General features: G+C 68.3%; 53 protein-coding genes (2 of these 53 only partly in view). 27 read left to right on the plus strand and 26 right to left on the minus strand.

The genetic code is table 11. The features are described 5' to 3' along the window. The 3 genes in view from NJ1_RS29820 to NJ1_RS29830 are tightly spaced (each overlapping or abutting the next) and all read left to right on the plus strand, a layout consistent with a single transcriptional unit that may run on beyond the window. A protein-coding gene (locus tag NJ1_RS29820; RefSeq protein ID WP_067700708.1) for an ABC transporter ATP-binding protein crosses the window boundary here: on the plus strand, positions 1-63 show its 3' end. 744 nt of this gene lie to the left of the window's left edge; 63 of the gene's 807 nt are visible here — the last part of the coding sequence; its start codon lies beyond the left edge, outside the window; its stop codon occupies positions 61-63. Then, positions 60-836, plus strand: coding sequence for an ABC transporter permease (locus NJ1_RS29825; protein ID WP_067700711.1), 777 nt, complete (start codon positions 60-62; stop codon positions 834-836). Before NJ1_RS29820 ends, NJ1_RS29825 begins: the two co-directional genes overlap by 4 nt. Further along, positions 836-1,672, plus strand: coding sequence for an ABC transporter permease (locus NJ1_RS29830; protein WP_067700912.1), 837 nt, complete (start codon positions 836-838; stop codon positions 1,670-1,672). The genes NJ1_RS29825 and NJ1_RS29830 overlap by 1 nt, the downstream gene beginning before the upstream one ends. Positions 1,673-1,691: 19 nt before the next feature. Here the strand turns inward: NJ1_RS29830 and NJ1_RS29835 are convergent, their stop codons facing one another. Then, positions 1,692-2,948 (minus strand): lipase family protein, encoded by a 1,257-nt coding sequence (locus NJ1_RS29835; RefSeq protein WP_169813222.1) that lies wholly within the window; start codon positions 2,946-2,948, stop codon positions 1,692-1,694. A 243-nt stretch (positions 2,949-3,191) separates the two neighbouring features. On the opposite strand from NJ1_RS29835, the gene NJ1_RS29840 reads away from it, so the two are divergent. Continuing rightward, a complete protein-coding gene (locus tag NJ1_RS29840) occupies positions 3,192-4,301 on the plus strand; it encodes an ABC transporter substrate-binding protein (protein ID WP_084479001.1) in 1,110 nt (369 codons plus the stop codon). Between the two features lie 112 nt (positions 4,302-4,413). Here NJ1_RS29840 and NJ1_RS29845 read toward each other — a convergent pair whose 3' ends face one another. From NJ1_RS29845 to NJ1_RS39405, 3 genes are read right to left on the minus strand one after another with little or no spacing between them, the layout of a single operon-like run. Continuing rightward, the gene (locus tag NJ1_RS29845) at positions 4,414-5,433 is read right to left on the minus strand and encodes an XdhC family protein (protein ID WP_067700720.1); all 1,020 of its coding nucleotides are present in this window, start codon (positions 5,431-5,433) and stop codon (positions 4,414-4,416) included. A 14-nt stretch (positions 5,434-5,447) separates the two neighbouring features. Then, positions 5,448-6,251: a nucleotidyltransferase family protein gene (locus NJ1_RS41195; RefSeq protein WP_067700723.1), complete on the minus strand. Its 804-nt coding sequence runs from the start codon at positions 6,249-6,251 to the stop codon at positions 5,448-5,450. A gap of 32 nt (positions 6,252-6,283) precedes the next feature. Further along, positions 6,284-6,445, minus strand: a complete 162-nt coding sequence (locus NJ1_RS39405) for a hypothetical protein (protein WP_157574337.1) — start codon at positions 6,443-6,445, stop codon at positions 6,284-6,286. Positions 6,446-6,462: 17 nt separating this feature from the next. On the opposite strand from NJ1_RS39405, the gene uraD reads away from it, so the two are divergent. The 5 genes from uraD (at position 6,463) to NJ1_RS29875 (ending at position 12,792) form a co-directional block, all read left to right on the plus strand. Further along, positions 6,463-6,972 carry a 2-oxo-4-hydroxy-4-carboxy-5-ureidoimidazoline decarboxylase gene (uraD, locus tag NJ1_RS29855; protein WP_067700914.1) on the plus strand — a complete coding sequence of 170 codons (510 nt, stop codon included), beginning with the start codon at positions 6,463-6,465 and terminating at the stop codon, positions 6,970-6,972. Further along, a complete protein-coding gene (uraH, locus tag NJ1_RS29860) occupies positions 6,969-7,289 on the plus strand; it encodes a hydroxyisourate hydrolase (RefSeq protein WP_067700726.1) in 321 nt (106 codons plus the stop codon). The genes uraD and uraH overlap by 4 nt, the downstream gene beginning before the upstream one ends. Positions 7,290-7,294: 5 nt before the next feature. Beyond that, positions 7,295-8,659, plus strand: a complete 1,365-nt coding sequence (locus NJ1_RS29865) for an 8-oxoguanine deaminase (RefSeq protein WP_067700729.1) — start codon at positions 7,295-7,297, stop codon at positions 8,657-8,659. A gap of 336 nt (positions 8,660-8,995) precedes the next feature. Further along, positions 8,996-9,814, plus strand: a complete 819-nt coding sequence (locus tag NJ1_RS29870) for an FAD binding domain-containing protein (RefSeq protein WP_067700733.1) — start codon at positions 8,996-8,998, stop codon at positions 9,812-9,814. Beyond that, positions 9,811-12,792: a molybdopterin-dependent oxidoreductase gene (locus tag NJ1_RS29875; RefSeq protein WP_067700736.1), complete on the plus strand. Its 2,982-nt coding sequence runs from the start codon at positions 9,811-9,813 to the stop codon at positions 12,790-12,792. Before NJ1_RS29870 ends, NJ1_RS29875 begins: the two co-directional genes overlap by 4 nt. A gap of 257 nt (positions 12,793-13,049) precedes the next feature. On the opposite strand, the gene NJ1_RS29880 is transcribed toward NJ1_RS29875, so the two are convergent. Then, the gene (locus NJ1_RS29880; protein ID WP_067700739.1) at positions 13,050-13,526 is read right to left on the minus strand and encodes a DUF1772 domain-containing protein; all 477 of its coding nucleotides are present in this window, start codon (positions 13,524-13,526) and stop codon (positions 13,050-13,052) included. A 202-nt stretch (positions 13,527-13,728) separates the two neighbouring features. After that, a complete protein-coding gene (locus tag NJ1_RS29885; protein WP_174557139.1) occupies positions 13,729-14,853 on the minus strand; it encodes a lipase family protein in 1,125 nt (374 codons plus the stop codon). A 533-nt stretch (positions 14,854-15,386) separates the two neighbouring features. Between NJ1_RS29885 and aceA the strand changes: the two genes are divergently transcribed. The 3 genes from aceA (at position 15,387) to metE (ending at position 20,547) form a co-directional block, all read left to right on the plus strand. Then, positions 15,387-16,676, plus strand: coding sequence for an isocitrate lyase (gene aceA / locus NJ1_RS29890; RefSeq protein ID WP_067700918.1), 1,290 nt, complete (start codon positions 15,387-15,389; stop codon positions 16,674-16,676). A gap of 358 nt (positions 16,677-17,034) precedes the next feature. Next, complete coding sequence (locus NJ1_RS29895; RefSeq protein WP_067700746.1) at positions 17,035-17,922, plus strand: 3-hydroxybutyryl-CoA dehydrogenase; 888 nt, start codon at positions 17,035-17,037, stop codon at positions 17,920-17,922. Positions 17,923-18,228: 306 nt separating this feature from the next. Next, positions 18,229-20,547 carry a 5-methyltetrahydropteroyltriglutamate--homocysteine S-methyltransferase gene (metE, locus tag NJ1_RS29900; protein ID WP_067700749.1) on the plus strand — a complete coding sequence of 773 codons (2,319 nt, stop codon included), beginning with the start codon at positions 18,229-18,231 and terminating at the stop codon, positions 20,545-20,547. Positions 20,548-20,573: 26 nt separating this feature from the next. Here metE and NJ1_RS29905 read toward each other — a convergent pair whose 3' ends face one another. The 3 genes from NJ1_RS29905 to NJ1_RS29915 all read right to left on the minus strand — a co-directional run bounded on the left by NJ1_RS29905 (position 20,574) and on the right by NJ1_RS29915 (position 23,510). Beyond that, complete coding sequence (locus NJ1_RS29905; protein WP_067700752.1) at positions 20,574-20,831, minus strand: hypothetical protein; 258 nt, start codon at positions 20,829-20,831, stop codon at positions 20,574-20,576. A gap of 262 nt (positions 20,832-21,093) precedes the next feature. Next, the gene (locus tag NJ1_RS29910) at positions 21,094-22,392 is read right to left on the minus strand and encodes an AI-2E family transporter (RefSeq protein WP_245717646.1); all 1,299 of its coding nucleotides are present in this window, start codon (positions 22,390-22,392) and stop codon (positions 21,094-21,096) included. Positions 22,393-22,457: 65 nt separating this feature from the next. Further along, the gene (locus tag NJ1_RS29915; RefSeq protein ID WP_067700755.1) at positions 22,458-23,510 is read right to left on the minus strand and encodes an NAD(P)-dependent alcohol dehydrogenase; all 1,053 of its coding nucleotides are present in this window, start codon (positions 23,508-23,510) and stop codon (positions 22,458-22,460) included. 107 nt (positions 23,511-23,617) lie between these two features. Here NJ1_RS29915 and NJ1_RS29920 point away from each other — a divergent pair, with 107 nt between their 5' ends. Together NJ1_RS29920 and NJ1_RS29925 are read left to right on the plus strand one after the other, a co-directional pair. Next, positions 23,618-24,349: a ZIP family metal transporter gene (locus NJ1_RS29920; RefSeq protein WP_067700758.1), complete on the plus strand. Its 732-nt coding sequence runs from the start codon at positions 23,618-23,620 to the stop codon at positions 24,347-24,349. 64 nt (positions 24,350-24,413) lie between these two features. Next, complete coding sequence (locus NJ1_RS29925; protein ID WP_084479002.1) at positions 24,414-25,562, plus strand: S1C family serine protease; 1,149 nt, start codon at positions 24,414-24,416, stop codon at positions 25,560-25,562. Between the two features lie 72 nt (positions 25,563-25,634). Here the strand turns inward: NJ1_RS29925 and NJ1_RS29930 are convergent, their stop codons facing one another. The 4 genes from NJ1_RS29930 to NJ1_RS29945 form a co-directional block, all read right to left on the minus strand. Continuing rightward, entirely contained in the window at positions 25,635-26,201 is a 567-nt protein-coding gene (locus NJ1_RS29930) for a vitamin K epoxide reductase family protein (protein WP_067700761.1), read from the minus strand. Further along, positions 26,201-26,986: a DsbA family protein gene (locus NJ1_RS29935; protein ID WP_067700927.1), complete on the minus strand. Its 786-nt coding sequence runs from the start codon at positions 26,984-26,986 to the stop codon at positions 26,201-26,203. The genes NJ1_RS29930 and NJ1_RS29935 overlap by 1 nt, the downstream gene beginning before the upstream one ends. A gap of 136 nt (positions 26,987-27,122) precedes the next feature. Further along, positions 27,123-27,974 carry a polyphosphate kinase 2 family protein gene (locus NJ1_RS29940; protein ID WP_067700764.1) on the minus strand — a complete coding sequence of 284 codons (852 nt, stop codon included), beginning with the start codon at positions 27,972-27,974 and terminating at the stop codon, positions 27,123-27,125. A gap of 128 nt (positions 27,975-28,102) precedes the next feature. Next, positions 28,103-28,798, minus strand: coding sequence for an ESX secretion-associated protein EspG (locus tag NJ1_RS29945; protein ID WP_067700765.1), 696 nt, complete (start codon positions 28,796-28,798; stop codon positions 28,103-28,105). Between the two features lie 213 nt (positions 28,799-29,011). On the opposite strand from NJ1_RS29945, the gene NJ1_RS29950 reads away from it, so the two are divergent. Beyond that, positions 29,012-30,553 carry a hypothetical protein gene (locus NJ1_RS29950; protein ID WP_084479003.1) on the plus strand — a complete coding sequence of 514 codons (1,542 nt, stop codon included), beginning with the start codon at positions 29,012-29,014 and terminating at the stop codon, positions 30,551-30,553. 260 nt (positions 30,554-30,813) lie between these two features. Here the strand turns inward: NJ1_RS29950 and NJ1_RS29955 are convergent, their stop codons facing one another. The 3 genes from NJ1_RS29955 to NJ1_RS29965 all read right to left on the minus strand — a co-directional run bounded on the left by NJ1_RS29955 (position 30,814) and on the right by NJ1_RS29965 (position 34,390). After that, positions 30,814-32,055, minus strand: a complete 1,242-nt coding sequence (locus tag NJ1_RS29955; protein WP_067700768.1) for a saccharopine dehydrogenase family protein — start codon at positions 32,053-32,055, stop codon at positions 30,814-30,816. A gap of 20 nt (positions 32,056-32,075) precedes the next feature. After that, positions 32,076-33,506, minus strand: a complete 1,431-nt coding sequence (locus NJ1_RS29960; RefSeq protein WP_067700771.1) for an ABC1 kinase family protein — start codon at positions 33,504-33,506, stop codon at positions 32,076-32,078. A 182-nt stretch (positions 33,507-33,688) separates the two neighbouring features. Further along, positions 33,689-34,390 (minus strand): TetR/AcrR family transcriptional regulator, encoded by a 702-nt coding sequence (locus NJ1_RS29965; protein ID WP_067700933.1) that lies wholly within the window; start codon positions 34,388-34,390, stop codon positions 33,689-33,691. A 145-nt stretch (positions 34,391-34,535) separates the two neighbouring features. Between NJ1_RS29965 and NJ1_RS29970 the strand changes: the two genes are divergently transcribed. From NJ1_RS29970 to NJ1_RS29995, 6 genes are all read left to right on the plus strand, one after another. After that, positions 34,536-35,885, plus strand: a complete 1,350-nt coding sequence (locus NJ1_RS29970) for a DUF445 domain-containing protein (RefSeq protein ID WP_084479004.1) — start codon at positions 34,536-34,538, stop codon at positions 35,883-35,885. 80 nt (positions 35,886-35,965) lie between these two features. Next, positions 35,966-36,538, plus strand: a complete 573-nt coding sequence (locus NJ1_RS29975; protein ID WP_067700774.1) for a helix-turn-helix domain-containing protein — start codon at positions 35,966-35,968, stop codon at positions 36,536-36,538. After that, entirely contained in the window at positions 36,535-37,194 is a 660-nt protein-coding gene (locus tag NJ1_RS29980; protein ID WP_067700777.1) for a heparin-binding hemagglutinin, read from the plus strand. Before NJ1_RS29975 ends, NJ1_RS29980 begins: the two co-directional genes overlap by 4 nt. Positions 37,195-37,375: 181 nt before the next feature. Beyond that, positions 37,376-37,663 carry a DUF2516 family protein gene (locus NJ1_RS29985; RefSeq protein WP_067700940.1) on the plus strand — a complete coding sequence of 96 codons (288 nt, stop codon included), beginning with the start codon at positions 37,376-37,378 and terminating at the stop codon, positions 37,661-37,663. Positions 37,664-37,812: 149 nt separating this feature from the next. Continuing rightward, positions 37,813-38,835, plus strand: a complete 1,023-nt coding sequence (locus tag NJ1_RS29990) for an alpha/beta fold hydrolase (protein WP_067700780.1) — start codon at positions 37,813-37,815, stop codon at positions 38,833-38,835. A gap of 224 nt (positions 38,836-39,059) precedes the next feature. Further along, complete coding sequence (locus NJ1_RS29995) at positions 39,060-40,058, plus strand: alpha/beta fold hydrolase (RefSeq protein ID WP_067700943.1); 999 nt, start codon at positions 39,060-39,062, stop codon at positions 40,056-40,058. Positions 40,059-40,193: 135 nt separating this feature from the next. Here the strand turns inward: NJ1_RS29995 and purU are convergent, their stop codons facing one another. Further along, a complete protein-coding gene (gene purU / locus NJ1_RS30000; RefSeq protein WP_067700783.1) occupies positions 40,194-41,075 on the minus strand; it encodes a formyltetrahydrofolate deformylase in 882 nt (293 codons plus the stop codon). 59 nt (positions 41,076-41,134) lie between these two features. Beyond that, complete coding sequence (locus tag NJ1_RS30005) at positions 41,135-41,689, minus strand: GNAT family N-acetyltransferase (RefSeq protein ID WP_067700786.1); 555 nt, start codon at positions 41,687-41,689, stop codon at positions 41,135-41,137. 71 nt (positions 41,690-41,760) lie between these two features. On the opposite strand from NJ1_RS30005, the gene deoC reads away from it, so the two are divergent. After that, positions 41,761-42,420: a deoxyribose-phosphate aldolase gene (gene deoC, locus NJ1_RS30010; RefSeq protein ID WP_067700789.1), complete on the plus strand. Its 660-nt coding sequence runs from the start codon at positions 41,761-41,763 to the stop codon at positions 42,418-42,420. Here deoC and NJ1_RS40705 read toward each other — a convergent pair. Then, positions 42,417-43,802 carry a DUF2993 domain-containing protein gene (locus tag NJ1_RS40705; RefSeq protein ID WP_245717647.1) on the minus strand — a complete coding sequence of 462 codons (1,386 nt, stop codon included), beginning with the start codon at positions 43,800-43,802 and terminating at the stop codon, positions 42,417-42,419. The genes deoC and NJ1_RS40705 overlap by 4 nt on opposite strands. Before the next feature lie 113 nt (positions 43,803-43,915). On the opposite strand from NJ1_RS40705, the gene NJ1_RS30020 reads away from it, so the two are divergent. Further along, positions 43,916-44,518 carry a hypothetical protein gene (locus NJ1_RS30020; protein WP_067700792.1) on the plus strand — a complete coding sequence of 201 codons (603 nt, stop codon included), beginning with the start codon at positions 43,916-43,918 and terminating at the stop codon, positions 44,516-44,518. 147 nt (positions 44,519-44,665) lie between these two features. After that, a complete protein-coding gene (locus NJ1_RS30025; protein ID WP_067700794.1) occupies positions 44,666-46,189 on the plus strand; it encodes a hypothetical protein in 1,524 nt (507 codons plus the stop codon). Between the two features lie 143 nt (positions 46,190-46,332). On the opposite strand, the gene NJ1_RS30030 is transcribed toward NJ1_RS30025, so the two are convergent. The 3 genes from NJ1_RS30030 to NJ1_RS30040 are packed head-to-tail and all read right to left on the minus strand — an operon-like array spanning position 46,333 to position 48,156. After that, positions 46,333-47,106, minus strand: a complete 774-nt coding sequence (locus tag NJ1_RS30030; protein ID WP_157574339.1) for a class I SAM-dependent methyltransferase — start codon at positions 47,104-47,106, stop codon at positions 46,333-46,335. Beyond that, positions 47,103-47,615, minus strand: coding sequence for a DUF2505 domain-containing protein (locus tag NJ1_RS30035; protein WP_067700800.1), 513 nt, complete (start codon positions 47,613-47,615; stop codon positions 47,103-47,105). Before NJ1_RS30035 ends, NJ1_RS30030 begins: the two co-directional genes overlap by 4 nt. Before the next feature lie 55 nt (positions 47,616-47,670). Continuing rightward, positions 47,671-48,156 (minus strand): DUF2505 domain-containing protein, encoded by a 486-nt coding sequence (locus NJ1_RS30040; RefSeq protein ID WP_067700803.1) that lies wholly within the window; start codon positions 48,154-48,156, stop codon positions 47,671-47,673. Positions 48,157-48,196: 40 nt separating this feature from the next. Between NJ1_RS30040 and NJ1_RS30045 the strand changes: the two genes are divergently transcribed. From NJ1_RS30045 to NJ1_RS30055, 3 genes are all read left to right on the plus strand, one after another. Continuing rightward, the gene (locus NJ1_RS30045; protein WP_281202177.1) at positions 48,197-49,291 is read left to right on the plus strand and encodes a UDP-N-acetylmuramate dehydrogenase; all 1,095 of its coding nucleotides are present in this window, start codon (positions 48,197-48,199) and stop codon (positions 49,289-49,291) included. 65 nt (positions 49,292-49,356) lie between these two features. After that, positions 49,357-50,613 (plus strand): L,D-transpeptidase, encoded by a 1,257-nt coding sequence (locus NJ1_RS30050; RefSeq protein ID WP_067700806.1) that lies wholly within the window; start codon positions 49,357-49,359, stop codon positions 50,611-50,613. 96 nt (positions 50,614-50,709) lie between these two features. Beyond that, positions 50,710-52,245, plus strand: a complete 1,536-nt coding sequence (locus tag NJ1_RS30055; protein WP_067700809.1) for a phthiocerol/phthiodiolone dimycocerosyl transferase family protein — start codon at positions 50,710-50,712, stop codon at positions 52,243-52,245. A 139-nt stretch (positions 52,246-52,384) separates the two neighbouring features. Here NJ1_RS30055 and NJ1_RS30060 read toward each other — a convergent pair whose 3' ends face one another. The 4 genes from NJ1_RS30060 to NJ1_RS30075 all read right to left on the minus strand — a co-directional run. Next, positions 52,385-54,178, minus strand: a complete 1,794-nt coding sequence (locus NJ1_RS30060; RefSeq protein WP_245717648.1) for a class I adenylate-forming enzyme family protein — start codon at positions 54,176-54,178, stop codon at positions 52,385-52,387. After that, positions 54,175-54,927, minus strand: a complete 753-nt coding sequence (locus NJ1_RS30065) for a glycosyltransferase family 2 protein (protein ID WP_067700812.1) — start codon at positions 54,925-54,927, stop codon at positions 54,175-54,177. The genes NJ1_RS30060 and NJ1_RS30065 overlap by 4 nt, the downstream gene beginning before the upstream one ends. Positions 54,928-55,192: 265 nt before the next feature. Next, a complete protein-coding gene (locus NJ1_RS30070) occupies positions 55,193-56,071 on the minus strand; it encodes a beta-ketoacyl-[acyl-carrier-protein] synthase family protein (protein WP_067700816.1) in 879 nt (292 codons plus the stop codon). Positions 56,072-56,075: 4 nt separating this feature from the next. Further along, positions 56,076-56,728 carry the 3' portion of a 3-oxoacyl-ACP synthase III family protein gene (locus NJ1_RS30075; RefSeq protein ID WP_067700819.1) on the minus strand. 397 nt of this gene lie beyond the right edge of the window, so the window shows 653 of its 1,050 coding nt (coding positions 398-1,050); the start codon falls outside the window, past its right edge — the gene reads right to left on this strand; the stop codon is at positions 56,076-56,078.

A 56,728-nucleotide genomic window follows, 5' to 3' on the forward strand; every position in this document is an offset into this window, starting at 1 on the left:
CACGACTACCTCTCGGAACTGCTGTTCGGTCGCAGTGGACGAGACGGGGTGGCGACACGATGAACGGGAGCGCCGTGCGAGAACGACTGTCACCGCGAAGGCTCGGCGGGCTGACCGGAATCGCCGCGCTGCTGGCGGTGTGGGCGCTACTGGCCGCGCTGCACGTCGCGGGCGGCACCGTGCCCGGACCCTGGCAGGTGCTGCACACCATGTACACCGACGGATGGGCGCTCTACGGCCCCAATTTCGAGATCACCGCCAAGGGCGCGCTGCAGGGCTTCGTCTGGGGCAACACGCTGGCCATCGTGCTCGCGGTGCTGGTGGTGTTGATTCCGCCGATCGAAATGCTGGTCACGCAGCTGGCCATCCTGAGCTATTGCACGCCGCTGCTGGCGCTCGGGCCGATCATCCTGGTGGTGTTCGGCGGGCGGACGCCGACGGTGTTCCTGGCGGCCATGTACTGCTTCTTTCCCACCATGGTCGGCACGGTGTCGGGGCTGCGCTCCGCCGATCGCACCAGCCTCGATCTGATTCGCGCGTACGGCGGCGGCCGATGGGAGCGGCTGCGCCGGGTGCAGTTGATCTCCGCGCTGCCGAACACCTTGGCCGCCTTGAAGATCGCCGCACCCTCCGCGGTGCTGGGCGCGATCATCGGCGAGTACCTGGGTGGCGTGGACAGCGGGATCGGGGTCGCGTTGACGGCCGCGCAGACCGCGTACAACGTGCCGCGCACCTGGGGAATGGCGCTGGCCGCGGCCGCGCTGGCCGGACTCGGATACGCGCTGGTCGCGTTGGTCGCGCGGGTGGCGCTGCCGTGGGCTCGGGCGGAGGCGTGATGAGCGAGGTCATCGAGAGCCCGAGCGGGGCCGGGAAGGCCCTGAACGTGCTGCGCCCGATCGGGAGATTCCTGCTGCCGCTGCTGGTTTCGCTGGTGCTGCTGGTGGCGCTCTGGTACGGGTTCCTGAAGTTGTATCCGCAGGTCGGGTTGGTCGGCAAGAGCCCGGGCGACGTCTGGCACTACCTGGTCACCGGGCCGAGTTCCGGCACCGCGCGGCACGCGATATTCGCCGAGATGCGAATCACGCTGCGGGACGCCTCGATCGGGTTCCTGGCCGGGATGGGCGCGGCGCTGGTGGTCGCCGCGCTGTTCGTCGGCATACCCGCTGTCGCACAGGCGTTTCTGCCGGTGGCCATGCTGTTGCGCTCGGTGCCGCTGGTGGCGCTCACCCCGATCATCGTGCTGGTGTTCGGACGCGGGGTGCTCGGCGTCACCGTCATGGCCGCCATCGTGGTGTTCTTCCCGGCGCTGGTCATGATCATGACCGGACTGCGATCCGCGCCCAGGCAGGCGATGGAACTGGTTGCCGCATACGGTGGTTCGCAGTGGACGGCGCTGCGCCTGGTCGCCGTCCCGGCGGCGCTGCCGGCGGTCTTCGCGGCGGCCCGGGTCTCGGTGCCGGGGGCGCTGATCGGTGCGCTGCTGGGCGAGTGGCTCGGCAGCGGAACGGGATTGGGGGCCGGGCTGATCCGGGCGATCCCCACCTTCCAGTACAACCGGCTGTGGGCGTCCATCGCGCTGGTGACGGTGGTGTCGGTCGTGGCCTACGCCATCGTCGGGGTGCTGGAGAATCTGGTGCTCGCGCGCTTCGCGCCGGAGCGCGGACGGGACTGATCCGCGAGCACCGGCGACCTCACTCGTCTTGTTCGTGACATCCGGCCGGGAGCGGCACCGACGCGAATCTGTCTGCCAGGAACGACATTCCGCCCGATGCCTCGGCGATCGCCGCGCCGTTGTGCGTGGACGCGGAGGAATGCTTGACGAGCACGGTCGATCCCGGGGCGCAATAGCGTTGAACCAGGGCATCGAAACCGGCGACGGGAACCACCTCGTCGGTGGTGCTGTGGTAGAGGTACAGCGGCATATCGGGGACCGAGGCGCCCAGTTCCTCGCGCCGCACCGCGGACAGGAAACTCGGATGTGCGAGTAGGCCGGGCGCGGCGGCCAATTCGTCGATGCGAGTGTGTGGATAGCGGTCGACCAGATCGTTTCCGCAGGCCTCGGCCTCGGCGGTGAGCACCGCGCGGCCGCGGTCGTTGAGCAGTCCGGTCAGGTTCGGGCCGGAGGAGTTGCGGATCAGAGCCAGCACGATCAGCATCGCCAGTCCGGCCCGCTCGCCGCCGTCGGCATTGCGGGCGATGGTGGCGATATCGGCGGGCAGACCGCCCGCGCTGATGCCCGCGATCCCGAGCTCCGGTGCGTAGGTGCGGCGCAGCTGCGCGGCCCACAGCGTGGCGAACGCGCCACCGGAATAGCCCCACGCGCCGAGCTTGCTGTCCGGTCCGAGACCGGCGGGGGTGAAGGAGCGGGCCGCGCGGATGCCGTCCAGCACCGCATGCGCGGAATTCACTCCGTCGAAGAAACGAGACTGGGGGCCTTGATAATCGGGGACCGCGACGGCCCAGCCCCGGCGAAGCGCGTCGATCAGGAACGGGGTGTCCACGATGGTGCTCGAGATCGCCGAGCCGCGACCGCCGTGCAGCGCGAAGGAGGGCGCGCAGCGCGTGCCCAGGCTGTCCTCGGCCACCTGATACGACAGCAGTGGCCGGCTGCCGGGCCCGTCCCAGGGGGAGGGTGAGGTGAGCACGGTGGTGACCGTGGCGACCGGGCGGCCCTGCGAATCGCTGGTCCGATACTGCAACTGCCAGGCCGAGACCCGCAGCGGCAGACCGAACATGGAGATCTCGCGCCGATTGAGCACCGAGCCGTCGGGGTGCGAGGCGATATCGGCGGGTGCGGCGTAGAAGGGGTCCTCGTCGGGCAGCGCGGTGTCGGCCCCGGCGATCGCGGCCGTGCCGGACAGTACGAGCAGCGCGCCGCCCACCGCTAGCAGCCGCCGGGTGGATCGGTGCCGAACCCGTAGCAGCCCGGCAAATCGTCCCTCGCGCATCATGTCTCCCGTCGCGGCCCGACTCGGACGCGGCAGGGGGCCCGAGGCACTTTCCGCGCATCGAGTTCGAGCACTCACCGTGAATTTCAGCAGAACCGCAGAGCAGCGAAACCTCGATCGATGACCGATCGGCGTGTGGCAAGTTAGCACGGCCGGGGGAGTTCTTAACGTAGCGAACACAAATACGCGGGCGAAAGCAAAATATTCGAAACTGAAAGCCCCTAGATTCGGTTGATGAGTCGTATGTCCCGGCCGGTTCCGGCCACGCAGTCAGTCAGAGGCCAGGCCCTGGATCGGCGATCGTTTCTCCGCTACGCCGGGCTCACCGGCGCCGTGCTCGGCGGTGCGGGACTGCTCGCCGCCTGCGGTGAGGACTCCTCCGGGTCCGGTAGTGGAACCAGCGACGACGGGTCGAAATTCGGCACCGTCGCCATCCAGCTGTCCTGGTTGAAGAACATCGAATTCGCGGGTGAGTACTTCGCCGATTCCAAGGGCTACTTCAAGGACGCAGGATTCGGCGCGGTCAATCTGATCGCGGGCGGCGCGGCCAGCACGTCGGTCGAAGCCGGGCTCGGCACCGGCAAGATCTGGGCCGGACTGTCCGCGCCCCAGACCACCGCGCCCGCACTGCTCGAGGGTCTGCCCGCCAAGATCGTCGGCACCACCTACCAGAAGAATCCCTTCTGCATCGTCAGCTCCGCGGGCAAGCCGATCAACTCGCCGCAGGACATGAAGGGCCGCAAGATCGGTGTGCAGGACACCAACCAGCTCATCTTCAACGCGCTGCTCGCCGCCAACAACATGACCCCGAACGACGTCACGATCGTTCCGGCGCAGTTCGATCCGTCGCCGCTGGCCAACGGTGAGGTCGACGGCTGGGTCAGTTACGTCACCAACGAGCCGATCACCCTGACCGCCAAGGGATTCGCCAACGCCAATTTCCTGTTCGCCGATTACGGACTCCCGCTCGTCGCGGAAACCCTGACGGTGCATCAGGACACCATCGACAAGCAGCGCGACAAGCTCAAGGCCTTCCTCGTGGCCGAGATCAAGGGCTGGCGCGACGCGGTCGCCGACCCGGCCGAGGCCGCCCGCCTCGCGGTCGAGGTCTACGGCAAGGACCAGCGCCTGGATCCGGCGGAGCAGACCAAGGAGGCCACCGCCCAGAACAGCCTGGTCGTGTCACCGGACTCCCAGGCCAACGGCCTGTTCACCATGACCGAGGAGTTGATCGCCAAGAACATCGCCGCGCTCGCCAAAGCGAAGATCGAGATCAAAGCCGATCAGCTCTTCGACATGTCGCTGTTGAAAGAGGTCTACGCCGAACACCCGGAACTCAAGCAGGCCACCTGATTTCGCGGCTCGATACGGAGCCATGGTGGCGGACTCATCCGCACGAATCCGCCACCATGCTCCTGTTCCGGACTGCCCCCGGCGACGGGGTCAGGCCCGGAGGCGGGTGAGGTCAGTGGACCAGGGCGGAATGGCGGGAGGCGGAGCGGGCCGACAGCGGTTCGGCGGTGGCGCCGTTGCGGGCCGCGACCATTTCGGCGGCGATGGCGAGCGCGAATTCGGCGGGGGAGCGGGCCCCGAGATCGAGGCCGGCGGGGGAGTGCAGGCGGGAAAGGGTGTCGTCGTCGAAACCTCCGGCCTGCAGGGCTTCGATACGGTGCGCGTGTGCTGTGCTGGACCCCAGTGCTGCCAGGTAGCCCAGCTCGGGTAGTCGTAGCGCGATGGTGAGCAGGGGGATCTCGAACTTCGCGTCGTTGGTCAGCACGACCACCGCTGTGCTGGAATCGATTTCGCCGGAGGCGGCCAGGGTGTTCAGGTAGCGGTGCGGCCAGTCCACGACCACCTCGCAGCCGGGATAGGCCTCGGCGGTGACGAAGGTGGGGCGGGCGTCGCAGACGGTGACGCGGTAACCGAGAAGTTTCGCCTGGGTGGCCAGGGCGGCGGCGAAAGCGTTGGCGCCCATGATGATCAGACGTCGCGGGCGGACGAACGAGGAGACGAAGACATCCGAATCCGGGAGCGAGACCAGTTCGGTGCCGTGCTTGCGATCGGTGACCAGATGCTGGCCGATCACGTCGGGGTCCGAATGCCACACCACCGTGAACACGGTGACCTGGCGCTGGGCGGCGATATCCGCCGCCACATCGGGGAACTCGGGAAAGTGACTGCGCGAGAACGGTTCCGCGAACACATCCAGGGTGCCGCCGCAATCCATACCGGCGTCGAACCCGCTACCGGGGCCGAATCGGTGCAGACCGCGCTGGCCGGTGCGCGCCGCGGTCAGGGCCGCCTCGTAAGCGGCGGCCTCCGCGCAACCCGCCGACACCGAACCGAAAGCCCTGCCCTCGGCATCCACGACCATGGCCGATCCGATCGGCATGGGCACCGAACCCTGAGTCCGAACGAGAGTGGCCAATCCGGCCGTACGTCCGCTGTGCCAGACCCGTAGGAGGTCCTCGACGATATCCCGCATCTAACTGCTCCCGCTCACCGTGCGATGCCACCCGGGTAGTCCTGGTCCAGCCCCGTCGCAAGGTCATCGCACGTGACGCACACCATATCCGCTCGATGCTTCAAATAAGTGCCCGCCCCCGAATTTCCCTCCGCTTCCGCGGCGGCGCCCGCCCAATGCGAACGACCGAGAATCACCGGATGGCCGGGGCGCTCCTGGAATACCGCGCGCGCCACTGCGCCGGAACTCCCGCGCGCGGCCGTGAGCACGCGTTCGACCACCGCGCCACCCACATCCGGCGTATCCACGGGCATGATCGCCACGAACTCCGGAGGCGCCGAATCCCATTCGTTCACGACCCCCTTGTTCCCGGCGGCGGTAATCCCCAACCCGGTAATCCCCGTCACAGTCGTTTCGGTGCCGATAATCCGCGTGGCGGCACAACCATCTGCCGACGAGAAGCCGGTTTCCCGGTATTCGGGTGTGGAATTCGAGCCGAGGCCGACCACCCGAGGGTGCGCGGCCGCGGCGGCCAGGCCGGCGCGCATGGACGCGCTGACACCGATCGCCCAGTCCGATGCCCACACCGGATACGCACCGGAAGGCACAGGGATGCGCGGGTTTCGGGATATCAGCCACTGGGGCGTCGCGGAATCGTCCACGCGCTGTGCGGGGCCGGTCGCCCCGAGTACGACGTACACGCGCGCGCATCCACCCTCGCGCAGCGCCCGCACCGCGGAACGCAGCCACGCCCCGTCCTCGGCCAGCACCTTGGGCATCCCGTATCGGGTGCCCGCGCCGGCCGCGAGCACGATGCCATCGCAGCGATCGGGGGTCATACCGCCGACCGTAGCGCCTCGGGGCGAACCTTTCAGAGCGAGCTGTTCACCGGGCCGTCCGGCGCGTGGCGATTGCGGCCGAACGGCACGGGATGCCTGATCGCACGGCGTGCCGGATCGAGTCGGCGGCGAGCCGCTCCGGTCGGTCGACGCGGGGTGATGTTGCGCGCCGGAGTGGCGAGCGGGGTTGCCATCACCGATGCTGGAGGCGATGACTGAGAACAAGATCGGATGGTCGGAATTCGCGGTGCTGCCGGAATCGGCGGCCGCGACGTTATTGCTGACATGCTGCTCCTCGCCCGTCTGGGCGCACGCGGTGGCGGCCAGGCGACCGTATTCGGCCATCGGTCAGTTGTTGATCGCCGCGGACGCGGAACTCGAGGCGCTCAGCGACGCCGAGATCGATCGCGCGCTGGCCGGGCACCCCCGGATCGGGGACCGGCCCGACAGCGCGAACTCGGCGCGGGAACAGGCCGCGATGGCGACGGCCGAGGAGGCCGTGCGGGCCGCCATCGCCGCGGGAAACCGGGAGTACGAGGCGAAGTTCGGGCACGTGTATCTGGTGTGCGCCACCGGGAAGAGTCCGGAGGAGCTGCTGCGGGTGCTCACCGACCGGCTGGGCAACGACGCGGACACCGAAAGGCGGATCGTGCGACAGGAACTCGGGAAGATCAATCGAATCAGGTTGCGGCGGTTGCTGACCGCCCAGGAGGCGGCATGAGCACGCTCAGCACACATGTCCTGGACGCGGTGCGCGGCGCACCGGCCGCCGGGATCCGGGTGACGCTGTTCGACACGGCGGGAACCGAATCGGCGACGGGCGTGACCGATGCCGACGGTCGGATCGGCGCTCTCGGCACCGAACTCGCTGCGGGAAACCATCGGCTGCGGTTCGATACGGGGGAATACTTCGCGGCGCAGGGCGTCGAGGCGTTCTACCCGGAGGTGGACATCGTGTTCACCGTGGGCGGGGAACGGCACTACCACGTGCCGCTGCTGCTCTCGCCCTTCGCCTTTTCCACCTACAGGGGGAGCTGAGCCGCATGAGCGACGACGGGGTGCTGGTGATCGAGGGTTGCGCGGTGGCCGCCGTCGACGCGGCCGGAACCGAGCACCGGAGCGGGCACGTCGTCGTTCGCGGGAATCTGATCGAGGCTCTCGGCGCGGGAGCCGCACCCGAGATCGTCGGGGCCACCCGGATCGACGGGCGGGGCTGTCTGCTCACGCCCGGGCTGGTGAACACCCACCACCACCTGTACCAGTGGGTCACGCGTGGGCTGGCCGCCGACGCCACCCTGTTCGAATGGCTGACCACGCTGTATCCGGTGTGGGCGGGCATCGACGAGGACGCCCTGCGGGTGGCCGCGACCGGCGCGCTGGCCTCGCTGGCGCGCACCGGATGCACGACCAGCACCGATCACCACTATGTGTTCCCGCGCGAGGGCGGGGATCTGCTCGGCGCGGAGATCGACGCGGCCGCGCGGGTCGGTCTGCGATTCCACCCGACCCGGGGCTCGATGGATCTGGGGCACAGCGCCGGCGGGCTGCCGCCGGATTCGGTCGTCGAGAACCTCGACGACATTCTGCGCGCCAGTGCCGATGCCGTATCCCGTTGGCACGACCGGTCTTTCGATTCCATGCTGCGGATCGGGCTCGCGCCGTGCTCGCCGTTCTCGGTGTCGGCCGATCTGCTGCGTGAATCCGCTTTCCTGGCAAGGGAACTCGGGGTGCGGATGCACACGCATGTCGCGGAGACCCTCGACGAACACCAGTACTGCCTCGACACCCACGGGTGCACCCCCGCCGAATATCTGGAGAAGCTCGGCTGGGTCGGGCCCGATGTCTGGTGGGCGCACGCCATCCACCTCGACGACAGCGCCATCGACACCATGGCCAGAACCCTGACGGGCGTGGCGCACTGCCCCACGTCCAACGGACGACTCGGCGCGGGAATCGCACGCGTCACCGACCTGCTGGCAGCCGGGGTCCGGGTCGGTCTGGGCGTGGACGGTGCGGCCAGCAACGAGTCCAGCTCGCTCATCGAGGAACCACGCAACGCGCTGCTCTTCGCGCGGTTGCGCGGGGGTCCCCGTGCCCTGTCCGTCCGCACCGCCCTCGAACTCGCGACCATCGGCGGGGCGCGGGTGCTTGGCCGCGAGAACGAGATCGGCTCTCTCGAACCCGGAAAACTCGCCGACCTGGCGCTCTGGCGGCTCGACGGTCCCGCGCACGCGGGGATCGAGGATCCGGTCGCGGCCCTGATCCTGGGTTCGGCTCCGCCCCTGGCCGCGCTGGTGGTGAACGGCCGCATCGTGGTGCGGGACGGAGAGATCCGCACCATCGACGAGGACGAGGTCGGCCGCCAGGTCGCCCGCGCACAGGCCTCGCTGGTAGCGAAGGCCCGGTAGGCGGCTCGGTCGCCGCGTCGTCCGCATCGAGGCCCGCGGCGCACCGTCGGGATTCCGCCGGAATCCGCCGTTCGACCTGTTGCAGTGGCTTCGGCGTCGCCGGTGGGAGTCCGCGCCACAGCTCGTCGATACGGTGGCGGGTGGTGTTCGTCCCCACAATGTGCTGTTCAGGGGCGTGGGGGCGTGTCGGTCGGGGAGGTCCTGAGTAAGAGTAATGAGTATGAAACAGTGCGGAGGCAGCCGCAATCTCCGCGCAACTCGGCGCTCCTATGGTGGAGGTTGCGGCCGCGACCGGATACCGGGCGTGGTCCCGCAGGTGAGAGCGGGTGAGACGGGATGGATCTGGAGACGATTCGCGAAGTGGTGACGGCGCGCGAGCGGGCCGATCTGACCGGGCTGGGAACCGGCAGCGCGGTGCTGGCCGGTGGGACCTGGCTGTACTCCGAACCGCAGGACGACCTCGAGCGACTCGTGGACATCACCGGGCTCGGGTGGACGCCGGTCGGCTGGAACGACGCCGGGCTGGAAATCGCCGCCACCTGCACACTCGCCGAGCTCGCGGATGCCTCCTATCCCGCGCGGTGGCCTGCCACCCGGCTGTTCGGCCAGGCCTGCGGGGCACTGGTGGCCTCGCACAAGATCCGCCGGGTCGCGACCGTGGGCGGCAATGTGTGCCTGGCCCTGCCCGCGGGTGCGGTGCTGGCCGCGCTGACCGCGCTGGGCGGTTCCGCGCTGGTGTGGGGAGCGGGCGGGGACGAGTGGATTCCACTGCACCGCTTCGTGGTCGGGGCCGGGGAGACCGTGCTGGGAGCGGGTGAGGTGCTGCGGGCGGTGCGGATACCGGAGCCGAACCTGCGCTCCCGCACCGCACTCCGCAAGATCGCGCTGTCGCCGACGGGGCGCTCCGGCGCGGTGGTCATGGGACGCCTCGATCGTTCCGGATTGCTGACCTTGACGCTGAGCGCCGCCACCACGAGGCCCGTCGTGCTCGAATTCCCCGACGTTCCCACCGCGGGCGAACTGTCGGCAACGCTGGCGGAGATCCACCCCGGTCTGTGGTTCGACGACCCGCACGGCGCGCCCGACTGGCGTCGCCACGTCACCGCCGTCCTCGCCGCCGAGGTCACCGCCGAACTGAGCGGAGCCCGCCCGTGAGATTCCACGTGGACGGAACCCCGGTCGACACCGACTCCCGCCCGGGTCAATGCCTGCGCACCCTGCTTCGCGAAAACGGCCACCTCGCACCGAAGAAGGGCTGCGACAGCGGCGACTGCGGCGCCTGCACCGTGCTGGTCGACGGCGCCGCCGTGCACTCCTGCGTCTACCCGGCCCATCGCGCGCAGGGCCGCGCCATCACCACCGCCACCGGCCTCGCCGACTCTGCCACCGGCGTCACAGATTCCACCCCGACGCCGCTGCAGCAGCGCTTCCTCGACAGCGCCGCCTTCCAGTGCGGCTTCTGCACCGCCGGAATGCTGGTCACCGCAACCGAACTCGCCGCCACCGATGCTCTCGACCCGGCCACCCTCGCCGACACCCTCAAGGGCAACCTCTGCCGCTGCACCGGCTACCGCTCCATCGCCGATGCCCTCGGTGCGTCCTGGCTCGCGGCGGGTGTCGAGACGATGCCCGGTGCGGCTGTTCCCGGAGACTCGGGTGACCTGCGCGCACGAACGCCGTCGTGTGCCGGTTCCGCATGTCACAGCAGCCTGTGTGACACCGGGAATCGTCCCGATGTCGTCTGTTCTTCGCCGGCGGCGGAAGCCGTGTCCATCCCGGCCTCGGCTGCTCGGTCCGGCGCTGCCGGTGCGCCGGTCGGTGCGCTCGCGGGGCGCCGAATCGTCACCGGGACAGAGCCGTTCACCATGGATATGCCGATGGATGGATCCGGGTGTGGATCGGCGGATGCGCCGCCGGAGGCCGTGCTGCACCTGCAGGTTGCACGGAGCCCGCATGCGCACGCGCGGATCGTGAGGATCGATACGGCTGCGGCGGAAGCGATTACGGGAGTGCGGGCGGTGCTGACCTACGCGGACGCGCCCGATGTGGCGTTCTCGACCGCGCGGCACCAGATCCGGGAGGACGATCCGGACGACAGCCGGGTGCTGGATCGGGTGGTGCGGTTCGCGGGGCAGCGGGTGGCGGCCGTGGTGGCCGAGTCGGCGGCGGCGGCACGGGCGGGCTGTCGGGCACTGGTGGTCGAGTACGAGGTGCTGCCCGCGGTTTTCGAGCCCGAGGAGGCTTTGCGAGCAGGTGCTCCCACGTTGCACGGGGACAAGCCCGCGGCGGCGCGGATCGCCGATGCCGGGCGCAATGTGGTCGCCGAGGTGCACGGGCGGATCGGGGACGTGACGGTCGGGTTGAGCGCGGCCGCCCATGTGGTGCAGGGGGTGTGGCAGACCCAGCGGGTGCAGCACGTGCATCTGGAGACGCACGGAAGCGTCGGATGGCTGGACCCGGACGGGCGGCTGGTGGTGCGGACCAGCACACAGGTGCCGTTCCTCGTGCGTGATGAACTGTGCCGGTTGTTCGGGCTGGACCGGGATCGGGTGCGGGTGTTCGCGGCCCGGGTCGGCGGCGGGTTCGGCGCCAAACAGGAGATGTTCACCGAGGATCTGGTGGCCTTGGCCGTACTGCGGACCGGGCGGGCGGTGCGGTACGAACTCAGCCGTTCGGACGAGTTCCTGACCACCCTGCGGCATCCCATGCGCGTGGAGGTCACCGCCGGATGCGACGCCGCCGGACGGCTCACCGCACTCGCGGTGGATGTGCTCTCCGACGCGGGTGCGTACGGAAACCACAGTGGGGGAGTGCTTTTCCACGGCACCAGCGAATCGGTGGCGCTGTACCGCTGCGCCAACAAGCGGGTCGACGGTCGCGCGGTGTACACCAACAACGTGCCCTCGGGCGCTTTCCGCGGCTACGGGCTCGGACAGGTCATCTTCGGCGTCGAATCCGCGCTCGACGAGCTCGCTCGCCGAATCGGCCTGGACCCCTTCGAATTCCGGCGGCGCAATGTGGTCCGCCTCGGCGACGACCTCATCGGCGGCTTCTGCCACCCCGAACCCGATCTCACCGTCGCCAGTTACGGCCTCGACCAGTGCCTGGACCTGGCTGAAAGGGCCCTGCGCCGAGGCAACGGCGTCCCCGCCCCCGGGCCGGACTGGCTGATCGGCGAAGGCATGGCCCCCGCCATGATCGCCACCGTCCCGCCCCGAGGCCACACCTCGACCGCCCATCTGGAGCTGCTCTCCGGTCACGGCGAACCGCTGTACGAACTTCGTGTCGGGACAGCGGAGTTCGGAAACGGCACGACCACCGTGCTGGCGCAGATCGCGGCGACCGTGCTGGGGACCGATGTGTCCCGTATCCGTATTCGGCATGCCGACACCGAGGTCACCGGGCATGACACGGGCGCGTTCGGCTCCACCGGCATCACGGTCGCCGGTCGTGCCACCCACGCCGCCGCCGAGCGGCTACGCGCGGTCCTGCTGGACCGAGCGGCCGCACTCACCGGACTGCCGCCGGACGGGTTCACCTTCGAGCCGATCGGAATCCGCTGCGGCGAAACACTTCTCACCGCCGCCGAGCTCGTTGCCGACGGTCCGCTGCGAGCCACCGCCACCCACGACGGCACCCCGCGCTCCGTCTCGTTCAACGTGCACGCCTTCCGCGTCGCGGTCCACCCGGTCACCGGCGAGGTTCGAATCCTGCAATCGATCCAGACCGCCGACGCGGGCACCGTCCTGAACCCGGCCCAGTGCCGAGGCCAGATCGAAGGCGGCGTAGCCCAGGCCATCGGCACCTCCCTCTACGAGGAAGTCCGCACCGACAACGGCGTGGTCACCACGAAAACCCTTCGTCACTACCACATCCCCCAATTCTCCGACCTCCCCTACACCGAGGTCTACTTCGCCGACACCACCGACCCCCTGGGCCCTCTCGGCGCGAAATCCATGAGCGAATCCCCCTACAACCCGGTGGCCCCCGCCCTCGCCAACGCCATCCGCGACGCCACCGGCACCCGCCCCCACACCCTCCCCATGACCGCCGACCGAATCTGGCGTCTCGTCCACGAAGCATCCGAAGTACCTGAACAACAACTGATCCCGCGAATGTCCGGACGCCAGTAACGATCACCGCAACTCGATTCGAGTCGCCGCTCGCCGCAGTGCCACCTGTAGCGAACTATCTTCTAGCGAGACATCCCCATCCTGGAACCTCTCTCGCCTTCGGCGCCGAGGCATGTGGACGCAGACGGTCGACGATCCCGGTCACAGCGGTCCGTAACCGGGTGGATGCGACCTTCATGACCGACTCGACGCCGGGTACGGCAGCGGCCCCGCATCCGGTGGATGCGGGGCCGAACTGCTGTGCGGCAGAAGCGGGTTCACATGAGGGCGAGGGCGGCGAGGAGGCCGGTGAGGGCGAGGGTTTGGAGGGCTACTCGGTAGTTGAGGATGCTTTCCCACTTGTCCTGCAGGGCGCGGGCGTTGGCGGGGGTGGTGCCGGACTGGGCGGCGGCGGTTTGGATGGTGTTGATGGGCTTGGCGATTCGCACGTAGAAGGCGAGCCAGGTGAGCAGGGCGATGAGGGCCAGGGCGGCGGCGATCGCGGCGGCGGTGTGGCCTGCGAAGGCGGCGGCCAGGACCGTGAGGACGGCGGTGATCACGCCGCCCGCGCCGAAGACCGGCATGCGCTTGTCGCCGTAGTAGTGGCCCCAGCCGGCGGAGGCGGTCACCGTGGCGTCGTCCAGCTTGCGGTAGACCGCGCGAGTGATCAGGGCGCAGGACCAGTCGGTGCCGTAGACGACCGCGTTGGCGAGGACGGCGAGAGCGGCGAGGATCTGGGCGGTGGCGGTGAGCATCGTGGTGCCTCTTTCATCGTAATCTAGCGACGCTAGGAACTGAAGCAAAGATAACAGACCTGGAACTAGATTGTCTAGCGATGCTAGGAATTGATTCGGAGGCACGCTCAGCAAGATGCCGCCGAGCCCGGGTTCGGCGTGCTGAAACGCGAAAAGCCCCGAGCGACTTCGAAAATCGCTCGGGGCTGTCGTTCGGTGCTGGTCAGTCGAAGAGGTTGTGGACGAACGGGATCGAGTCGACCAGGGAGGCATTGACAGTGCCGCTGTGGTCGGTCGGGTAGGTGTGCAGCGTCACCGGCTGGCCGTTCGCCTGTAGTCGGGCGGCGAAAGCCAGTGTCGCGGGTGTCGCCACATCGGTGTCGAACAGGCCCTGGCCCATGAAAATCGGCCTGTCGTAACCGGATTCGGGGACGCCCATGTATCGGGTGAGCAGGCCCTGCAGGTCCGGGATCTCGGCGAGCGGCCGGGAGAAGAGATTCCCGATCACCACATTCGCGGCGCTGAGCTCCTCGCCGAGGGTTTCGAGGCAGGAGGTGTTGGAGTGCTCCAGCCAGTAGCGGCCCGAATCGTTCAGGTACGACTCGATATTCAGCTCCGGGTACGTGGTGCGCAGGCCGTTCAGGATGTACAGCACGTAGCCGGTGGTGTGCGGCGGCAGCTTGACCGGCGGCACGCCGGGGCCCAGCGGCAGCATGATGTCCTCGATGTACGCGGGCACCCCGGTGCCGACCGCGCCCCGGAAATCCAGGTCCGGGCCGCCGAATTCGGTGGCATACCGGGCCGTGGTGACCGCGGCGCCGCCGCCCTGTGACTGCCCGACCACCACCCACTTGTTCGACAGCGACGAATAGTGCGAGGTCGCGGCCTTCACCGAGTCCACCACGTTGTGCGCCTCGACCACGCCGTTCAGATACGGATGGTCACCGGGCGTGCCCAGTCCCGCGTAGTCCGCCGCCACGATGGCATAGCCCTGCTTCAACCACGCGCCCAGATAGGACCAGTCCCGATCGCGCGCACCGGGACCCGCGACGGAGTACGCGCACTGATCCCCGAGCCCGACCGTGCCGTGTGCCCAGCCGATCACCGGCCAGCCGCCCGCCGGCGGCTCGCCGGGCGGGAAGTAGACGGCGGCGCTCGCTGTCGCGGGCTGATCGCGCGCGGTGGTGCTGGAGTAGAGGAAGCGCTCGGAATTCACCGATCCGGGCGGGGTTGCCTCGCCGGGCAGGGGCTCGATCGAGGTGACGACGCCCGTGCCGCCGGCGGGCGCCGCGGCGGCGAAGGGCGCCCCCGTCAGCGTCGCCATCGATGTCACGGCCATGGCCGCCATGCAGATCCAGCGCTGTCGCATCGGCTACTCCCGGGTTGGTCGTCCGAATGCCCACGGCTGATTTGGACATTCGTTCAGTCGGCTGGTGATCAGGTTAAGGCTCGACCGAACAGTCTGCTCTGAGGACCCCGGTGGCCGGTCTCACATTCATCAAGATCACAATCGAATGTGAAGGTGCTCACAGAACTCGGGTCACCGGCGCGTCGGCTCCCGGTGGCGGCAATCACGCTAACAGTACGGGCGTTATGCAAAACTGCACGTCAGCACTACTGGCAAGTAGATTCCACCGCTGCTATTCGCAAGCAAATTTCGCAGGGTTAGCAGAAAGCTCGCGAAAGCTAGCGGTGATTCACACTTGCAACAGGTAGACGGACATTTTTTGTTGTGCCATCGTGTGGAAGTACACCTCGTGGGCCTAGCAAGTCTGCAAATTGCCGCTCCAGCAGTGTTCGAATGCACGAGCTCCTCAAAACAGCCCGGCACGCGTTCGACCAATGGGGCCAACCGACCGAGATCAGGAAGTGGAGTCACAGATGTCGACCATCGGCACCCCGAAGACCGCTGCGGAAATCCAGCAGGATTGGGACACCAATCCCCGTTGGAAGGGCATCACCCGTAGCTACACCGCCGAGCAGGTTGTGAAGCTGCAGGGCACCGTCGTCGAGGAGCACACGCTCGCTCGCCGCGGCGCCGAGATCCTCTGGAATCTCGTCAACAACGAGGACTACATCAACTCGCTGGGCGCCCTGACCGGCAACCAGGCCGTGCAGCAGGTTCGCGCCGGCCTGAAGGCCATCTACCTGTCCGGTTGGCAGGTCGCCGGTGACGCCAACCTGTCCGGCCACACCTACCCGGACCAGTCGCTGTACCCGGCCAACTCGGTGCCGTCCGTCGTGCGTCGCATCAACAACGCGCTGCTGCGTGCCGACGAGATCGCCAAGGTCGAGGGTGACGACTCCGTCGCCAACTGGCTGGCCCCGATCGTCGCCGACGCCGAGGCCGGCTTCGGTGGCGCCCTGAACGCCTACGAGCTGCAGAAGGCCATGATCGCGGCCGGCGCCGCGGGCGTGCACTGGGAGGACCAGCTCGCCTCGGAGAAGAAGTGCGGCCACCTCGGTGGCAAGGTGCTGATCCCCACCCAGCAGCACATCCGCACCCTGACCTCCGCGCGTCTGGCCTCCGATGTCGCCGGCGTCCCGTCGGTCATCATCGCCCGCACCGACGCCGAGGCCGCCACCCTCATCACCTCCGATGTGGACGAGCGCGACCGTGAGTTCCTGGACGGCACCCGTACCGCCGAGGGCTTCTTCGGTGTGAAGAACGGCATCGAGCCCTGCATCGCGCGTGCCAAGGCCTACGCCCCGTACTCCGACCTCATCTGGATGGAGACCGGCGTGCCGGACCTCGAGGTCGCGCGCAAGTTCTCCGAGGCCGTCCGCAGCGAGTTCCCGGACCAGCTGCTGGCCTACAACTGCTCGCCTTCGTTCAACTGGAAGGCGCACCTGGACGACGCGACCATCGCGAAGTTCCAGCGTGAGCTCGGCGCGATGGGCTTCAAGTTCCAGTTCATCACCCTGGCCGGCTTCCACTCGCTCAACTACGGCATGTTCGACCTGGCGCACGGCTACGCTCGCGAGGGCATGACCGCGTTCGTCGACCTGCAGGAGCGCGAGTTCAAGGCTGCCGCCGAGCGTGGCTTCACCGCCGTCAAGCACCAGCGTGAGGTCGGCGCCGGCTACTTCGACAACATCGCCACCACGGTCGACCCCAACACCAGCACCGCTGCGCTGAAGGGTTCCACCGAAGAGGGCCAGTTCCACTGAGCTGGACCACCTCTCCGCGAATTCAGCGTCCGGCTGTAGAGCCGTTCACCGCTGGGAACGCGTAGTGCGGTCGGGTACGCAACCGATTTCGGACGTACCCGGCGAGTTACCCCGACCTCACGAAATCAGTTGTCGCTTTTGATAACTGATCCGCGAGGTCAACCCCGGGGCGGTAGTCGCATCACACCTTCTCACCGCCCCGGGGTTCCCGCCCTCTCCGTCGACAGCCCCGGCGGGGAGGGCATTTTCCTATCGTGTCGATCAGCTTCGATATGAAGACCTTACGAAGGCGCAGGGTCACATCCATCCGACGCCTTCACCCACAGCCAGACGGCCAACAACCAGCAGGAGCGGGACCGTGAGCAGCGAAAAGATTCAGCGCGTCGGAATTATCGGCGCCGGACAGATGGGCGCGGGTATCGCGGAGGTCTGTGCCCGGGCACACGTCGATGTGCTCGTGTTCGAACAGACCCGTGAGCTCGCCGCCGCCGGTCGCGCCCGCATTCTGCGGTCGCTGGATCGCGCGGTGTCCAGTGGCAAGATCTCCGAGCGTGAGCGCGAGCAGACCGCCTGGCGGCTGCGCTTCACCTCCGATCTCGCCGACTTCGCCGACCGCCAGCTCGTGGTCGAGGCCGTGGTCGAGCGCGAAGACGTGAAGAACGCCATCTTCAGCGAGCTCGACAAGGTCGTCACCGACCCGAACGCGGTGCTGGCCTCCAACACCTCCTCCATCCCGATCATGAAGATCGCCGTGGCCACCAACAACCCCGAGCGGGTCGTGGGTCTGCACTTCTTCAACCCGGTGCCGGTGCTGCCGCTCGTCGAGCTGGTCACCACGCTCAAGACCAGCGAGGCCGTCACCACGCGCGCCGAGCAGTTCGCCGCCGACGTGCTCGGCAAGCAGGTCGTGCGCTCCGCCGACCGCTCCGGCTTCGTGGTCAACGCGCTGCTGGTGCCGTACCTGCTCTCGGCCATCCGCATGGTCGAATCCGGTTTCGCCACCAAGGAAGACGTCGACAAGGCCATGGTGCTCGGCTGCGCCCACCCGATGGGGCCGCTGGCGCTGACCGACCTCGTCGGCCTCGACACCGTGAAGTCCATCGCCGACTCCATGTACTCCGAATTCAAGGAGCCGCTGTACTCCGCCCCGCCGCTGCTGATGCGTATGGTCGAGGCCGGCCTGCTCGGCAAGAAGACCGGCGCGGGGTTCTACCAGTACAACTCCCCGGCCGCTGCGCGCAAGTAGCGCACGCCGAGTGCCGTTGTCCGTCGTGCACGGTGGACAACGGCGCCGATTCCGGTCGTCCTCGGCACGTTGTCCCGCTCTCACGAGCTCGGTTGTCGCTCTCGCACAACCGAAACTCGCGGCGGGACTGGCACCCGGGTACGGGATTGTTGAACCCGGCAGGGGCCTAAGCTGCAAATTAGGGCCGGTGACACCGGCCGGCCCACCCGGGCGGACGCGAGTTCGCTCGTCTCAGGGCGCAAACTGTGCGGCGCTCGCCTTCCTGGAGAGCGCCGCACAGGTGACAAGAGGAGGAGTGGCGCGCTCATGGCCAATGTCACCGATGGCTTCGGATCCAGCATTCTGGGCTATCCCCGTATCGGACTGCACCGGGAACTCAAGCGGGCTCTCGAATCCTATTGGCACGGCACGCTGTCTCGCGACGAGCTGATCGCCGTCGGCCGGGACATCCAGGAGACCCAGTACCTCCAGTTGGCGGCCACCGGCCTCACCCAGGTGCCGGGCAACACCTTCTCCTTCTACGACCACATCCTCGACAACGCGCTGCTGTTCGGTGCGGTGCCGAAGCGGTTCGAGGCGGAACGAGAAGGTCTGCACCCCCTCGACTTCTACTTCCTGATGGCGCGCGGCCGGCCGGATCTGCCGCCGCTGGAACTGGTTCGGCTGCTCAACACCGCCTACCACTACCGGCAGCCCGAGCTCGACGCCGACACCGAATTCTCCCTGCACCCCGAGGCCCTGCTCGACGAGTTCGACCGCGCGAAGAGCGCGGGCATCGAACTGCGTCCGGTGGTGCTCGGCCCGCTGTCACTGCTGCTGCTGTCCAAGACCGGCCATGTTCCCGGTGAGACCGAATTCGACAAGCTGAAGCTGCTCGACAAGCTGCTGCCGGTCTACGAGGAACTGTTCGAGGTTCTGGCCAAGCGCGGCGCGACCTGCGTGCAGCTGGACGAGCCCTGTTTCACCAGCGACCGCTCGCCCTCCACCCTCGAACTCTTCGAGAAGGCCTACGAGCGACTATCCAAGGCGCCACTGCGCCCGCGCCTGCTGGTCACCGGACAGTACGGCGACTTCGGTGAGGCCCTCGAGATCCTGGCCCGCACCAAGGTCGAGGCCATCGGCCTGGACCTCGCCAATCACCGGATCAGCCCCGAAGAGCTCGCGAAGATCCCGGGTATCAGCCGCAAGCGGCTGTACGCCGGCGTCGTCAGCGGCACCAATGTGTGGCGCGTGGACCGCAATCGCGCGCTGGAATACCTGAACGAGCTCGCGAAGGTGTGCCCCGACATGGTGGTGTCCACCGGCACCACGCTGCTGCACGTTCCGCAGGACCTGCTCGTCGAATACGACCTCGACGCCAATGTCGCGGACCGCCTCGCCTTCGCGAAACAGAAGGTGCTGGAAGTGGTTTCGCTGGCCACGGCGCTCACCGAGGGAGCCTCGGAGAAGTGGCGGCGTCCGCCCCGCGAGGTGCACTTCAAGCTCAAGCACGCGGTGCGGCAACGGGTTTACGCCATCACCCCGCAGATGCGCGAGCGCGAACCCTACGAGACCCGCCGGATCGCGCAGCAGGCCAGGCTGAATCTGCCGCTGGTGCCCGCCACCACGCTGGGCTCGTTCCCGCAGACCACCGCGGTCCGCCAGGCCCGCTACGACCTGGGGCAGGGCAAGCTCTCCTACGAGGAGTACCGCAAGCGCATCGAAGCCGAGATCGAGTCGACCATCCGGCTCCAGGAGGACATCGGCCTGGACGTGTTCGTGCACGGCGAGCACGAGCGCAACGACATGATCCAGTTCTTCGCGGAGCAGCTGGACGGCTTCGCCACCACCCACTTCGGCTGGGTGCAGGTGTACGGATCCCGTTGCGTGCGACCGCCGATCGTGTACGGCGACGTGTCCCGTCCCGAGGCCATGTCGGTGGAATGGACCACCTATGCCCAGTCGCTGACCGACAAGCCGGTCAAGGGCATGGTCACCGGACCCGTCACCATGCTGGCGCGCTCCTTCGTGCGCCAGGATCAGCCGCTCTACGAGACGGCGGATCAGGTGGCCCTGGTGATCCGGGACGAGGTCGTGGATCTGGAGAAGGCGGGCATCGCCATCATCCAGGTGGACGAGCCGTCCATTCGCGAGCTGCTGCCGTTGCGGGCCAAGGGGCAGGCCGAATATCTGCGCTGGGCGGTCGGCGCGTTCAAGCTGGCCACCTCCGGCGTCAAGGCCGACACCCAGATCCACACGCACATCGGCTATTCCAGCCGTGAGGACGTGGTGAACGCGATCGACGAACTCGATGCCGACGTGACCGCCATCGTCGCCACCCGGTCCATCGAATGGGTGCTCAACTCGCTGAAGGAGGACTGCGCCGAGGGGCACGGTCTCACCCACGGCGTCGGCCCCGGTGTGTACGAGAGTCGCTCGGCGCGCATCCCGGACATCGACGAGCTGGATGAATTGCTCACCGCCGCAGCGGAAGCCGTGACTCCGGAGCGACTCTGGGCCAACCCGGACGGCGGGCTCAAGACCCGTCACCACTGGCAGCTGGACCCGTCGCTGCGCAATATGGTCGCCGCCGCGCGCCGCGTGCGCCGCCGGGCGCTCGCGGCCCGGGAATCGGTGGGCGAGTAGACGATACGAGGGACGGTCGGGGCTGACTACCAGTTCCGGCCGCCACCGCCGTTGCCGCCACCGCCGTGGCTGTCGCCGCGATCGCTGCCGTGATCGCGCTGCCAGTCGCTGCGGTAGTGGTTCCAGCAGTAGTCCCAGTCGAAGCCGGCGCTGCTGCGGTCGCAGTAGTAGTGGTAGCCGCGATCGTTGTGCTGCTGCTCGGCATTGGCGAGTCCCGCGCCCGCGGGGAGGATGAACGCGGCCGCGGCGGCGATGGTGACGAGGCGGGTGGCGATGATCGACATCTGATGGCTCCTGATGCTCTCCGGGACCGTCTGTCGTTCCCGATGCAAGCAATAGTGCTGGTCGGCGCCGTGATTCTCTGTCAGCCGTTCGACAGTGCGAGTGTATCCGCGCCGACACTTCCGGCGGGCGGCTCGTGCCGCCCGAGAAGCGTGAGCCGGTCGCTGTTCCACAGGGGCTGTGGATGATTGGGGACTACTTCACCAGGGCCATCGGCTGTCGCCGGGGCGCGACGACGTTCCGCTCGTCGTCGCGCGCGAGTCCTCAGGACCGACGCAGGCGCTCCCGCAACGGTTTACGCCGCGTCGGATGCGACACCAGGCTGTCCACCGGCGCCGTCACCTCGTAGCGCCGGATGTACGCGCCGATGAAGGCCTGTGCGGTCGCGGTCACCGGTATCGCCAGCAACGCACCCGTTGCCCCGAACAGGGCCGCGCCCGCGAGCACCGCCCCGAAGGCCACCGCCGGATGCATGTCGAGGGTGGTGGCGGTGATGCGCGGTTGCAGCACGTAGTTCTCGAACTGCTGGTAGATCACGATGAACAGCAGAATCCACAGGGCGTCACGGGGATCGCCGGTGAGCGCGACGATCACCGGCAGCGCGCCCGCCAGATAGGTGCCGACCGTCGGGATGAACTGCGACACCACACCCACCCACAGGGCGAGCGCGAACGCCGACGGAATGCCGATCACCCGCATGGCCACGTAGTGCGCCAGGGTCGAGAAGAAGGCAAGCAGCGCACGGGAATACAGGTAGCCACCGGTCTTCTCCACCGCGATGTCCCAGGCGCGCAACACATGTTCCTGGCGCTTGGGCGGCAGCACCGAGCAGACCGCGTTGCGGAAGCGCGGCCCGTCGGCGGCGAAGTAGTAGGTGAACAGCAGCACGCCCAGGGCCTGGAACAGCACCCCGATCGCGGTGGTGCCGACGCCCCAGACGTCTCCGGCTCGTCCGACCAGCCAGGAGTCCAGCTTCGAACTCCACTCCGAGGTCCGCGCCGTGACGTCGGTGACCGAGAGTTCGGTGTGGAAGGTCGAATTGATCCAGGTGACGAGATCCTCGGCGCTGTGCGGGGCGTTCTTGACCAGCGTGGTGACCTGATCGACCACCAATTCGCCCATGGTCCAGCCGAATCCGACCAGCACCCCGACCACCGACAGGAACACCAGCCCGGTCGCCGGGCCACGCTTCCAGCCCCGCGCCGCCAGCCAGTTGACCGCCGGTTCGATGGCGAATGCCAGGAACAGCGACACCACCAGCACGGTCAGCAGCGATTGCAGCTTGGTCAACGCCCAGAATGTGACCACGATCCCGGCCACCGTGGCCGCCGCGAGCAGATAGGCGCGCGGCAGCCACGGCGGGATCGAGACCGAAATCCGATGGGGCTCATCGTCATCGTCGTCGGCTGAGCGCTGCCGGGGTCGAGGGCGACGGCCTTCGGACGGCTCCGCGGGCGCCGACGGCTCGCCGCCGGATGCGCGAGCCGTCGCGGCCGGTTCGCGATCGGCATCGCCGGACTCGGGCTCGGAGGAAGCGGGCGGGCGGTTGTCGTTCTCGGACACACGGTCAACGTAGCCGCGCCGCCGCCTCTGCCGTGGGACGCGGTGAGGAACCCGCGTGCGAGGTGCTAGATGGTCGCCGCGTCGATGACGAAGCGGTAGCGCACATCGCTGGCCACGACGCGGTCGTACGCCTCGTCGATGCGGTCGGCGGAGATGAGTTCGATCTCCGCGCCGATGCCGTGCTCGGCGCAGAAGTTCAGCATCTCCTGAGTCTGCGCGATGCCGCCGATCATGGAACCCGACAGTGAACGCCGGTAGCCCGCGAGGGTGAACGGCTTGACCGACAGCGGGTTCTCGGGCAGACCCAGGATGACCAGGGTGCCGTCCAGCGCCAGCAGCTTCATGTAGTCGTCGATCGGCAGATCGGCGGAGACGGTGTTGATGATCAGATCGAATCGGCTGCGCAGTCCGCGGAAGGTCTGCCGGTCCCCGGTCGCGTAGTAGTGGTGCGCGCCGAAGCGCTTGCCGTCCTCCTGCTTGGACAGCGAATGACTCAGCACGGTGACCTCCGCGCCCATGGCGGCGGCGATCTTCACGCCCACGTGCCCGAGACCGCCCATGCCGATGATGGCGACCCGCTTGCCCGGTCCGGCGTTCCAGTGCCGCAGCGGCGAGAACAGGGTGACGCCCGCGCACAGCAGCGGCGCGGCCTCGTCCAGGCCGATGCCCTCGGGAATCGACAGCACGAAGCCCTCGGTCACCACGACCTGCGTGGAGTAGCCGCCCAGCGTGTACCCGCCGGCCTGCGTCTGCGGCGAGACCTTCCCGTTGTAGGTCATGGTGTTGCCGGGGACGCAGTACTGCTCCTCCCCGGCCAGGCAGGCTTCGCACTCACCACACGAGTCGACCATGCAGCCCACGCCCACCCGGTCGCCGACCTGGTGCTTGGTGACGGCCGAGCCGACCGCCGCGACCAGGCCCGCGATCTCGTGGCCCGGCACGCACGGGTAGCGGGTGCCGCCCCATTCGTCGCGGGCGGTGTGGATGTCGGAGTGGCAGATGCCCGCGTACTTCACATCGATCAGCACATCGTGGGGGCCGAGTTCGCGACGTTCGATGGCGAGCTTCTCGAATCGGCCATCGGGCGCGGAGACGGCATAGGCGGCAGCAGTGCTCATGCCTACATGCCTACCTGCGCATGCCGCGATTCACCAAGGATTCGTCCTGAACATCACGGTCGGCGCGGCGAGCCGATCAATCGGAGATACATCGGCATGCTGGGGCGATGGCGATCCTGCTGGCCCTGGTGTCGATGTGCTCGACCTTCATAGGCGGGCTGGTCGCGGACCGGATCGGCGATCGCAAACGGCTGGTGCTCGGGCTGGCCGCCGGCGTCATGCTCGGCGTGGTTGCCTTCGATCTGATGCCCGAGGCGCTCGAACAGGACGACCGGATCGCGCTCGGCGTCCCGGTGCCGCTGCTGGCCGCGGTGGTCGGCTTCTTCACCGTTCACGTCATCGAGAAGACGATGGCGCTGCACACCGGCCACGAGGACGAATTCGGCGCCCACCACCACGATTTCGCGTCCGTCGGCCTGGTCGCGGCGGGCGGGCTGATCTTCCACAGCTTCCTGGACGGGCTCAGTATCGGCTTCGGTTTCCAGGCCGGCGCGGCGGTCGGCGCGGCCGTCGCGGTGGCGGTGATCAGCCATGACTTCGCCGATGGCTTCAACACCTTCACCATCACCACGATGTACGGGAACGAGCGCAAACGCGGCCTGATCCTGCTCGCCGCCGATGCCGTCGCGCCGGTGCTCGGCGCGATCGTGGGCACCGTGCTCGAGGTGCCCGCGCAACTGGTCGGCATGTACCTCGGCTACTTCGCCGGGTTCCTGCTCTACCTGGCCACTGCGGACATCCTGCCCGAGGCGCACGCCGGGCGGCCGTCCAAATGGCCGCTGCTGTGCACCCTGGTGGGAGTGGGATTCATGTTGGCAGTTGCCGCGCTGAGTCACTGAAACTGGTACACCCTTAGATACAGACGCTCGGGAGGTGACGGGCGAACGGCGGTCGGAGGAGTCCATGGACGACGCGACAGGTCGGATCGACCCGGCGCCGGGTACCGGTCCCCACCCCGCCGTCGGCCGCGGTTCACCCTCGCGCGCGGGCCGCGCCCTGGTGCTGGTCGTGGTCGCGATGCTGGCGGTGGCCGGGTTTCTCGGATATCGCGGCGAGCTACCGCAATTCACGTTCGGCGAGCAGACCACCACCGCCACCCTGATCGGCCCGCCGCTCCCGCCGCTGGACGCCACGGTGGTCTCGCACGCGGTGGAACCGGCCCTGGTGAATATCAACGCGAGCATCCGGCCCTACGGACTCGGCGCGGCCGGGTCCGGCATCGTGCTCACCGGCGACGGTCAGGTGCTCACCAGTCATCACGTGATCAAGGGCGCGGACACCGTCGCGGTCACCGATGTCGGCACCGGAGCCGTCTATCCCGCAACGGTTCTCGGCTACGACTCGGGTGCGGACATCGCGCTGATCGAACTGTCCGGCGCGAGCGGGCTGCCCGTCGCCGCGATCGGCAGCTCGGCCCCGCTGCGGATCGGCGACGATCTCCTGGCGATCGGCAACGCGGGCGGCACCGGTTCGCCCACCGCCGTCGGGGGCGCGGTCACCGCGCTGGACAGTGCCATCGTGGCCCGCAATTCGGCGGATCTGACCCGAAAGTCCCTGCACGGCTTGATCGAGGTGGGCGCGGCGGTCAGCGCGGGCCAATCCGGGGGAGCGCTGGTCAACCGCTACGGCGCGGTCGTCGGCGTGGTCACGGCCGCCTCCGGCGAACTGCAGAAGACGCTCGGCAAGGGGCCCGAGGGCTACGCGGTGCCGATCGACACCGCGATGAACGTGGTGCGCCAAATCCGTTCCGGCACACCGACGGACACCGTCCACATCGGCCCGACCGCCACCCTCGGCATCCTCACCTCCGATGCCCGGCCCACCGGCGCGCGCATCGACGTGGCCATCTACGGCCAACCCGCCTACGCCGCCGGGCTGACCGACGGCGAGATCATCACCGCCATCGACGGACGGGTGATCACCAGTTCCCAGACCCTCAAATCCGCGCTCAACCTGCACAAGCCCGATGACGCGGTACAGCTCGCGGTCATCGACCCGGGTGGGCTGCAGCGCGTGGTCACGGTGACTCTCACCGTCGGGCCGCCGAACTGATCCGAGACGGCGAAGGGGCGGTACCGAGTGTGAACTCGGTACCGCCCCTTCGGGTTCCGGCTGAGCGCGGGCTCAGAGCTTGTCGCGCCAGTAATCCTGGAACTGGATGTAGACGATCAGGATCATGACCGCGTAGTAGACGGCCACCAGGGTCCAGCGCCATTCGACGATCACCTGGATCACGCCGCGGGACTTACCCCAGATCTGACCGGTCACGATGGCCAGCAGGATCGGCGTGACCGCCCACACCACCATGCACCACGGGCACAGCGCGTGGATCCGGAAGACGGCCTGATAGAAGAGCCAGCCGATGAAGCCGATGCCCAGCAGCAGACCGACCCACAGCCCACCCCAGATCCAGCGGGGGAAGGCGATTCCGGCCACCGCAAGCACACCGAGCGTCACCACGACCGAGAAGCCGACCACGCCGATGATCGGATTCGGAAAACCGAAGGCGGCGGCCTGATCCGACTGCATGACGGTCGTGCAGGCGACGACCTGATCGATGCTGCACAGCGGTTTGAAACCGGGATCGGTGAACAGCTTGAACTTGTCGATCAGGAGCGTCACCGACGCGCCCCAGCCGATCAGCCCGCACAGCAGCACGGGCCACGCGGACCGGGGCGGTGCCGCGACCATCACTTGGCCGCGGCCTCGATCGCCGAGGTGATCCCGTCCTGGGTCATCAGGACCTTCGGATCCTGGATCTGGGTACCGTTCAGGTACACCGACGGGGTCGACTTGATACCGGTCGCGAAGACGGCCTTGGTCTCGTCGGTGACGAAGGACGCGTACTTGTTGTCCCGGATGCCCTGTGCGACAGCGGGATCGGTGTATCCGGCGTCGGTGGCGATCTGGATCAACTGATCATCGGTCATGCCGTTCGCGCCCTCGGCGGGCTGCTTGTCGAACATGACGCCCAGCCACTGCTGGAACTTCGACGGATCCGAGGCCGCCACCACGTAGGCGGCGTTCGCGGCCCGTGAGGAGTACTGGTTGCCGTTGGAGGCGCGGTCCAGGAACGAGATGATGTTGTACTCGATCGAGGCGGAACCGTCCTGCGCGGCCTTGCCCAGCGCGGCGGAATTCGCGTGCTCGAACATCTGGCAGGCCGGGCACTGCAGGTCGGCCACGACCTGGACCCGAGCCTTGGCGTCGGGGTTGCCGATGCGGATCGCACCACCCTCGGTGAGATTGGGCGGGGTCGCGCCGTCGTGCGCCAGGACCGGGGCGAACGCGCCGGACCCCGACCCGGTCGCGGAGGAGTCCTTGTCGGACTTGCGCATCGCCAGACCGATACCGATCGCCGCGACCAGACCCACCAGCACGACGGCGACGCCGACCTGGATGAGGATCTTCCGGTTGCGGTCGGCCCGCTCGGCCTTGGCCAGCGGATTCTTACGGTCACCCGGTTTGTTGCTCACGTGCGCGCTCACCACGCCTTCCGTAGTCACGAATCGTCGGGTTCATCTTCGCCCGCGAACCTGAGAGATTCCTTGCAGAACCATACGAGCCGCCACCCGTGTCCCGATGACGTGGGATATTCGCCGGACGGCGGGCTCACCCCTTGGTGAGACGCTTCTTCTGTTCCTCGACGTCGAAATCCGCGGGCGGCCAATCCAGTTTCAGGCCGTGCAGCGCGTCGATCAGCAATTCGGTGACCGCGAGGCGCGCGTACCACTTGGAATCGCACGGCAGCACGTGCCAGGGCGCGTACTCGGTGTTCGTGCGATCCAGAACCGCCTGGTACGCCTCCTGATAGGCGGGCCAGTACGCGCGCTCGTCGATATCGGCCGGATTGAACTTCCAGAACTTGTCCGGCCGTTCCAGCCGCTGCATGAGCCGCTTCTTCTGCTCGTCCAGCGAGACGAACATGGCCACCTTCACGATGGTGGTGCCGTCGTCGACCAGCTTGCGCTCGAACTTGTTGATCTCGTCGTATCGCTTGCCCCACACCTCGGGCGCGACCAATTCGTGCACCCGGACCACCAGCACGTCCTCGTAGTGCGAGCGATCGAACACCCCGATGTGTCCCGGCCGCGGCAACTGCCGGCGGATACGCCACAGGAAGTGGTGCTTCTTCTCCTCGGCGGTCGGCACACCGAAGGACGCGTGATCCACGCCCTGCGGGTCGACCGAGCCGATCACGTGCCGGACGATGCCGCCCTTGCCCGCCGTGTCCATACCCTGCAACACCAGCAGCACGCTGCGGTTGTCGCCGGTGCGGCCGTTGGCGAACAATTTCTCCTGCAGATCCGACAGCACCACGCTGCGTTCGGCGAGCAGGGCCTCCCCGGCGCGCTTGTCGCCCTTGAAACCCGGGGTGGCCGATGTGTTCAGATCGCTGACCTGCACGCCGTCGGCCCGAAGAACCTTGGAGGCTGGTTTGGACCAGGATGTCGCCTTTGCCATTCACCATGCCTAACACGCAGCGCGGTGCGTGTCAGTAGCCTCGCCGAATCCGGTGTCGACCGGCGCGCCGAATTCACACGACGACCGCCGCGCCAACAGTGGGCGAACACTCGGTATCTCGGTGTGTCTCACACTCGGGCGAGTCGAACCAGGTGGTCGGCCAGCTCCTCGTCGGTCACCGGGGTCAGGGTCAGATCCGTCGCGGTGGTGAGCAGATAGCGGCCATCGCCGGAGAAGTCCATCCAGGTGCGATGGCGGGTCGGCGGGGACAGCGGATTGGCGGGTTCGACCGTGACGGTGATGAATCCGCGCCCGTCCACCGGATCACGCAGTTTGCGGCGGAAGCGATCAGCCTCGTCGCTGTCGTGCTCGACGGCCTGCTGTGCGTCCGGATCCAGCACCGAGCGCTGCGGTTCCCGCATCGGCGCGAGCTGCCCGCGCGGCGCGGAGCCGATCACCTCCACCAGCTCGCGGCCGAGTTGGTCTGCGGGACAAAGAGATACGGTCACAGACTCCGGCGTCGCCACCAGGATTCCGGTGCGCTGCTGCGCCACCGCCGCGAAGGCCAGGATCCGGCGCGGCCCGGGTTCGGCGGTCCGCTGCCCGTACAGGGTCACCGTCGTCGCGTCGGTGCGGGCACACAGGGAAAGTGCGGCCGCAAGTTCCGGGTCTGTGCGTCGCAGAAACCGGTGGCTCGAACGTGGTGCGGCGCTGGGATTCTCCACCGCGTGCCCGATCGTGTCGAGCGGATACGGGCGGCGTTCCAGATCGGTTTCACGGGTCCAGACCAGCGTGAACTCTTCCGGGGTCAGGATCCATTTCAACTGGCCGACCCCCCTTTCTCGGGTACGACCCTCCGTCCCGTTGGCGACCCTACCGGAGAGTTTCTGCGGGTGCCGCCTGTGTCGGAACGCCGCGAAATGTGACATGCCGCACGGTATGGTTCCTGATCGCGGTGTGCGATCATCCCATTCTGGTCGATCGACCAAGCGTCATGGGTGGTTGCGCCGCAATTCGACGGCCGGAGGAGAGAGACAGTGCGTTCGGCTATCACGGGGACGACGCGCGGCCGACTGCGCTCGCGAGCCGCACGGCTGCTCGCCATCGGGCTGCTCACCGCCGCCGGCTGTGCGATCCCTACCACCGCCGGTGCCGGAATCGCTACCGCCGCACCGGTTCCCTCGCTGCCGGGGACGAGCCCCGACTTCCTCGGGGCACCCGCGACCGCGCAACCGATCACCGGCGTGCCCGCGATCCCGCGCCACCCGGGACTCGCCGCCAACGGCGACTCCGGCATCCACGGCGACGGCTGGATGAGCGACACCTACACCCGGCCCGGGCCGCTCGGGCACGACACCCGAGTCGACTCGCTGCTGCTGGCCAGTGAATGCGGGTCCATCGCCTTCGACCGCGCCGGACGCATCGTCGCCACCTGCCCGGGCCTGAATCCCGGTCTGTACCTGATAGATCCGGCCGCCATGCGGGTGCTGGGGCGCTATCCGCTGCCCGGTCGCGCACCCGGTGCGTTCCTGCAACCCGGAGCCTTCTCCAACTTCGGCGGCGGCGCGTACTTCTACCTCGACGGCCAGGACCGCGCGGTGGTCGGCGCGAACACCGGACACGTCATGGTGCTCGCGGAGAACCCCGCCGCGGACGGTTTCACCCTCGAGCGCGAGTACGACCTGACCGGCGTGCTGCGGGAGGGCGAGAGTCTCAATTCGGTGCTGCCGGACTCGCACGGACGACTGTGGTTCGTGGCGAAGCACAACGGCGTTGTCGGCACGATAGACCCGGAAACCGGTGCGATACAGGTGATCCGGCTCGGCGACGGCGCGGACGGAGAGATCGAGAACTCGTTCGCGGTCGGTGCGGACGGCGCGGTCTACATCGCCACGAACCGGGAAATGCTGCGCTTGGACGCCGGTCCAGGCGGCGAACCCCGCGTCACCTGGCGCACCACCTACGCCAACAGCGGGCAGACCAAACCCGGACAGGTCGACGACGGCACCGGCACCACGCCGACCCTGCTGCCCGGCGGCTACGTCGCCATCACCGACAACGCCGATCCGATGAACGTGGTCGTCTACCGCACCGATCCGGCCGCCGCGCGTCGCGAGGTGTGCTCGGTGCCGGTCTTCGCGAAAGGCGCGGGCAATACCGAGAATTCGCTTATCGGCGCGGGCAACTCGCTGATCGTCGAGAACAACTACGGTTACTCCGGGCCCGAGGCCACCCTCGGCGGTCGTACCACCACGCCGGGTTTCGCCCGCGTGGACATCGACGACGACGGCGCCGGCTGCCACCTGGTCTGGAGCAACACCAGCGTGGCCGCACCCAGCGTGGTGGCCAAGCTGTCGCTGGCGAACGGCCTGATCTACACGTACACGAAGGGTTCGGACGCCACCGATCCCTGGTACTGGACCACTCTGGACTTCCGCACCGGAAACCTGGTGTGGCAGCGCAGGTCCGGCTCCGGCCCGCTCTACAACAACAACTACGCGGGCCTGGCGCTCGGTCCGGACGGTGCGGCGTACCTCGGCGTACTCGGCGGGCTGATCTCGCTGCGCGACGGCGGATAACCCGTTTCGGCCGGTGGGCGTCTCCTCGTGCCGAATGCTCGGGGCTGGAAGGCTTCCGGCGACACCGGATCCACCCACGGCACGCGCTTCGGATCGTCGCGTCGGGGGAGTGCCACCTCTGGGCGGAGTGGGGGTCCTGGAATGGGGACGCGCGAATCGAGAACCCCCGCACAGCCGGAAGTGTGGATGCGACGGTTCGGCCTCGGAAATGAGCGAACCCCGCCGGAATACGAGCGGCGGGGTTCGCAAAGCGCTGTGGGTCAGGCGGGTTCGACCTCGATGGTGATGCCCGCCTTGCGCAGGCGGTCGGTGAGGGCGTCGCCCATCGCGGAGGCGGGGGTCAGGATGCCCGCGATCTCCGGGAGGGTGTCGAAGGCCAGAGCCAGGCCGGACTGGCCGAGCATGACCGAGGTGGCCTGGTAGCCGGGATCGCCCTGACCGGCGAAGGTGCAGACGTACTTCGCGCCGGAGGTGGTGTGCGCGAAGGTCCGCATGGTGAACCAGCCCGCGCGACGGGTGCTCTCGCTCGGGCCGGTGCCCGGCTTGGGGACGATGCGGTCCAGGATCTTGCGCCCGGCCGAGACGCGCGAGAGCACCGCGCCCGCGGCCATGGTGGCCACGATGCCGCCCGCCATTCCGGCGGCGACCAGCGGGGCGACGGGGGAGGAGCCCGCGCTCATGACCTCGCGGTAGCGAAAGTTCTTGCCGTACGGCCAGCCGAGCAGGCCGTTGCTGCGCCGCACGATCTTGGTGTTGTGCGCGCCCATGATGAAGGTCGCCACCCAGCCGTTCAGGCTCGGATCGATGTTCGACGCCTTCTGCAGCGCCTGATCTGTCTGCCGCCCGACATCGGGATCCATGGCCTTGTCGGGGCTCAGCGAATACGGGTGCGACATGACCGCGCCCTTCTTCGGATCGGCCGCGATGGCCTCCATCATGGCGCGACCGGAATCGATGGTGCCGCCGCTCGCCCCGCCCTTGAGCCAGGCCACCAGGGTGGTGTCGGTGAGCTCGCCGGTGTTGTCCGCGACGGTGCGCTTGTAGAGCTGGTACACGCTCAGATCCGACGGAATCGAGTCGTAGCCACAGGAATTCACGATCTTCGCGCCGGTCTCGGCGGCCTGCTCGCCGAAGCGGTCGATGCAGTCGCGGATGAACAGCGGTTCACCGGTGAGATCCGCGTAGTGCGTGCCGTTCTCGGCGCAGGCCTGCACCAGCGGGAAGCCGTAGCGCAGGTACGGGCCGACGGTGGTGACCACCACCCTGGTGCGCGCGGCGAGCGAGTTCAGACTGGCCTGGTCGTTCGAATCCGCCTGCACCAGCGGCCATTCCGCGGCCGCCGGGCCCAGCTCGGCGCGTACCGCCGCCAGCTTCTGCGGCGAGCGGCCCGCCAGCGCGATGCGCGCTCCGGCCGGCGCCGACTCGGTCAGATACTGTGCCGTCAGCTTGCCGACGAAGCCGGTCGCGCCGAACAGCACGACGTCGAATTCCCTGTCTGCCATGTTCTTTCCCGTCCTAGGTTTCACGCCTTAGCTGGGCGCTTGCGAGTCTTCTTCGCGGGTCCGGTGGTCGGGGCGGGGGCCGGGCGGCTCGCGAGCCACTCGTGATGGGCGTGGCCGAGTTCGGTGGCCGGCGGTTCCCCGTACAGCCATTCGCACGCGATGCGATGCCAGTTCGCGGTGGCCTCGAGCTGACCGAGCATGCCGAAGGTGAGGAAGTCCGCGCGCCGCGAGAACAGGTGCTCCGGCGGCAGGTTCTGCTGCTTCATCCCGGTGAACTCGCTCGCGCGCGGATCCACCGCCAGCACGAACGCACCCGAGGCCAGCTCCGGGGTGATGGTGAGATCCTCGTCCACCAGCGACCATTCGCAGGCGGCGAGCACGTATTCGAGGCACTCCTCGGCGGTGATCTCATCGGGTGAGTCGATCACGCCGCGCTGAATCATCAAGTCCCGCAGGTCTTCCGCGCGCTCTTCGGCCGCGGCGCGAATACAGGTGGCCTCGAACTGCACGTGTTCGGGATCCATCCGGTTGTAGAGCCCGAAGTCCAGGAACGCGACCTTGCCGTCCGCGCCCAGCAGCAGATTGCCCGGATGCGGATCGCCGCAGAACTCGTTGAAGGTGAACAGCGAACCGACGTAGAAGCGATAGATGATCTCGCCGATCCGATTCCGCTCGGCATCGGGCAGCGCCCGGATGTCCTCGAAACCTCGGCCGGGGAAGTACTCGCTCACCAGCACGCGGGTGGTGGACAGCTCCGGCATGGTGTCGGGGACCACGATGAACGGATGCCCGGCGTAGATGGCGGCGATCTGCTTCTGCGTGTTGGCCTCGGCGACGTAGTCGAGCTCGCTCTCCAGATTCAGGCGCAACTCGTCGAGCACGGCCGGGGTCACCCACGGCATGGCGGACTGCAGGATGCGCCGGAACATGGCCAGGTTCTTCAGATCCGCGCGCACGGCCGAATCGATGCCTGGGTACTGCACCTTCACCACGACCACCCGGCCGTCGTGCAGGGTGGCCTTGTAGACCTGGCCGATGGAGGCGGCCGCGATCGGCTCGGAACCGAATTCGGCGAACACGTCCTCGAGGGTCTTGCCGTAGTCCTCCTCGATGACCGCGCGCATGACCTCGAACGACACGGAGGGCGCACTGTCGCGCAGCACGGCGAGGCGTCGCTGGAACCGCTCGCGATGCTCCGGCGGCACCAGATCCAGATCCAGCACCGAGAGCATCTGGCCGAGCTTCATGGCCACGCCCTTCATGGTGCCCAGCACCATGACCATCTGCTCGGTGGCGCGGATCATCGATTCCTCGGCCATCCGCTCGCGGACGGCCTCGGAGCGACCGCGCATGGAACGGCGAGTCCGCTGGGAGCGCAAGGCATTACCGGCGACCGCCATGCCCAGCTTCGTCCCCCGAGCGAGCCTGGATGTGGGCAGCTCTTTCGCCATCAGTGACCCTCCATTGGAGCCAACACCCCCGTTGGTGCCGACGCGACGGACTCGTGTGTGCAACGGCCCCGCCTGGATCAGCCTAACCACACAGCGATCTTCGGGACCAGCCTCGATTTTCCACCGCGCATGACGGAAACCGGACGTTCCAATTTGGACTGTCCCTGGGATCGAACAGGCTGTTAAGGCTTGTTTTCCGGGTCCGGCAGCACGTGCGGCCGAGAGTTGAACCAGGCGCGGTCTCCGCCCGCGCGAACCATGCCCTCGATGGCGCTCCACGCCATCATGGTCAGGTAGTCGAGCATTTCCTCACTCGACATGGTGCGGTTGGTGAGCCAGTAGTCCGTCGCCAGCTGCACGCCGCCGACCAGGACGTAGGCCCACAGCATCGACCCCTCGGTCTGCACCTTGCGATCGAACGCCTTGTCCACGATGACCGCCGACACGACCTGCGCGAAGAGCTTCTCGAAATCGGCGAGGGTCGAGGTGTCGGTGGCCGCGCCGTTGCCCATGATGAACCGGTAGACGTCGGTATCGGAATCGACCGTGTGAACGTAGGCGGCGAGGGTATTGCGCACGAGCTGGTACTCGTCGAGATCGTCGCTGATCGCCTCGTAGATGCGCGGCATCAGCGTGGTCTCGATGAACCGCTCCATGGTGGCGCGAGTCAGGTCTTGTTTATCGGAGAAGTAGCGGTAGAGCACGGTTTTCGAGACGCCGATCTCGGCGGCGATCTCGTCCATCCCGGCGTCTCCGCCGCGCGTGCGGATGGCGGCCAGGGTCCCGTCGACCAGCTCTTCACGTCGATCGATCTTGTGTTGCTCCCAGCGCCGCTTGCGGCCGTCCACCCGGCCGGTGCGCGTGCTGGTGGGTGCGGCGTCCATGGGCTCCTTGTTCACGGTCTTGGCTGGGGGTACACGGTCTTGGGCTGGGCGTATTCAGCTTAAGCCTCCCATGTGACCTCGTGCCGCCGTTCGGGACGGGCCCGGTGGACGGGCGTTGGTCACAGTAACCAGCAGAATGGAACGTATGGAGCAACCTGCCGGCAGTGCCGGGGTACTCGAGTCGATACAGCCGAAGCCGACCAGGGCCACCGGAGCGGCGGGTGGCGCCTTCGCCGATCTCCTGGACGAAGAGGGCAAGAAGCGGGACCTGTGGCGGATGAAGGCCATCGCCACGGCCTTCCTCGCCGCCGCTACCGTCATCTACCTGGTCTGCGCGTGGATCGAATCGCGCGGTGAGGGCGGCAGCTGGGTCGGTTACGTGAAGGCCGCGTCGGAGGCGGGCATGGTCGGCGCACTCGCCGACTGGTTCGCCGTCACCGCGCTGTTCCGCCATCCGCTCGGTATCCCCATCCCGCACACAGCCATCATTCGCAAGAAGAAAGATCAGCTCGGCGCCGGTCTCGGCGATTTCGTGCGCACCAACTTCCTGTCCCCGGACACCGTGGCCGCCAAGGTGAATTCGGCGCAGATCTCGTTCCGCCTGGGCCGCTGGATGGCCGATCCCGAACGCGCCGGACGCGTGGCCGAGGAATCCTCGACCATCCTGCAGGCGGTGGTCGGGGTGCTGCGGGACGAGGACGTCGAGCAGATCATCGACAACACCATCGTCAAGCGGATCGCCGAACCGCTCTGGGGTCCGCCGATCGGCAAGGTCCTCAACGAACTGATCGCCGACAACCGCCAGGCCCCGCTGGTGGATCTGCTGGCCGAGCGCGCGCATCAGTGGGCGCTGGACAGCCAGGAGACCATCGATCGGATCGTGAATCGGGACGCGCCGTCCTGGGCGCCGAAATTCGTGAACGGCCTACTGGCCGAGCGGATCTATCGGGAACTGGTGGAATTCACCTGGAAGGTGCGCACTCAGCCGGACCATGAGGTGCGGTTGGCGGCGAATCGCTTCCTGGAGGATTTCGCGCACGATCTGCAATTCGACGACGCCATGATCGAGAAGGCGGAGAAGATCAAAACCGAGTTGATGGGTCGCCAGGAGATCACCGGTCTGGCGCACGCCACCTGGCGCGCGGCCAAGCGGATGATTCTCGAGTCCGCCGACGACCCGAACAGCACGCTGCGCCGCAAGGTGTCGGAAAATGTGCAGCAACTCGGTGAGCGGCTCTCGGCCGATCCCGCGATGCGCGAGAAGGTGGACGGCTGGCTCGAACGCGGCGTCCGATATCTGGTCTCGAACTACGGCGCCGAACTCGCCACGCTGGTCAGCGATACCGTTGCCAAGTGGGACGCGGACGAAGCCAGTAACAAGATCGAATTGGCGGCGGGCCGCGATCTGCAATTCATTCGTATCAACGGCACGGTCGTGGGTTCCCTGGCGGGGCTTGCGATCTATGCCATTTCACATTTGCTGTTCAATGGCTGAACGGTCGCTGCTAACAGGGTGCTTGCAAGAGTTAGCACCCCGTTCTAGAATTGATCCCACAACCGCCGGAAGGTGAGTCGATGACACACGATCCCGAGGTTCCCGAACCGATCGACGGTGAGCGGGCGGAGACGTCCGCCGAAGCTGCAGAACGGGCAGGCCGCGTAGCCAACGCGGCGCACGACATCGGGGGCTTCATCCGGGCGCAACGGGAAGCCGCACAGGTTTCGCTGCGTCAGCTCGCAATCCTGGCGGGGGTGAGCAATCCGTACCTCAGTCAGATCGAGCGCGGACTGCGCAATCCGTCCGCCGAGGTTCTCGCACAGATCGCCAAAGGTCTGCGGGTCTCCTCGGAGGTCTTGTACATGCGGGCCGGCTACCTCGAGCAGAGGCCGCACGGCCCGGTCCGGGACGCACTGCTGGCCGACGACGGTCTCACCGAACGTCAGAAGCAGGTGCTGCTCGACATTTACGAATCGTTCCGCCGCGAGAACACGGCGAACGAGGAGCAAGGGGACGCGACGGACCCGATGGGGGGCGTTCCCGGGGGGACTCGGAGCGTCTCGATCGACGAGACGGCTCCGGCCAGGGACAACGAGGTTCCACAACGCATAACCGAAGTTCCGCGACGCCAGGAGAGCGAAGAACCATGACCGCACCGAAGACCACCGTGCCCGTGACCAAGCCGATCTACGCGACGGTCGGCGCCGGCGACGCCATCTACGCCGCCGTCCTCGACACCGTCACCCAGATCCGTGAGCGCGCGGCCTCCGCCGACGTCACCGGTCGCGTCGAAGAGGCCCGCGAGCGTCTCGCGAACCTGCCCGCCGATGCCAAGGGCCAGGTCGAGACCCTGCGTCAGCGCGTCTCCGCGCTGCCGTCCGAGCTGCCCGAGGATCTGGCCGAGCTGCGCGAGAAGACCACCCCCGAAGAGCTGCGCAAGCTGGTCGACACCTACTTCCAGCAGCTGCTGGACCTGTACGCCGACCTTGCCGCCCGCGGCGAGGAGACCGTCGAGAAGCTGCGCGCCAACCCGAGCCTCGAAGGCCGCATCGGCCAGGTCGAGAGCCTCTACAGCGACCTGGTCACGCAGACCCAGGACGTGTTCGGCAAGGTGTCCGGCCAGGTCGCCCCGCTGCTGGGCCGCGCAAAGGAAGAGGCCGTCGCCGCCGAGGAGGCCGTCGAGGCCGAGGTCGTCGCCGTGGTGACCGAGTCCGAGCCCGCGCCGGCTCCGGCTCCGGCTCCCGCCAAGAAGGCTCCGGCCAAGAAGGCTCCCGCCAAGAAGGCCGCTCCCGCCGCCAAGAAGTAGGGCGCGAAAGCACCAGCGGCCCTCGCACATTCGATGTGCGGGGGCCGCTGTCGTACGTGGGTCGCTGTCGTGCGTGCGGGTGCGCGCCGGAGTTCGCCCGCGAGGTGAGCATCGGGTGGTCGATCCGGGTGTCGGTGGCCGGAACGGGTACCGGTTCGGCCGTCGCTCGTATGATGGTCGGGTGAGTGGAATTCCGGTTCTGATTATCTGGGTGCTGCAGCTGTGCGCGCTCGGCATGACCGTGTTCGCGCTGGTGCATGCGATCCGGCAGCGGCCGGACGCCTTCACCGCCGTGGACAAGCTGACCAAGCCGGTGTGGATCATGATCCTGTCCGCGGCGCTGGTCGCTCTGCTGCTGACGCAGACGCCGGTGGGTCTGCTCGGCATCATCGCCGTGGTCGCGGTCGGTGTGTACCTGGCCGACGTGCGACCCAAAGTCGACGAGATCCAGCGTGGTCCGCGCTGGTAGACGCGTTATCCAGGCTTCTTCGGCCGCCGCCCCGCTTCGGGGTGGCGGCCTATTTTTTTGCCGCGATGCCGAGATTTTTCGGTGCTTGCACTAGCTAGCACCCGTGACACGGGGTTACTGTATCCAGCAGTAACACAAAGGAGTACCTGATGCGGGCAATGCTGCCTACGCCGGCGAACCTCACCCAGCGGGTCCGCGACCTGGTGCGCGAGCATCGCAAGGATCTGCGAACTCGGACCTACGGCAACGCGGATCTGAATCCGCCGGCCGGGCCCTACGAGGTCATTCCGGTCACCACCGAGGACGGCGCACACCTGCGGGTGCACGCCTACGGCCCGGCCGATGGCGACGTCATCGTGCTGGTGCACGGCTGGACCTGCTGCCTCGAATACTGGAATCCCCAGATCAATGCCTTCGCCGGCGAATACCGCGTCATCGCCTACGACGTGCGCGGCCACGGCGAGAGCGAAGTGGGCACCGACCCGCTCACCACCGATCAGCTCGCGGACGATCTGTCCGTGGTGCTGGCCGCGGTCCTGAAGCCCGCGCAGCGGGCCGTACTGGTCGGGCACAGCCTGGGCGGCATGACCATCCAGGGTTGGGCCGGACGGCATCCGGACGAGGTGTCCCGGCGCGCGGCCGCGGTCGTGCTCAGCAACACCTCCTCGTGTGAATTGATCGCGCACACCACCGTGGTGCCCTTCCTGAACCGCGGATTGCTGCGCCTGCCGTTCCTCGCGGGTCTGGTCGGGCTGAGTCTGCCGATCATCTTCCCGCCGATCGCTCCGGTGAAATGGCTGTTCCGCCGGCAGATCATGAGCCTGGCCTCCACCGGGGACGTCGCCGATTTCGCCCAGAACATCGTGCGCGCCTGCCCTGCTCGGGTGCGCGGACGCTTCGGCACCCTGCTCTCGCACTTGGACGTGGGTCGTGGCGCGGTGAATCTGACCGTGCCGACCACGGTGCTCGCCGGCTCGTTCGACGACATGACCCCGCCGGTGCACTCGGAGCGGATCGTCGAAATGCTCACCGAGGCGGGCAGTCTCGACACCTACCGGGTGCTGGCGACCGGGCACCTCGGCAATGTCGAGGCGTATCGGGAGTTCAACGTCGAACTCGCACGGGTTGCCAAGTCCGCGTTCGGGATTCCGGCGAAGGTCGTCAACGGCTGAGGGTGTGGATTTTTCCACCCTCGGTCCCCTTATCCGGGGCACATAACTGCTCGAAACTGTGTTGTACACAACAGTGACGCACCGATTCCGGAGTGTGGGTTCACTCCGGAACGGGTATTCGATGAAAGCGGCACCTCGATGGCGAGAGAGAAATTTCTTGCCGCTTGCTCTAGCAAGCACCACTGCTAGCGCGGTACTGTGGCCGGGAACACAAAGGAGTGCTCATGCTGGTAAAGCTGCCTGAGGCTGGTCTGCACACATTGACCGCCCCCTTCCGTGCCGGGCTCCGGTCCCGCGTCTACAAGACCGAGTCGTTCAACACCCGGACGCCGGACGAGATCATCCCCGTGACCACCCGGGACGGCGCCAAGCTCCGCGTCCATGCCTACGGCCCCGCCGACCGCGACGTGATCATCTTCGCCCACGGCTGGTCCTGCGCCATCGAGTACTGGAACCCGCAGATCAACGCCTTCGCCGACGACTATCGCGTGATCGCCTTCGATCAGCGCGGTCATGGTGAAAGCGATACCGGCGCAAGGATGTTCGGCGGCGAGCAGCTGGCCGACGACTTCTCCGATCTGCTCGACGCGGTACTGCGCCCGGGCCAGCGCGCCGTCCTGGTCGGCCACAGCATGGGCGGCATGACCATCCAGGCCTGGGCTCGGCACTACCCGGAGCAGGTCACCCAGCGCGCCTCCGCGGTGCTGCTGGCCACCACGGCCGCACGCCGAATCCCCGGTCGCGCCACCGTGCTTCCGCTGTTCAACACCCTGCTCCCGGCTCCGGACTGGCTGGCGCTGGCGCTGTTCGGCACGCCGGTTCCGCTGCCCGGCGGCCGTGCGGTCAACGTGGTGGCCAAGAGCCGCCTGCTGAACCCGGCCGCGACGGCCGACCAGACCAATTTCGGTCTGTCCGTGGTGCGTTCGTGTCGCCCCTCGACCCGTGCGGCCGTGGCCCGCGGGCTGCTGGAACTCGACTTGGACGGCGCCGCAGCCGATCTGACGGTGCCCACCACGGTCATCGCCGGTTCGCACGACCGCCTGCTGCCGGAGATCCACTCCCGTGAGATCGCCGACACCCTCGCGGCCGCGGGCTATCTCGACCGATACGTCATCCTGCCCACCGGTCACCTGGTGAACATCGAGGCCGAGTCCGCCTTCAACAACGAACTCCACCGTGTCATCGCCATGGGCCGCCGCGGAATGATCGCCGTCGCGGGCTGACCGAAAGTCTCTGCGGTACACAGCGAACGCGGCCCCGCTCCACACAGGAGCGGGGCCGCTTCTCGTCACCTGACCACCTCGTCACGCGCGTCGGCCGGTGCCTCGGGCAAGCGCGTCGAGCGCCCGGCTCGTCGTTCAGCTGAAGACGACGGTGCGGCGGCCGTGGACGAGGACTCGTCCTTCCAGGTGCCAGCGCAGGCCGCGCGCGAGCACGACGCGTTCGATATCGCGGCCCTGGCGGACCATGTCGAGCACGGTGTCGGCGTGGTCGATGCGCGCGACGTCCTGCTCGATGATCGGACCGGCGTCGAGTTCGGCGGTGACGTAGTGGCAGGTCGCGCCGATCAGCTTCACACCGCGGGCGAAGGCCTGGTGATACGGGCGAGCTCCGGCGAAGGACGGCAGGAAGCTGTGGTGGATATTGATCGCGCGCCCGGTCCAGTGTGCGCACAGTTCCGGCGGCAGCACCTGCATGAATCGGGCCAGCACCACCGCGTGCGGATCGTGCACGTCGACCAGTTCGCGGACCTGCTCGAAGGCCGGGCCGCGTTCGGCCGGATCCTTCGGGAACGGCACATGGTGGAACTTGATGCCGTGCGCCTCGGTGATGGCCGCCAGATCCGGGTGATTGCCGATGACCGCCTCGATGGTGGCGGGCAGCTCGCCGCTGCTCGCGCGTCCGAGCAGATCGTGCAGGCAGTGGCCGTCCTTGCTGACCAGCAGCACCGCGCGGCGGCGCTCCCCGGAGTCGATGACCTGCCATTCGGTATCGGGCCCCAGCGCCTGCGCCACGGCGGTGAAACGGTCGCGCAGTTCCTCGAGCGAGAACGGGACGGTGGCCGCCTTGACGGCCTGGCGGGTGAAGAACCAGCCGGTGTCCAGGTCCGAGTGGTACCCGGCCTCCACGATCGAACCGCCGAAATCGGCGATGAACGAGGTGATGCCCGCGATGATGCCTGGTCGGTCCGGACAGCCCAGGGTCAGTACGTAGCGACGGTCGTCCGGAGCAGAACTCATGGTGGTCAGTGTCCCAGCACCGGGATCACCTCGGACGGAGGGGGGAGCCGGGTGGTTGCTCAGAGCTCGTAGAAGGGTTCGGCGTAGCGGAAATCGCCGGTGATCTCCGGGTCGTACGCGGACAGTGCGCGGACCTGGAAGTGTGAGGTCCATTCGGGCTCGTCGGGTGTGATGCCGAGGCGCACGCCCGGCAGGAAACCGAAGCGCGGGTAGTAGCCGAGGCTGCCCAGCAGGCCGACCACCGGTTCGTCGAGGGCATCGGCGGCGCCCAGGACCGCGTGCATGAGCGCCGAGCCGACACCGCCGGCCTGATGGTCGGTGCGCACGCCGATCGGGCCGAGCGAGAGCACCGGGAAGGGCCCCACCGCCGCGCGGGTGAGGCAGACGTGGCCGACGACGTCATCGTGCTGCTCGACGACCATCGACAGCGTCGGCATCCATGCGGAGTCCTCGCGCAACAGGCGCACCAGGGCGACTTCGGGCGGGTCGACGGGGGTGTGCACCGCGGTGGCGGAAGCATTGCCGGTGGCGCTCGCGTAGGTGGCTGCGAATGCGCTGCGGTGCACCGCGTCGATCGCGGCGGCGTCGCCGGTTCGTTCACGACGGATCAGCACCCTACGAGTGTGCGGGACGGTGGCGGCGGCTCGCAACGTAATTCGCTACAGATGTGCCAAACTCCTTGGTCATGGCTCAGATTTCCCGCCGGGACGTGGCGGCGATGATCGATCACACCCTGCTGGCCCCCGAAGCGACCGCCGCGGAGGTGGACGCACTGATCGAGGAGGCCCGCGAGCTGGGCGTTCTGGCGATCTGCGTCTCGCCCTCGATGCTGCCCGTGCGCGCACCGGGCCTGGTCGTGGCCACGGTCGCGGGGTTTCCGTCCGGCAAACATCATTCGCTGGTGAAGGGTGCGGAAGCGCGCCTCGCGGTGGATCAGGGAGCGGCGGAGGTCGACATGGTGATCGACGTGGGCGCGGCGGTGGCCGGCGACTACAACGCGGTGCTGGCCGACATCATCACCGTGCGTGAATCCATCGACGATCGCGCGGTGCTGAAGGTGATCATCGAATCCGCGGCGCTGAGCGATGCGGCCATCGTCGAGGTGTGCCGGGTCGCGGAGCAGGCCGGCGCGAATTTCGTGAAGACCTCCACCGGATTTCACCCCGCGGGCGGTGCGAGCGTTCATGCCGTGCGCCTGATGGCCGAGACTGTGAGCGGGCGGCTCGGGGTGAAGGCGAGCGGCGGCATCCGAACCAGCGCGGCGGCGGCGGAACTGATCGCCGCCGGCGCCACGCGGTTGGGGCTGTCGCGTTCTCGTGAAGTGCTGGAAGGTTTTTCGGCCTAGCAGCGGATGTCGGTGTTCTGACCCTCGGCGGCTTCCAGCTGGGTCTGCCCGCCGGCCAGGCTGACGTGCAGTCCGTCGCCGGTGACCTGAACCTTGGTGGGCTTCAAGCCCAATGGGTAGGTCTGCAGGCTCTCGGTCATCAGTTCCACGATGCCCGAGACCAGATCGGTGGGCAGGCCGAAGCCGAGCAGTGAGGCGGACACGGTCTCGACCTGGACCTTGTCCCCGATCACCTTGGGCTGCACCTGAAGTTCGGCCAGACCGCCCAGGACCGCGAAGCTCAGCGTGCCCTTGGACGGATCCGAGGTGGCGCCGGTGATCAGACCGCTCAGGGTCTGCTTGATGCCCTCGTTGCTCCAGTCGACCTCGGCGGTGGAGCTGCCGATGGTGCCGCCCTGCTTGCCGCCGTCCTTCACCTCGATGTCGTTGAAGACCGCGTGCACCTTCATACCGACGGCGGGACCGAACTTGGTGTCGTCGCTGTCGACGGTCGCCGAGCCGACCTTGCCGTCGATCATGGTGATCAGCAACGGTTTCCAGCCGAAGGACACGTCGATCTTGGAGCCCATCTGCTGCTCGAACTGCGAGCTGATGCACTTGTCGATCTTCTGGCGGGCGTACGCCTCGCCGCCGGCCAGGCCGCCGACGACGATCAGCGCCAGCACCAGTCCGATGATGAGCAGGGTGCGCCGCTTGGGTTTACGCCCGGACGGGCCGCCTTGTCCGCCAACCTTTTCCGGGGGCGGGGGAGTGCCGGGAGGCTGCCGGTCGCCGGCGGGCACGGAGCCCGCGCCCGCGGCGTAGGCGGCGGCCTCGGCCGGATCGAGGGCCTCGGTGGGGTGCGGTCCGGCGGCGTGCGCGCCCATGACCGCGGTATCGCCGGTCCCGAGCCGGGCGGCCTCGCCCTGCTGCCACCACTCGGGCTGCTGTCCCGATCCCGGAATGACCTGGGTCGCATCGTCGTTGGCGGCGGCGTCGCGGGAAACGGCCTGGGTCGCGGCGTCGCGGGAAGCGGCGTGGGTCGCCGCGTCGGCGGAGACGACCTCGGTCGGACCGTCGGCGGAGACGACCTCGGTCGGACCGTCGGTGGGGACGACCTCGGTGGCGCCGCCGTCGACGGGGTAGGCGGTGTGCTGCGGGGAGTCGGTGTGCCGCGGGGAGTCGGTTCGCGCGGCGCCGATCACCTCGGTGGGCGGATCGGTCCGGCCGGGTAGGACCGTGGTGGCGTCGTCGGAGCCCGGTGCGGGCTTGCTGAATTCGACCGCCTGCTCGCCGGATGTGTTATCGGCGGGCGCGATCACTTCGGTCTTGTCCGACGGGTTGTCCGCCGCGCGGTTCCGTGCGGTTTCGGCTGCGTCGTCCGAGGTGGGTTTCGAACTCATGGCAGCGATTGTTCACGACCTTTCTGAGCTGTCTCTGTGCTTCCTGTGAGGTGTCGGCTCACACGCGGGCGATTGTGACATAACACACAGGAGGTCGGCGTAGCCTGATCACTATGTCCGGTACGCCCGAAGGGGAGCCAGATCCCGACGAGGGATGGCAGGCGCTGCAAGACGAGGCAGGGCGGCACGCCGGGTATTTCACCACCCGTCAGGTGCTGCGCACGGGGTGCGAGACCCGGATTCGGGACGGGCTGCGGGACGGTTCGGTGCTGCGCGCGGGGGTCGGTCTGATGCGGCTCGGGCAGTGGCCGGACGGTCCGCTCGACGAGTACGCCATGTGGTCCGCGTGGTTCGACGGCGCGGCCGCTGTGTCCCATCACAGCGCGGCCGAACTGCACGGTCTCGGCCGGTTGTGTCCGCGTTTCGTGCACCTGTCGGCGCGGATCGGCCGGTTCCCGCTCTCGCCGCGACTGGTGGTGCTGCGCCGGACCTTCACCCGCACCGACGTGGAATCGGCCGGAACGTTCCTGGTCACCACGCCGCTGCGCACGGTGCTGGATCTGGCCGAGGCCGGGATCGGGCAATCCGCGCTGGACGAGGTGGTGGCCGACGCGGTCGCCATCCACCGCTGCGCGCGGGCCGAGATCCGCAGTGCCAGCAGCGCACTTCCCCCGGCCACGGCCGCGCGGGTCAACAGGGCGCTGACCCGCAGTTGACGCGCTGTTCGTCGCGAGGGATCCGGGCCGCACGCAACGCCGTCGACGCGTTGCCCGGCGTACTGCGAATCTTGCGAGTACCGACCGGTTCCGCCTGTGGTGGTTTCGAGTGTTGCCCAGGCGGTATTCATGGCAGTGTGATCGTTTATGGGGTCGGTCGGTGATGGCATGTGGGATCTGGCTTTTCCACCCGGACCACCCGATCGGATCGCGGACATGTTCTCCGCGGCCGTGGTCGCCGATTCCCTTCGCCCCTATGACGCCGATCTAGCCCAGTCGGTCGAGACCGCGCGCGACTGGCGGCGCGGATACCACCGGGTCTTCCGCGGGATGACGGCGCTGTCGGTCAGCTCGCCGCTGGTCTCGCACGGCATCGCGCGCGAAGGTCTGCGCTCGGTGCGGACCATGTTGCGCTTCGCCGCCGGGCGCACCGTCCTTCCGCTGGACGCGGTCGACATCGAGGCCGAGGCGGACGACAACGCCCTGGGAACCGCCGTGATCACCGGAACCGGTTCCGCGGTACCGGTTCTCGAAGTGCCCTGGCAGGGGGAACTCCTCGCCGGAGACGCGCTGCGCCGGCAATTGGCGCAGTGGCAGCGCCGCGGCATTCTCGAACCCGGGTTCGTGACGGCGGTGGATCAGGTCATCGACAATCCGGAATGGTTGCGGCTGCCGGGATTCCGGATGACCGTCACCGGCGCCGCGGCCGAACTCTCACCCCTGCGGCCGCTGCTGTCGTGGGGCGCGGACGTGCTCGCCGTGGATCGTCCGGGCCGGGCTCGCTGGGAACGACTGCGGGCGCTCGCGGAATCCGGGGCGGGAGCGATGCGATTCCCGGTCTGCGACACCGTCCCCGGCGTGGACATCGTGAGATGTTTTCCCGCCCTTGCCCGGTGGATCACCGATCACAGCGATGCCCGCCCGGTACTCGGGGTCTACGCGGGCCTGCCCGGCGCGGCGGGCGTGCGCTTGGCGGTGGCCTCCGACGTGCTCACCGAAACGGTGTTCGGCCGGCATCCGGACGCGGCGCTCGCGCTGCTCGGCTCGCCGACCGACTGCTACGCCGTATCGCCCGCGATCGTCGCCGCCGCGCGAGAACAACTGGCCCAGCGGGGGATCCGGGGCAGCGCCCAGGATCTTCTGCACCGTGTGGCGCCGCGCTCGTTCTATCGGCTCAATTACATTCGCCCGGTGTTCGACGCGGACGGCGGCGCCTGGGGGCTCTTCGACAATCTGCCGTCCCTGTCCGGTCCCGATTACGCTCTGGCGCAACGTCTTCCGCGCTGGCGGGCGGTGTTGGCCGCCTCGGCCGGACATCCGGTGTCCTTCACGGTCGCCCCGCCCGCCTGGACCGCGACCCTCAGCCACGAAACTCCCTGGCGCACAACCGCGTACCGCGCGGCGTCGCACTTCGGCATCGAGGTCTTCGATCCGGCCACCGCGCGTGTGCTGCTCGCCGCGAAACTGGTGGCGGACCTGTTCGCGCCGCCGCCCGCCCCCGCCAACCCGGAGGGTCTGTTCGCCGACGGCGCGGCGCACGGCGGCCTCTGGCGTCAGCCCTTCGCCCCCCGCTCCCTGCTGGCTCCGGCCGCGGTGTCCGGCACCGTCCAGTCGATCCGGGACCGCGCCCGATCACTGCTCGACAACGGCGAGAGTCAGCTACCGGACTGATCGGGCCCGCGGGACCCAATCGCCCTGTGCGGGAACCGGTACGACGCGAGGCGTCCGGGATTCAGCCGCGAGCGTGGCTGGTCCGCTGCGGACCGGCGGTGGTGTGTGAACAGACGGGGTGGTCGGACGCGTCGTGGGCGGGTTCAGGAGAGCGGGGCGACGGTCGTCCAGGGGACCGTGAACGTGTTGTCGCGCAGGCGGCGTCGCTGCGGGCGGAGCGGGAAGCCTTGATCGCGCAGGAGATTCGCCGCGTGCCGCCAGCGCACCCGGGGGCCGTACGGGGCCAGCGGCGAAGAATGAGCCCACGCGCGGTCGGCGGCGGTGAGCAGGGTGTGAATGGGTTCGCCGGGGATATTGCGGTGGATCAGGGCTTTGGGGAGGCGTTCGGCGATACCGGACGGCTGTTCGACGGTGAACGGATCCCATGCGAGGGTGAGCGAGAGCGGTCCGGTGCGATCGAGCAGGATCCAGGCGCAGCGGCGGCCGAGTTCGTCGCAGGTGCCGTCCATCAGCAGACCGTCCGGGTGCAGGCCGGACAGGATTCTCGACCATGCCTCGGGGACAGCGGATTCCGGGTACTGGCGCAGCACATTGAAGGCGCGCACCAGAATCGGACGCAGGCCCGCGAGTTCGAAACCGCCCCGGGCGAACTGGACGCCGTCCCGGCCGGGGACGACCCGCTCCGGATCGATTTCCAGGCCGATCACTCGCAGATCGGCGCGCACGGTTCGCAGCCGGGCCGCCAGCTCCAGGGTGGTGACCGGGCTGGCCCCGTAACCGAGGTCGACCACCAGCGGGTCGCCGGCGGCGCGCAGGCGATCGGCGACCAGTGGATCGTTCGCGAGCCACCGGTCGCCACGCCGCAACCGGTTGATGCCGGTGGTGCCGCGGGTGATGGTCCCGATCGGTGGGATCAGGCGGCGTTGCGTTGATCCAGCCAGCGCTGTGTCACCTCGGCTTCGGCACGGAACAGGTCGATCAGATTGACCAGCATGAGTTGTTCGAGCCTGCGCCCGAAGAAGGGGATGAGCACCTCGGCATGCGAGGAAGTGCGCAGCGTGCAGCCGGTCTCGGTGGGGAACAGACGCATGGTGCCGCCCAGGGTGCCGGGCCCGCCGGGGATCTCGGCGGTGTATTCGCCGGTGACCTCGGGACCGAACGGCCCGTACTTCTCGTAGCGGGTGATCACCATGTCCTTGCGCATCACGGTCTGGGCCAGGTCGGGCAGGCTGTCGCGGGGTAGGACGTGCCGCGTCTCGACCGCGATCCCGTAGTCACCGGCTTCCAGGGTGACCAGGTCATTGGGTGAATGCTTCCGCATCTCCTCGATTCGCGCGTCCCAGTGGTCGCGGTTCATCAGGGCCGCGTACACCTCCGTGGTGGTGTGCAGCGGGTAACGAGCGGAGTAGTCCAGTCGGCGAGGCACGATCGGTCAGGTTACTGCGGGCGACGTCGTTTCAGTGACAACTGGCCGAGGCCGGTCAGTGCGAAGCCAGCCAAGTGTCGGTGAATTCGGCTTCGCGCTCGAGCAGTTCGGTGAGGTGCTGCTGCACTGCGGCCTCGATCTTCTTGCCGAAGAGCGGGATCTTCACCTCGATGCTGGCGTCCACGACGAATGTCGAGCCGCCGCCGTTGTCGGTCACCGACAGGGTGCCGTTCACGGTGGCGGGCGCGCCCTCGACCCGGGCCTCGACGGTGCCGCCGCTGCCGTTCCAGGTCTCGGTGCGGGGAATGATCAGATCGCCGGGACGCACAGCGGTGAGCTGAGCGGGCAGCTCGGAGGCGGGAATCGCCTGCACCATCTCGACGCGAACCTGCTCGCCCGTGATGGAGATCGAGTCGATGCGGGCGTTGGGCCCGCCGACCGCCTCGATGCGGTCCTTCCAGTACTGCTCGTCGGCGAAGGCCGCGCGCACGGCGGCGGTGGAATGCGCGGAGTGCGCGGTGAAGGCCAGAGGTGTCGCCATGGTCCGACAGGCTACCGTCTTGGGCGTGCGTACTTCTGGGGTGGTGTCGTTCGACGACCTGCGGGACCTGCTCGCGGCGACCGGTGCGCGGCTGCGCGACGCGGTGCCGCTGGCGGAGCTGACGACGCTGCGGGTCGGCGGTCCGGGTGTGGTCGCCGAATGCGCGAGCACAGAGTCTCTGATCGCGACCGTGCGGGAGCTGGACGCGGCCGCGATTGCGGTGCTGCTCATCGCGGGCGGCTCGAATCTGCTCATCTCCGATGCCGGTTTCGACGGCGTCGTGGTGCGGATCGCCACCGAGGACGTGCGGATCGGGGCCGATTCGGTGATCGCCGAGGCGGGCGCGAACTGGGACGCGGTGGTGGCCGCGACCGTGGCGGCCGGATTCGGCGGTCTCGAATGCCTGTCCGGGATCCCGGGTTCCGCCGGTGCGACGCCGGTGCAGAACGTCGGCGCGTACGGCGTGGAGGTCGCGAGCCTGCTGCGCCGGGTGCGGCTGTACGACCGCGCCTCGGGGGAAATTCGCTGGGCCGAGCCCGAGGAACTCGGATTCGGTTACCGCACTTCGATTCTCAAGCACAGTTCCGCCGCCGTGGTGCTGGAGGTGGAATTCGCGCTGCGCGCCGACGGCTCCAGCGCGCCGCTGGGCTATCGGGAGCTGGCGTCCGCGCTGGACGCGGCCGAGGGTGACTCCCGCCCGGCCGCCGCGGTGCGCGCGGAGGTGCTGCGTCTGCGGGCGAGCAAGGGCATGGTGCTCGATCCGGCCGATCACGACACCTGGAGTGCGGGTTCCTTCTTCACCAATCCGGTCGTTCCGGACGCGCGGGTGGCGGCGGTGCTGGCGGCGGTTTCCGCACACGTGGGCCCGGATGTGGCGGTGCCCACCTGGCCGGTCGCGGGCGGGGTCAAATTCAGCGCGGGCTGGCTGATCGAGCGCGCCGGGTTCGGCAAGGGCTTTCCGGGGCCGGACGCGCCGGCTCGGCTGTCCACCAAACACACGCTGGCGCTGACCAATCGGGGTGCCGCCACCGCCGCTGAACTGGCAGAACTGGCTCGGACCGTGCGAGACGGGGTCGCCGAGCGGTTCGGCATCGGCCTGGAACCCGAGCCCGTCACCGTCGGAGTCGTCCTTTAGGGGCGTGTCCGGTGCCACTCCGTCGCTGACCGGGGCTGTCGGCGTACACGGGTAACCTCGAGACAGTGAGCAATCGAGGAGTGCCGGTCGGGCGGAGGGCCGCCATACTGGGCGGACTGTTGGCTGCGGTCACCGTGGCCGCGGGATGTTCGTCCGACAAGAACGGCGACAGCCCTGGCAAGCCCAGCACCCCGGCCGCGAAGGTGACCGCGGAACCGGCCGACGGCGCCGCGGACATCAACCCCACCGCCACGATCTCGGTCTCGGTCACCGGCGGCAAGATCGACCAGGTGGCGCTGACCAATCCCAACGGTAAGCAGGTCACCGGCGAGTTCAATGCCGACCGCACCCGGTTCACCGTCACCGAGGCGCTCGGGTACGGCGTCACCTACACCTGGTCCGGCACGGCGACCGGCACCGACGGCAAGCCGGTGGCCATCGACGCCAAGTTCACCACCGTCGATCCCAAGACCCAGGCGCCGGCGACGATCAATATCGCCGACAACCAAGAGGTCGGGATCGCCGCGCCGATCATCATCCAGTTCAGGGGGCATGTGGAGAACAAGGCGGCCGCCGAGAAGGCGCTGACCATCACCTCCACCCCGGACACCGAGGGCGGCTGGGCCTGGTTGCCCGACGACAACGGCGGCTCGCGCGCGCACTGGCGACCGCGCGAATACTGGCAGCCCGGCACCGACGTGAAGGTCGGCGCCAAGTTCTACGGCCTTGACCTGGGCGGCGGCCTGTTCGGCGCGTCCGACATCACCTCCGAGTTCCGGATCGGCCGCTCGCAGATCGTCAAGGGCAACGCCCCCAGCCATCGCGTGCAGGTGGTGCGGGACGGCGGCGTGGTGTTCGACTTCGCGTGCAGCTACGGCGAGGGCAACGAGGACCGCAACGTGACCCGCTCCGGCGTTCACGTCGTCACCGAGAAGTACGAAGACTTCATGATGTCGAATCCGCCCTTCTACACGAACGTGCGCGAGCGCTGGGCCGTCCGCATCTCCAACAACGGTGAATTCATTCACGCCAACCCGGAATCGCTTGGCGCACAGGGCAATACGAACGTCACCAACGGCTGCATCAACCTCAGCCCGTCCGATGCCCAGCAGTACTTCCCGACCGCCCTCTACGGCGACCCGGTGGAGATCACCGGCACCCGGATCAACCTCTCCGCGGCGGACGGTGATCTGTACGACTGGACCATCGACTGGGATACCTGGAAGAGCATGTCGGCGCTGAAGGGCGAACCGGTACCGGTGGTGACGGCCACGCCGCTCGCCCCGCAGCAGCCGGGCGGCAAGACGACCCCCACCCGCTGACGATTCGCGCCCGCTCGCCGTGGTGAGCGGGCGCGGGTTCCAGCACGGCGGTATCCCGAGTCCGCGGATCGGGTGCGGCCGGGTGGGGATGGGGCTATGTTCTTGGCCGAGTGGTTCGGTCAGGAGGGCCCGATGGTCGATCGTGGGTCAGCGCCGGTGGTGGTGGGGGTCGATCGGGGGTTGAGTCCCTCGGAGCGATGGTTCTGGATCATCGATCAGATCTCGCCGTCCAATTGTGTTGCACGCGTGCGGGTGTGGGGATCGGTGGGTGCGGGGGAGATCGAGCGGGCGTGGGACGTGCTCGCGGGGGAGTATCCGTTGTTGCGGGTGGGGGTGGTGGACCCCGATGGCGGGGATCCACGGTTCGTGACGGTGGGTGCGCGGATTCCGGTGCGGCGGGTGGAGGCCGAGGATCCCGAGCTGTGGCAGCGAGAGGTCGACTTCGAGGTCGTACACCCGATCACCGTGGAACACGGCGTGGCCCGGGTGGTGGATGTGGTCGGGGACGCCGGGCATCCGGGTGAACGGCACGACCTGATCCTGACCGTGTCGCACACCGTGATGGATGGGCGATCCCTGCTCACTGTGCTGCGCAAGCTGGTGGAATATCTTGCGCTGGAACGTGATTCGTTCTGCCAGGCGGTCGCTGGAGCCGGTGTGGACGGATCGCGCCGCGCGGCCGTCGTCGGCCCGGGTTCGGAGGGATCGAGAGCGGCGGATGCCGGATCGAGCGTGAGGTCGGCTGGGCCGGAGCCCGGTGCGGGCGTTCCGCCGGGTGCGACGGGGCCGGGTGCGGCGCGGGCGGCGGTGCCCGCGTCCGATGATCTGATTCCTGCTGGGGCGCGGGGGTTTTGGCGGTACGTGTATTCGAATCTGGCGGATCAGGTGGTGGCGATGGCGCTGCGGCCACGGCGGCTGACGGGGGCGGTTCCGCTGGGGCTGGGGGAGCGGCGGACTCGTGCGGTATATCGCGTGATCGGCGGGGCGGACCTCGGGGAATTGGTCGCGGAGTGCCGGAGGGCGGGAGTGAGCGTGCACGGGGCGCTGGGCGCGGCGACCGCTCGGACGATCGGCGAATCGGTGCGGCCGGGCCGGGGCGGAGTGGCGGGAATCGGGTCGCCGGTGGATTTCCGGCCGCTGCTGCGGCCCAGACCGGACGATGACGAGTTGGGGATCTATGCGCCGGTGCTCGCGGGATTCGTGAGGTTCGGGCCCGGGATCTCGCTGTGGGCGATGGCGCGCTCGGTGAATCGGCAGCTGGAGAAGGGGATTCGACGGCGACGGCATCTGTCGGCGGTGGCGGGAATGCGGTTCGGGACACCGCGCACGGTCGAATCCGGACGGCGCGTAGTCGAATTGATCGATCGGCGAGCCCCGTGGAACGTATCGGTCACCAACGTCGGCCGTGTCGATTTCCCCGAACGCGTCGGAGCGCTGCGTCTCTCCGATCTCACGCTGGCCGCGTCGAACTCGTGTGTCAGCGCTCTCACCGTCGCGATCGTCACCGCACACGACGAGATGCGAATCAGCTTCTGCTACGTGGACGGGGTTCTCTCGAGGTCCGAAGCGGACACCTTCGCCGACCGCGTAGTGCGCGCGCTCACCTGCAGACCTGCCCCGGCCGTCGTATGAGCGTGGCCGACCAGGGTGGGGCGGGATGCCACCCGCCGCCGGGGTGGTCGGTCAGTTCTCGCCTGAAGAGCGCTGCGCTCCTTCGTGATTCCGTCGCGCAGCGCGATGGCCCGGGTCCGTCCGTGGTCGGCCGGGCTTGTCAGGGCAGCCGGTCGGTCAGTTGGGCGCGGAGAGCGGCGCGGTCGGGCTTGCTGGTGCGCCCGCTGACGGGAATCTCCGGGACCAGGACGATGTCGTCGGGGAGAGCGGAAGTGTCCATCAGGGTGGGGAGTTCGCGGCGGAGGCGGGACAGGAGTTCAGGGGTGTCGGGGGCGGGGACCACGGCGAGGATGATGCGCTCGTCGCCGATCTCGTCGGGGACGCCGATCATGATGGCCTGGCGAACGCCCTCGACGGTGGCAATGGCGGGCTCGTACAGGCCGGGGTAGATATTGGTCTTGCCCCGAATCATCATGTCCTTCTTGCGGCCCATGAGAATGATGGTGTCGCCGTCCATGCGGGCCAGGTCGCCGGTGGGGATCTCGCGCAGCGGTGGCTCGCCGAGATAGCGGTGACACAGATTGGGGCCGGACAGAACGAGCTCGCCGTCCTGCGCTATCCGGGCGACCACGCCTCGCACCGGTGCGCCCAGCGGATCGCCGGAACCCTCGAATTCGAGCTTCGCGGTGCCGGAAGTGATTGCCACGGGCAGGATTTCGGTCATCCCGTAGATGGCGAGGAATTCGCAGCCCGGAATCGCCGCGCGGGCCCGCCGCAGCAGAGCGGTGGTGACCGGTGCTCCGCCCAGCGAGATCTCCCGCAGTGCGGGCGCGGGCAGCCTGCCGGATTCGATCGCGGTGAGCACCACCGCCAGATCCGCCGGAGTGAAGAAGGCGTGCGTCGCGGAATCCAGGGTGCGCGCGAACCGGAGCGGATCGATATGGGTGCCGAACCTCGGATAGCGTGGCATCGACCACCGCGCCCCCGCCATCAGTGCGGGCAGGCCCATCATCAACTGCTCGGTGTGCAGGTGCGCCCCCGGCCCGAGGGTGCTGCGTCCCGCCATCGCCGCCAGTCCCGCCCCGAGTGAACCTCGCGTGTGCACAACAGCTTTCGGCGCCGCCGTCGTCCCCGAGGTGAAGACGATCAGCGCCTCGGCCGCGGCGTCGGTGAGGGCTGCCGACTCCGGGCCGGTCTGCGCTGCCGCGGAACCGTTTCCAGCCGCTGCCGGATCGACCCCGGTCGCGTCCGACACTGCGCGGGCCGCCTCGGCATCGAGGCGGTCCGATGCCTCGGCGTGTGCACCCCACACCTTCTCCGGGCTGTCCGGGGGCGCGGTCGTGCCGTCGGGTGTGGCTGTCGGACCGGTGCGGGGTGCGGTCGAGGCCTTCGCTCGGATCGATGCGGGTGAACCCAGCAGTCGGCCGAGGGGAAGCGAATCGGAAGGTGTTCCCGGGAGCCGGATTCCGCTGTGGATGTGGCGGACCGGAAGATCGGCGAAGGCGGGCAGGGAGAGGCCGCGGGCGCGGCCGAGGCGGGTCAGGGGGCCGCTGAGCAGGTAGAGGAGCGATTCCGTCGCGGCCCACGCCGGTTGGACCAGGTCGATGCGGCGGGCGAAGAGTTCCGGGCCGACGCCCGGGTCGACGAAGACGATGGTGCCGCCCGCCGCGATCGCGCCGAAGACCAGGATGACCGCGTCCACGCACGGCCGGATGGAGAACAGCATGCGATCACCGGGTCGGAAACCATTGGCGTGCAATGCGTTCACCACGCCGGTGATGCGGGCGTCGAGTTCGGCATAACTCAGCGGCGCGTCGCCGATCATCCCGAACGCGGGTGCGTCCGGCCGCTCCCGCACCTGCTCGCGCAACAGAGCGAGGAAGTCGGTGGCCGAGGAGGGTCCCGCGGCTCTCTCCGGCTCGTCTGCCACTCCCGAGGCTTCCTCGTCGCTCACCGAATGTCGACCAGTTCCGGCTTGTACCGGTGGTCGGCGTACCAGGCCAGCGTCTTGCGCACACCCCAGGCGCGCACCCGCCGGTTGGAGCCGTAGACCCGGATGTCGCGGCGCAGGCCGTAGTCGGTGGTGAGCATCCGGACCGCGTTGACCAGGGCACGGTCCTCGTGCAGCTCCTCGATGGCGGTGCGCGGGAATCCGCCCGCCGCCTCGTACAGCTCGGCGGTGATGGCCATATTGCAGCCGGGTGTCATGACGTAGGGGCCCAGGTAGCGAGGGTCCTGGTTGCCGGGGCGGAACTTGCCGAAGGTCGAGGCCACCTCCAGCGCCACCCGGATGACGGTGCGGTCGATCCACCGCACGCCCTCGTCGGTGCGCGGAATCAGCTGCCCGCTGACCAGCCGGAGCCCGGAATCGAAGGCCGCGTTGACGCGGGCGGTCCAGTCGGGGGCGGGCAGGCAGTCGGCGTCGGTGCGGGCGATCCGCTCCGCGCCCGAGGCGATGGCGTGCCGCACGCCGGTGTCCGAGGCCGCGCCGGTGCCCTTCTGGGCTTCGGTGATCAGCTCGATCCGCATCTCGGTGTGGGTGGCGGCGAACTTGCCCACCACCGCGGCGGTCTCGTCGGTGGAGTTGTTGTCCACCACGACCAGGGTGAAGTCGCGGTCGCGCTGTGCGGCCAGGGCCTCCAGGGTCGTGGTGATGCCCTGTTCTTCGTTGTACGCGGGCACGACGACCCATAGCCTTGTCATCCGATTCCCTCCCGAGGATCGTTCCCCGCCGGGCCGAGATCGGCCCCGGGCGGACGGTGCATATCGCATATATCGCGCACCGACCGGTGACGGTTTCAGCGCGGGCACCCGCATCGGCGCCCGGCGGACAACCTCCATAGCAGTCCATTGCCGCTGTCACCGCAACCGCTGGGCGGTGTCACCTGCGTCGCAGCGCGGATTCACCGCTTCCGGACCGGACGGATCCCACCGGCCGGATGGATTCCCACCCGGCCGATCGCAGGATTCACCGCAGCCGGTAGGCGATGGCAGCGGCCGAAGGCCCGGCCCCCGCCGCGACGAACAACGCCAGATCCGCCCCGTCGAGCCGACCGCTGTCGCGCGCCGCGACGTAGGCGGCGGGCAACGCGGAGGTGTGCGCGTCGCCCTCGACCTCGTCGGCAAGGACCGCCTCGGCGGGTAGCCGAAGCTCCTCGCCGAGCAGCTTGGGGAAGTCGGCGGTGGGCCGTCCGCACAGGAGCACGGTCCGCTCCGGCGGCACATCGGCGACTTCGAGCGCCGCACCGGCCGCCGTCACCGCGTGCCGCAGCAGTTCTCGCACGTCCAGGACCGAGCGGTCCACGGTGATCCGGGACCGTCCGGTGACGCCCATGTCCGGCAGCCGCACATAACCGACCGCTTCGGGGCGTTCCTCGGTGGCGGACAGGTGCAGTGCCCCGAACCCGAGCGGCCCATCGATTCGCTCGAGCAGCAGCGCCGCCCCGACCGGCGTGATCGGGAATCCGGGCTGAGGTTCGGGTGAGGTCGAGGGGTGCGCGTCGCCGGAGACCACCAGCACCCGGTGCACGGTCGGCGCTTCCAGCAGGGCCTGGCTCACCTGCACGGCGTTGAGCACTCCGCTCGCACCGTTCATGAGGTCGAAGGACAGGCAGGGCACGTCGCCGCTGCGGTAGTCGAGCCCGATCCCGGCCCGCTGCTGTACGAGCGCCGACATGGCCGGTTCCACCATATTGGAGTCGCGGTAGACGCCGGTATTGATGAGCGCGTCGATGCGATCCGGCGTGGTGCCGGCCTCGTCGATCGCGCGGAGAGCGGCCGCCGCGGCCTGCTCGATGGAACTGCCGTCGCCGATTTCGATTGCGGCCGAAGTGATTACGATTCCCATGACATCACACCCGAAGTTCGCCGAGAGTCACCGACAGGAATCCGGCCACGACGCCCGAGGCTGCCGGCACCATCAGCACCTTTGCCCCGGACGTCAACCGCTGCTGTTTCAGCGCGTCGTGCAAAACCACGAAATGGGAGGTGGATGCGGTATTCCCGTATCGCTCCAGCACGGAAAGGCCGGTCGGCATGGTGGTGTCGAATTCCCGTTCGGCAATCTTGTTTATCAATTCCACAGCGGGACCGCTGAATTGGTGGTGGATCAAGAAGTCGTAGTTCTCCGCCGTGAAGTCGGTGCCGCGCTCGGCGAGGAAGTCCCGCTGACGCGTCGTCCACAGCAGATACCGGGACTCGTTGTGCATCTTGCGGTTGTCGGTGTAGAGCGCGATTCCGGAACTGCGATCACTCGGCATGCCGAGGCACAACTGCGCGAAGGCGGCGCTGGTATTGAGTTCGATGTAGTCGACGCAGTCGGTATCGGTGCCCTCGCCGTCCAGGATCACCGCCGCCGCGCCGTCTCCGACGGTCAGCGAGGCGAATTGCGGGTCGTATTTCTCCGACATCTCGCGCACCGCGGTATCGGAGATCGGCGTGATGTACTCACCCGAGACCACGAGTCCGCGTCGCACGATGCCCGCGCGAATCATCCTGTCCAGCA

Origin of the sequence: Nocardia jejuensis NBRC 103114 (genome assembly GCF_001613145.1) — a bacterium.
GTDB lineage: Bacteria > Actinomycetota > Actinomycetes > Mycobacteriales > Mycobacteriaceae > Nocardia > Nocardia jejuensis.

Excerpts from the sequence above, each read along its gene's own strand:
- purU (WP_067700783.1), bottom strand. The coding sequence starts at position 41,075 with ATGAGTTCTGCTCCGGACGACCGTCGCTACGTACTGACCCTGGGCTGT.
- NJ1_RS39405 (WP_157574337.1), bottom strand. The coding sequence starts at position 6,445 with ATGGCAACCCCGCTCGCCACTCCGGCGCGCAACATCACCCCGCGTCGA.
- NJ1_RS29845 (WP_067700720.1), bottom strand. The coding sequence starts at position 5,433 with ATGCGGGATATCGTCGAGGACCTCCTACGGGTCTGGCACAGCGGACGT.
- NJ1_RS29980 (WP_067700777.1), top strand. The coding sequence starts at position 36,535 with ATGACCGCACCGAAGACCACCGTGCCCGTGACCAAGCCGATCTACGCG.
- NJ1_RS29870 (WP_067700733.1), top strand. The coding sequence starts at position 8,996 with ATGGATCTGGAGACGATTCGCGAAGTGGTGACGGCGCGCGAGCGGGCC.
- NJ1_RS29885 (WP_174557139.1), bottom strand. The coding sequence starts at position 14,853 with ATGGCGGCCATGGCCGTGACATCGATGGCGACGCTGACGGGGGCGCCC.
- NJ1_RS29915 (WP_067700755.1), bottom strand. The coding sequence starts at position 23,510 with ATGAGCACTGCTGCCGCCTATGCCGTCTCCGCGCCCGATGGCCGATTC.
- NJ1_RS29865 (WP_067700729.1), top strand. The coding sequence starts at position 7,295 with ATGAGCGACGACGGGGTGCTGGTGATCGAGGGTTGCGCGGTGGCCGCC.
- NJ1_RS30040 (WP_067700803.1), bottom strand. The coding sequence starts at position 48,156 with ATGGCGACACCTCTGGCCTTCACCGCGCACTCCGCGCATTCCACCGCC.
- NJ1_RS29960 (WP_067700771.1), bottom strand. The coding sequence starts at position 33,506 with ATGGCGAAAGAGCTGCCCACATCCAGGCTCGCTCGGGGGACGAAGCTG.
- uraD (WP_067700914.1), top strand. The coding sequence starts at position 6,463 with ATGACTGAGAACAAGATCGGATGGTCGGAATTCGCGGTGCTGCCGGAA.
- NJ1_RS29825 (WP_067700711.1), top strand. The coding sequence starts at position 60 with ATGAACGGGAGCGCCGTGCGAGAACGACTGTCACCGCGAAGGCTCGGC.
- NJ1_RS29940 (WP_067700764.1), bottom strand. The coding sequence starts at position 27,974 with ATGGCAAAGGCGACATCCTGGTCCAAACCAGCCTCCAAGGTTCTTCGG.
- NJ1_RS30025 (WP_067700794.1), top strand. The coding sequence starts at position 44,666 with ATGGGGTCGGTCGGTGATGGCATGTGGGATCTGGCTTTTCCACCCGGA.
- NJ1_RS30020 (WP_067700792.1), top strand. The coding sequence starts at position 43,916 with ATGTCCGGTACGCCCGAAGGGGAGCCAGATCCCGACGAGGGATGGCAG.
- NJ1_RS29835 (WP_169813222.1), bottom strand. The coding sequence starts at position 2,948 with ATGCGCGAGGGACGATTTGCCGGGCTGCTACGGGTTCGGCACCGATCC.
- NJ1_RS29975 (WP_067700774.1), top strand. The coding sequence starts at position 35,966 with ATGACACACGATCCCGAGGTTCCCGAACCGATCGACGGTGAGCGGGCG.
- metE (WP_067700749.1), top strand. The coding sequence starts at position 18,229 with ATGGCCAATGTCACCGATGGCTTCGGATCCAGCATTCTGGGCTATCCC.
- NJ1_RS41195 (WP_067700723.1), bottom strand. The coding sequence starts at position 6,251 with ATGACCCCCGATCGCTGCGATGGCATCGTGCTCGCGGCCGGCGCGGGC.
- uraH (WP_067700726.1), top strand. The coding sequence starts at position 6,969 with ATGAGCACGCTCAGCACACATGTCCTGGACGCGGTGCGCGGCGCACCG.
- NJ1_RS29880 (WP_067700739.1), bottom strand. The coding sequence starts at position 13,526 with ATGCTCACCGCCACCGCCCAGATCCTCGCCGCTCTCGCCGTCCTCGCC.
- NJ1_RS30065 (WP_067700812.1), bottom strand. The coding sequence starts at position 54,927 with ATGACAAGGCTATGGGTCGTCGTGCCCGCGTACAACGAAGAACAGGGC.
- NJ1_RS29830 (WP_067700912.1), top strand. The coding sequence starts at position 836 with ATGAGCGAGGTCATCGAGAGCCCGAGCGGGGCCGGGAAGGCCCTGAAC.
- NJ1_RS29955 (WP_067700768.1), bottom strand. The coding sequence starts at position 32,055 with ATGGCAGACAGGGAATTCGACGTCGTGCTGTTCGGCGCGACCGGCTTC.
- NJ1_RS30070 (WP_067700816.1), bottom strand. The coding sequence starts at position 56,071 with ATGGGAATCGTAATCACTTCGGCCGCAATCGAAATCGGCGACGGCAGT.
- NJ1_RS40705 (WP_245717647.1), bottom strand. The coding sequence starts at position 43,802 with ATGAGTTCGAAACCCACCTCGGACGACGCAGCCGAAACCGCACGGAAC.
- NJ1_RS29995 (WP_067700943.1), top strand. The coding sequence starts at position 39,060 with ATGCTGGTAAAGCTGCCTGAGGCTGGTCTGCACACATTGACCGCCCCC.
- NJ1_RS30055 (WP_067700809.1), top strand. The coding sequence starts at position 50,710 with ATGTTCTTGGCCGAGTGGTTCGGTCAGGAGGGCCCGATGGTCGATCGT.
- deoC (WP_067700789.1), top strand. The coding sequence starts at position 41,761 with ATGGCTCAGATTTCCCGCCGGGACGTGGCGGCGATGATCGATCACACC.
- NJ1_RS29965 (WP_067700933.1), bottom strand. The coding sequence starts at position 34,390 with ATGGACGCCGCACCCACCAGCACGCGCACCGGCCGGGTGGACGGCCGC.
- NJ1_RS29990 (WP_067700780.1), top strand. The coding sequence starts at position 37,813 with ATGCGGGCAATGCTGCCTACGCCGGCGAACCTCACCCAGCGGGTCCGC.
- NJ1_RS29925 (WP_084479002.1), top strand. The coding sequence starts at position 24,414 with ATGGACGACGCGACAGGTCGGATCGACCCGGCGCCGGGTACCGGTCCC.
- NJ1_RS29920 (WP_067700758.1), top strand. The coding sequence starts at position 23,618 with ATGGCGATCCTGCTGGCCCTGGTGTCGATGTGCTCGACCTTCATAGGC.
- NJ1_RS29930 (WP_067700761.1), bottom strand. The coding sequence starts at position 26,201 with ATGGTCGCGGCACCGCCCCGGTCCGCGTGGCCCGTGCTGCTGTGCGGG.
- NJ1_RS29840 (WP_084479001.1), top strand. The coding sequence starts at position 3,192 with ATGTCCCGGCCGGTTCCGGCCACGCAGTCAGTCAGAGGCCAGGCCCTG.
- NJ1_RS29970 (WP_084479004.1), top strand. The coding sequence starts at position 34,536 with ATGGAGCAACCTGCCGGCAGTGCCGGGGTACTCGAGTCGATACAGCCG.
- aceA (WP_067700918.1), top strand. The coding sequence starts at position 15,387 with ATGTCGACCATCGGCACCCCGAAGACCGCTGCGGAAATCCAGCAGGAT.
- NJ1_RS29905 (WP_067700752.1), bottom strand. The coding sequence starts at position 20,831 with ATGTCGATCATCGCCACCCGCCTCGTCACCATCGCCGCCGCGGCCGCG.